Origin of the sequence: Natranaerovirga pectinivora, assembly GCF_004342165.1 — a bacterium.
Taxonomy (GTDB): domain Bacteria; phylum Bacillota; class Clostridia; order Lachnospirales; family DSM-24629; genus Natranaerovirga; species Natranaerovirga pectinivora.
Genome location: NZ_SMAL01000002.1, coordinates 403,700 through 461,370, shown reverse-complemented (window position 1 = coordinate 461,370; position 57,671 = coordinate 403,700). Strand labels below are relative to the sequence as shown.

45 protein-coding genes and 1 other annotated feature (2 of these 46 running past the window's edge) are annotated in these 57,671 nt (G+C 31.5%); of the genes, 7 read left to right on the top strand and 38 right to left on the bottom strand.

From position 1 onward, the window contains the following. The 6 genes from EDC18_RS04540 to EDC18_RS04520 all read right to left on the bottom strand — a co-directional run. A protein-coding gene (locus tag EDC18_RS04540) for an RNA dependent RNA polymerase (protein WP_132250722.1) crosses the window boundary here: on the bottom strand, positions 1 to 1,256 show its 5' portion. The gene continues 2,251 nt to the left of window position 1, outside the view; 1,256 of the gene's 3,507 nt are visible here — the first part of the coding sequence; its start codon is at positions 1,254 to 1,256; its stop codon lies beyond the left edge, outside the window. A gap of 153 nt (positions 1,257 to 1,409) precedes the next feature. Then, positions 1,410 to 2,447 carry a DUF3102 domain-containing protein gene (locus tag EDC18_RS04535; RefSeq protein ID WP_132250721.1) on the bottom strand — a complete coding sequence of 346 codons (1,038 nt, stop codon included), beginning with the start codon at positions 2,445 to 2,447 and terminating at the stop codon, positions 1,410 to 1,412. 77 nt (positions 2,448 to 2,524) lie between these two features. Then, positions 2,525 to 2,995 carry a hypothetical protein gene (locus tag EDC18_RS04530; RefSeq protein ID WP_132250719.1) on the bottom strand — a complete coding sequence of 157 codons (471 nt, stop codon included), beginning with the start codon at positions 2,993 to 2,995 and terminating at the stop codon, positions 2,525 to 2,527. A 13-nt stretch (positions 2,996 to 3,008) separates the two neighbouring features. Beyond that, on the bottom strand, positions 3,009 to 3,452 hold the full coding sequence (locus EDC18_RS04525) for a hypothetical protein (protein WP_132250717.1): 444 nt from the start codon (positions 3,450 to 3,452) through the stop codon (positions 3,009 to 3,011). A 19-nt stretch (positions 3,453 to 3,471) separates the two neighbouring features. Continuing rightward, complete coding sequence (locus EDC18_RS14500; RefSeq protein WP_165878476.1) at positions 3,472 to 3,648, bottom strand: hypothetical protein; 177 nt, start codon at positions 3,646 to 3,648, stop codon at positions 3,472 to 3,474. A 320-nt stretch (positions 3,649 to 3,968) separates the two neighbouring features. Further along, positions 3,969 to 4,229 carry a hypothetical protein gene (locus EDC18_RS04520; protein WP_132250715.1) on the bottom strand — a complete coding sequence of 87 codons (261 nt, stop codon included), beginning with the start codon at positions 4,227 to 4,229 and terminating at the stop codon, positions 3,969 to 3,971. Between the two features lie 317 nt (positions 4,230 to 4,546). Between EDC18_RS04520 and EDC18_RS04515 the strand changes: the two genes are divergently transcribed. After that, positions 4,547 to 4,771 carry a helix-turn-helix domain-containing protein gene (locus tag EDC18_RS04515; protein WP_132250713.1) on the top strand — a complete coding sequence of 75 codons (225 nt, stop codon included), beginning with the start codon at positions 4,547 to 4,549 and terminating at the stop codon, positions 4,769 to 4,771. A 253-nt stretch (positions 4,772 to 5,024) separates the two neighbouring features. Here the strand turns inward: EDC18_RS04515 and EDC18_RS04510 are convergent, their stop codons facing one another. The 11 genes from EDC18_RS04510 to EDC18_RS04460 form a co-directional block, all read right to left on the bottom strand. Further along, the gene (locus EDC18_RS04510) at positions 5,025 to 5,288 is read right to left on the bottom strand and encodes a hypothetical protein (RefSeq protein ID WP_132250711.1); all 264 of its coding nucleotides are present in this window, start codon (positions 5,286 to 5,288) and stop codon (positions 5,025 to 5,027) included. Between the two features lie 596 nt (positions 5,289 to 5,884). Continuing rightward, complete coding sequence (locus EDC18_RS04505; protein ID WP_165878475.1) at positions 5,885 to 6,736, bottom strand: YifB family Mg chelatase-like AAA ATPase; 852 nt, start codon at positions 6,734 to 6,736, stop codon at positions 5,885 to 5,887. 249 nt (positions 6,737 to 6,985) lie between these two features. After that, complete coding sequence (locus tag EDC18_RS04500) at positions 6,986 to 8,263, bottom strand: chloride channel protein (RefSeq protein ID WP_132250708.1); 1,278 nt, start codon at positions 8,261 to 8,263, stop codon at positions 6,986 to 6,988. Between the two features lie 175 nt (positions 8,264 to 8,438). Beyond that, the gene (locus EDC18_RS04495) at positions 8,439 to 10,610 is read right to left on the bottom strand and encodes an amino acid permease (RefSeq protein ID WP_132250706.1); all 2,172 of its coding nucleotides are present in this window, start codon (positions 10,608 to 10,610) and stop codon (positions 8,439 to 8,441) included. Between the two features lie 228 nt (positions 10,611 to 10,838). Further along, entirely contained in the window at positions 10,839 to 11,828 is a 990-nt protein-coding gene (holA, locus tag EDC18_RS04490; protein WP_132250704.1) for a DNA polymerase III subunit delta, read from the bottom strand. A gap of 2 nt (positions 11,829 to 11,830) precedes the next feature. Beyond that, complete coding sequence (locus EDC18_RS04485) at positions 11,831 to 14,119, bottom strand: DNA internalization-related competence protein ComEC/Rec2 (protein WP_132250702.1); 2,289 nt, start codon at positions 14,117 to 14,119, stop codon at positions 11,831 to 11,833. 22 nt (positions 14,120 to 14,141) lie between these two features. Then, positions 14,142 to 15,086 carry a GerMN domain-containing protein gene (locus tag EDC18_RS04480; protein ID WP_132250700.1) on the bottom strand — a complete coding sequence of 315 codons (945 nt, stop codon included), beginning with the start codon at positions 15,084 to 15,086 and terminating at the stop codon, positions 14,142 to 14,144. Positions 15,087 to 15,191: 105 nt separating this feature from the next. Then, positions 15,192 to 16,655 (bottom strand): sensor histidine kinase, encoded by a 1,464-nt coding sequence (locus tag EDC18_RS04475; RefSeq protein WP_243115056.1) that lies wholly within the window; start codon positions 16,653 to 16,655, stop codon positions 15,192 to 15,194. Beyond that, on the bottom strand, positions 16,597 to 17,301 hold the full coding sequence (locus tag EDC18_RS04470) for a response regulator transcription factor (RefSeq protein WP_132250698.1): 705 nt from the start codon (positions 17,299 to 17,301) through the stop codon (positions 16,597 to 16,599). The genes EDC18_RS04475 and EDC18_RS04470 overlap by 59 nt, the downstream gene beginning before the upstream one ends. A gap of 35 nt (positions 17,302 to 17,336) precedes the next feature. Then, positions 17,337 to 17,930: a helix-hairpin-helix domain-containing protein gene (locus EDC18_RS04465; RefSeq protein ID WP_132250696.1), complete on the bottom strand. Its 594-nt coding sequence runs from the start codon at positions 17,928 to 17,930 to the stop codon at positions 17,337 to 17,339. A gap of 24 nt (positions 17,931 to 17,954) precedes the next feature. Continuing rightward, complete coding sequence (locus EDC18_RS04460; RefSeq protein WP_207669166.1) at positions 17,955 to 18,407, bottom strand: methylglyoxal synthase; 453 nt, start codon at positions 18,405 to 18,407, stop codon at positions 17,955 to 17,957. A gap of 172 nt (positions 18,408 to 18,579) precedes the next feature. Between EDC18_RS04460 and EDC18_RS04455 the strand changes: the two genes are divergently transcribed. Continuing rightward, a complete protein-coding gene (locus tag EDC18_RS04455) occupies positions 18,580 to 20,511 on the top strand; it encodes an NAD(+) synthase (protein WP_132250694.1) in 1,932 nt (643 codons plus the stop codon). A 48-nt stretch (positions 20,512 to 20,559) separates the two neighbouring features. Here EDC18_RS04455 and EDC18_RS04450 read toward each other — a convergent pair whose 3' ends face one another. Together EDC18_RS04450 and EDC18_RS04445 are read right to left on the bottom strand one after the other, a co-directional pair. Next, the gene (locus tag EDC18_RS04450) at positions 20,560 to 21,594 is read right to left on the bottom strand and encodes an SGNH/GDSL hydrolase family protein (protein WP_132250692.1); all 1,035 of its coding nucleotides are present in this window, start codon (positions 21,592 to 21,594) and stop codon (positions 20,560 to 20,562) included. Between the two features lie 100 nt (positions 21,595 to 21,694). Beyond that, the gene (locus tag EDC18_RS04445) at positions 21,695 to 22,135 is read right to left on the bottom strand and encodes a DMT family transporter (protein WP_132250690.1); all 441 of its coding nucleotides are present in this window, start codon (positions 22,133 to 22,135) and stop codon (positions 21,695 to 21,697) included. Positions 22,136 to 22,403: 268 nt separating this feature from the next. Further along, positions 22,404 to 22,769 (top strand) — a binding site (T-box leader). 84 nt (positions 22,770 to 22,853) lie between these two features. Here EDC18_RS04445 and leuA point away from each other — a divergent pair. Continuing rightward, entirely contained in the window at positions 22,854 to 24,512 is a 1,659-nt protein-coding gene (leuA, locus tag EDC18_RS04440; RefSeq protein ID WP_132250689.1) for a 2-isopropylmalate synthase, read from the top strand. 146 nt (positions 24,513 to 24,658) lie between these two features. On the opposite strand, the gene EDC18_RS04435 is transcribed toward leuA, so the two are convergent. From EDC18_RS04435 to argC, 7 genes are all read right to left on the bottom strand, one after another. Then, positions 24,659 to 25,954 carry a glycoside hydrolase family 3 protein gene (locus EDC18_RS04435; RefSeq protein ID WP_132250687.1) on the bottom strand — a complete coding sequence of 432 codons (1,296 nt, stop codon included), beginning with the start codon at positions 25,952 to 25,954 and terminating at the stop codon, positions 24,659 to 24,661. Positions 25,955 to 26,314: 360 nt separating this feature from the next. Further along, positions 26,315 to 29,509, bottom strand: a complete 3,195-nt coding sequence (gene carB, locus EDC18_RS04430) for a carbamoyl-phosphate synthase (glutamine-hydrolyzing) large subunit (protein WP_132250685.1) — start codon at positions 29,507 to 29,509, stop codon at positions 26,315 to 26,317. Next, positions 29,509 to 30,573 (bottom strand): glutamine-hydrolyzing carbamoyl-phosphate synthase small subunit, encoded by a 1,065-nt coding sequence (gene carA / locus EDC18_RS04425; protein WP_132250683.1) that lies wholly within the window; start codon positions 30,571 to 30,573, stop codon positions 29,509 to 29,511. Before carA ends, carB begins: the two co-directional genes overlap by 1 nt. Then, positions 30,563 to 31,756 (bottom strand): aspartate aminotransferase family protein, encoded by a 1,194-nt coding sequence (locus EDC18_RS04420; protein ID WP_132250681.1) that lies wholly within the window; start codon positions 31,754 to 31,756, stop codon positions 30,563 to 30,565. Before EDC18_RS04420 ends, carA begins: the two co-directional genes overlap by 11 nt. A 14-nt stretch (positions 31,757 to 31,770) precedes the next feature. Beyond that, the gene (argB, locus tag EDC18_RS04415; protein ID WP_243115055.1) at positions 31,771 to 32,631 is read right to left on the bottom strand and encodes an acetylglutamate kinase; all 861 of its coding nucleotides are present in this window, start codon (positions 32,629 to 32,631) and stop codon (positions 31,771 to 31,773) included. Between the two features lie 409 nt (positions 32,632 to 33,040). After that, a complete protein-coding gene (argJ, locus tag EDC18_RS04410) occupies positions 33,041 to 34,261 on the bottom strand; it encodes a bifunctional glutamate N-acetyltransferase/amino-acid acetyltransferase ArgJ (protein WP_132250677.1) in 1,221 nt (406 codons plus the stop codon). 12 nt (positions 34,262 to 34,273) lie between these two features. Next, positions 34,274 to 35,311: an N-acetyl-gamma-glutamyl-phosphate reductase gene (gene argC, locus EDC18_RS04405; RefSeq protein ID WP_132250675.1), complete on the bottom strand. Its 1,038-nt coding sequence runs from the start codon at positions 35,309 to 35,311 to the stop codon at positions 34,274 to 34,276. A 496-nt stretch (positions 35,312 to 35,807) separates the two neighbouring features. Between argC and EDC18_RS04400 the strand changes: the two genes are divergently transcribed. The 3 genes from EDC18_RS04400 to EDC18_RS04390 all read left to right on the top strand — a co-directional run bounded on the left by EDC18_RS04400 (position 35,808) and on the right by EDC18_RS04390 (position 39,380). Beyond that, the gene (locus EDC18_RS04400; protein WP_132250867.1) at positions 35,808 to 37,013 is read left to right on the top strand and encodes an argininosuccinate synthase; all 1,206 of its coding nucleotides are present in this window, start codon (positions 35,808 to 35,810) and stop codon (positions 37,011 to 37,013) included. A gap of 249 nt (positions 37,014 to 37,262) precedes the next feature. Further along, positions 37,263 to 38,639, top strand: coding sequence for an argininosuccinate lyase (gene argH / locus EDC18_RS04395; protein ID WP_132250673.1), 1,377 nt, complete (start codon positions 37,263 to 37,265; stop codon positions 38,637 to 38,639). Positions 38,640 to 38,759: 120 nt separating this feature from the next. After that, complete coding sequence (locus tag EDC18_RS04390; protein WP_132250671.1) at positions 38,760 to 39,380, top strand: DUF4367 domain-containing protein; 621 nt, start codon at positions 38,760 to 38,762, stop codon at positions 39,378 to 39,380. A 58-nt stretch (positions 39,381 to 39,438) separates the two neighbouring features. Here the strand turns inward: EDC18_RS04390 and EDC18_RS04385 are convergent, their stop codons facing one another. After that, positions 39,439 to 40,311, bottom strand: coding sequence for a mechanosensitive ion channel family protein (locus EDC18_RS04385; RefSeq protein WP_243115054.1), 873 nt, complete (start codon positions 40,309 to 40,311; stop codon positions 39,439 to 39,441). Positions 40,312 to 40,416: 105 nt separating this feature from the next. Between EDC18_RS04385 and EDC18_RS04380 the strand changes: the two genes are divergently transcribed. Next, positions 40,417 to 41,655 (top strand): NAD(P)/FAD-dependent oxidoreductase, encoded by a 1,239-nt coding sequence (locus EDC18_RS04380; protein WP_132250669.1) that lies wholly within the window; start codon positions 40,417 to 40,419, stop codon positions 41,653 to 41,655. A 68-nt stretch (positions 41,656 to 41,723) separates the two neighbouring features. Here the strand turns inward: EDC18_RS04380 and EDC18_RS04375 are convergent, their stop codons facing one another. The 11 genes from EDC18_RS04375 to cimA form a co-directional block, all read right to left on the bottom strand. Then, positions 41,724 to 44,843, bottom strand: coding sequence for a phosphodiester glycosidase family protein (locus EDC18_RS04375; RefSeq protein WP_132250667.1), 3,120 nt, complete (start codon positions 44,841 to 44,843; stop codon positions 41,724 to 41,726). Positions 44,844 to 45,092: 249 nt separating this feature from the next. Beyond that, positions 45,093 to 46,022: an SPFH domain-containing protein gene (locus EDC18_RS04370; protein ID WP_132250665.1), complete on the bottom strand. Its 930-nt coding sequence runs from the start codon at positions 46,020 to 46,022 to the stop codon at positions 45,093 to 45,095. Between the two features lie 11 nt (positions 46,023 to 46,033). Beyond that, positions 46,034 to 47,062, bottom strand: a complete 1,029-nt coding sequence (gene hflK, locus EDC18_RS04365; RefSeq protein ID WP_132250663.1) for an FtsH protease activity modulator HflK — start codon at positions 47,060 to 47,062, stop codon at positions 46,034 to 46,036. 120 nt (positions 47,063 to 47,182) lie between these two features. After that, positions 47,183 to 48,430, bottom strand: a complete 1,248-nt coding sequence (locus EDC18_RS04360) for a DUF1015 domain-containing protein (RefSeq protein WP_132250661.1) — start codon at positions 48,428 to 48,430, stop codon at positions 47,183 to 47,185. A gap of 24 nt (positions 48,431 to 48,454) precedes the next feature. After that, positions 48,455 to 49,849: a methyl-accepting chemotaxis protein gene (locus EDC18_RS04355; RefSeq protein ID WP_132250659.1), complete on the bottom strand. Its 1,395-nt coding sequence runs from the start codon at positions 49,847 to 49,849 to the stop codon at positions 48,455 to 48,457. Positions 49,850 to 49,957: 108 nt separating this feature from the next. After that, positions 49,958 to 51,118, bottom strand: a complete 1,161-nt coding sequence (locus tag EDC18_RS04350; RefSeq protein ID WP_132250657.1) for a phosphoglycerate dehydrogenase — start codon at positions 51,116 to 51,118, stop codon at positions 49,958 to 49,960. Positions 51,119 to 51,162: 44 nt separating this feature from the next. Next, positions 51,163 to 52,245: a 3-phosphoserine/phosphohydroxythreonine transaminase gene (serC, locus tag EDC18_RS04345; RefSeq protein ID WP_132250655.1), complete on the bottom strand. Its 1,083-nt coding sequence runs from the start codon at positions 52,243 to 52,245 to the stop codon at positions 51,163 to 51,165. 300 nt (positions 52,246 to 52,545) lie between these two features. Further along, positions 52,546 to 54,210 carry a biosynthetic-type acetolactate synthase large subunit gene (gene ilvB, locus EDC18_RS04340; protein WP_132250653.1) on the bottom strand — a complete coding sequence of 555 codons (1,665 nt, stop codon included), beginning with the start codon at positions 54,208 to 54,210 and terminating at the stop codon, positions 52,546 to 52,548. A gap of 213 nt (positions 54,211 to 54,423) precedes the next feature. After that, entirely contained in the window at positions 54,424 to 56,091 is a 1,668-nt protein-coding gene (ilvD, locus tag EDC18_RS04335; RefSeq protein ID WP_132250651.1) for a dihydroxy-acid dehydratase, read from the bottom strand. Between the two features lie 92 nt (positions 56,092 to 56,183). Next, complete coding sequence (gene leuB / locus EDC18_RS04330; protein WP_132250649.1) at positions 56,184 to 57,245, bottom strand: 3-isopropylmalate dehydrogenase; 1,062 nt, start codon at positions 57,243 to 57,245, stop codon at positions 56,184 to 56,186. Between the two features lie 98 nt (positions 57,246 to 57,343). Further along, positions 57,344 to 57,671 carry the final stretch of a citramalate synthase gene (gene cimA / locus EDC18_RS04325; RefSeq protein ID WP_132250647.1) on the bottom strand. 1,262 nt of this gene lie beyond the right edge of the window, so only the last 328 of its 1,590 coding nucleotides appear in the window; its start codon lies off the right edge, out of view; the stop codon is at positions 57,344 to 57,346.

Sequence of the window (57,671 nt, the reverse complement as noted above, 5' to 3'; positions counted from 1 at the left end):
TTGTCTAATAGTTGGTAGTATTCATCCAAGCTATTAAATAACCATTTCTTAGTTACACCATCATCTTCAAATTGTAACTTAGCTTTAAAACAGCTCTCTGTAGCTATTATGTCTAAATCATCTATATTATGTACACCACCAAAAATATCTGTTATGGTATCTGTTTTTAATACTTCTTTTAAGTATTTCTTAAAATCGAACTTAACAAATAACCCTTTTAAATAATTAAGTCTAAGTTGGCATCCGTTTATGTTTTTTTCGCCTACTTCTTTCTCTATTTGTTGCATAAACTCGAATGACACTAACCCCATACCATCAAAACAATTTATAGTGTTATCCATTTCGCCTACGTTTAACTTGTAACCTAAGCTGTATTTATTTATCGGGATTTCTTTTATTTCTTCCGTCTGCTCTTCTGTATATTTTGGATGATATTTTTCCTTATATTTTCCCACATACTTAAAATTATTTACTTCTTCTAATTTAATTCTTTTACCTTCTTTTTCCCAACCAGTCTCGCTTTTGTATACGCTTCCACCTTGTACTATAGAGTACCCTTTAAGCCTTTTCTGATCATCTCTAATTTCCTTTAACTTTTCTTTTACTTTTTTATTTGTTCTATCTTCGCTTTCTGCTAATTCCATGTGAGCCGCATACTCTTCTTTTTCTGTAGCTGTGGTAGGCGTAAATTCTTCAACCACTTGAACTATTTCTCTTATATTTTTTTCAAAGTCGGGTATGATTGCTATTCTAGGTACTTTATCTATTAATAGAGCACTAGATAACATTAAACCTCTTGTAGTTAGCCATTTACTAGGTATAGTTTTGTTAATTGTCTTGTTTTTGCCTAAAGTAATGTATTCCTCTACAATAGGCTGTAAATCTTCTCTTATGTACAATGTTTTTTGTGTTCGTGACATGGCCGCACTTTTTTCAGCGTAAACGAACTTTTGCTCACCTATATACAACCCATTTTTAACAACTTTATTATATGCACTCACTTGTTCATCATTATCTTTATCTATCCCATGTTTTAAGTAAAACAGTTCTGGTATATCGTTTGGGTTTCCATTTTCTTTGTCCCATTGGTGGATATATTCTCTGTTTTGTAACCTATACACTAAATCGAATACGATATTTTCGCTCATACTGTAAGACACTACATTTTCATTTAGGTAAAATTTATCGTCCTTTACCGCTATATCTGTTTTGAGATTAAATTGTCTTATTTTGTACTGCAACCTCTTTTTTGCCATAATTTATACACCCTCCATTAGTTTGATTTTTTATTTTTTCTAAGTATAGCTGGGCTTGAGATTAAGCTCAGTATCTTTAAACATGTTTAATTAATTATTTTGTTCTATATATAGAATATGTTTATTTGTTGTGATAGTTTCCAACTTTGCCCCTTACACGTTCCATTGTTCTTTTAATTGATTTAAAATTGTCATTTCAACATCCGTACCCCCATTATCTGGGTGGTAGCTTTTAACTAATGTTCTGTAAAATTTTTTTAATGTTTGTTTCAATTCTTGTTGTTGCTCAGTTACTTTTGGAGTTGATAATTCTTCAAATTGGTCTTTAGTCCACTTATTGATTGAATCTTTACGCAATGCATCTCTCCGTTGTTCACAAATTCTTTGTATTTCTATGATTTTTAAAACCAATGCTTCTTTTATTTCTTGCTCAAGTTCCATCTTATTAAATCGATATTCACCAAAATAATTGGACTCCATTGAAAAAATAGATATGCTAGCGCAACTAATATTTTTGAAAACCAAAACTCGTTTATTATTTCTTACTAAAAAGAAGTTATATTTTAAGTCGAATTCAAAAACTTGACCAAAATTTTCTAACACTTCTTCAGTTTCAATGGTAAAATCCGCGCCATATTCTAAGTGTTTTTTATACTTATTAACTATCAATACCTTTTCAGCTTGCCCAAGTTTTTGTTTTTGTTCGATAACTTCTTTTTCAATTTCCTCTATTTGTTCTAAATCCATATCTGCAACAACATTTTCATTTAATGCATCGTTAATATTTTTAATACCCTTGTTAAAATCTCTAATTTTCTGTTTTAATTGATTCGTTTTAAGGTTTTTCACATCATTATTTTCAATAAAATTTTCTCGCTTTTCTTTTTTTATGTCTAATAAGGCAAATATTTTAGTTTGGTTCAAATCCGAAATTAAATTCGGTTTTTGAGAAAATTCCTTATAACATTTAATAAACTTTTGTGCAGTCCTATCGGAAAAATCTACTTTATTAGTTAACCATTTAGTCCATTCACCATGCTCAACTATTTGTTTAGCTGCTATTAAGTTTTTACCAATTTCAAGTATAGATTTTACCGTCTGTTGTTTTTGGTATAATATTTCTTTCTCAATTTTTAATAATTCGGGATTATCATTTTCAATTAATTCTGTTGAAAAATCTCCATAATTCATTTACTGTCCCCCATTAGTTTAATTGATTTTAGTTGTAGGAAGGGCGTTAACCCCTCCTCTTAAAATACAGTTGCATTTTATTCATTCATTATTCTATCTGCTATATTTATTTCTTTTAGTTTTAACTCTTCTTGAAATAAAGCATTGCAACTTTCTTTAACATCTAACATATCTTCAACCTTACTCGGTCTAATTCGATCGTCTAACTTATATTTTTGGAATAATAACTGACAAATTTCCTCTATTTGGCTGTCTGCTAATTCTTCAAACTTTCTTTTTAATGACCTTAAATCATACGCACTATTATAAGACTCTTTTCCCATATCTAGAGCTGTATCTTCTGCTTCATCTATCATGTCAATAATCTGATTTTTTATGCTAATTTCCCTACATAATTCATCAACACAATTGTAATCTCCCCAATCATAACCCTTTTTCTCATCGAAAAACCAAATATTTGTTACATCCACTAATGCTTTAAACTCTTGTACTGTTAAAATTACAATTTTGTTACCATTCTTATTTAATATTGTTATACTTTTTTCCATTCTAATATCCTCCCTAATTAAATTTAACGATATCTTTTACAACATCATAGTTTGTTTTTATTTCTCCTGGATCAGTTTCTGTTTCAATTATTGTTTTAAGTACATCTTTCCTTTTTAATATGTTCTTATAAAAACAATCACAATTCTTTAAGCTAACCGTTTCTACAATAAGATTGAAATTTTCTAATACTTCATCATCTAAGTTGTAATATTCTGCTAGTGTGTCTTTGTCACCCATATTAAAATTAAACTTGTCTGCTAAGTTTTTTTTACTTTGTACACCTAGTTTATCTGTTAAAAATTTAAGTTCTTCTAGGATCCTATCTTGATGCTCCATTGTATAATCCTCATAGTTTAATGCGTCCATTTCTTCTAATACCTCTAATACTTTTATTTCCTCTAAGCCTAATTCGTGTACTCTTGTGTTGTTAAATGTAATATGCATGGTTCTTCTCATAATCTTATCCTCCCTAAATTTAATTTAATTTTTGCATTACTTGTCCTACTTCTTTTAGCCTTGTCCTAATTGTTGCAGTGTCTTCTTCTGTCGCATTGTTTTCTAGTAAATAATTAAGTCTTATTTGTTCCATAGCTTGTAAGAATCCTAGTAAACTACTTATGTTTTTAGCCTCTTCTTTTGTAATTGTAATCATTTTATCCCTCCCTCCATATAATACATAATAAAATTAAAATTTATGTTGACACGCAGAGTTGTATATGCTATTATTACCGTAATAAATGTTACACAATATTACTTCTGTAACATTTTTACAAGTGTAAAACTTATGTAAATACATAGATATAGTGTAAAAAACAACATAAAAACTCTACAGACTATATTTTCAAAAAAGGTATGAAAAGCTAAGGCAGTTCTGACGGCAATCAGAAATTGTCCTATTTTTGCGTTTAAAAATATAGTCTTATTAATAATAACATGGAATTATTTTCTTGTCAACACTTCTATTTTACTTTTTTAATTACCTATTACTTCTCTTCCAAATCTTGCCAAAACAGTTCCTACACTTTTATTTATGTATTTATCCCAATATTCCGTCCAAAATAAATCTATTCTATCCTGATCTTGTCCTACAAATTTTTGGTATAAATTGAACCACCGGTCTGCATACAATTCTTGTTGTTTTTCTGTTTTGTACATTTGTGGAGCGTCTTGTGCTTGTTGTAAAAATTCCTCTCTTGCCATTTCATCACTCATTTTTACCATTGTATTTAACATTTTCTTTTCCCCCTAGATTTTTTGAGTTATTTAAACTCTTATTTTTTAATCGTACTAATACCATTTGATTTTTGGAATCTTTCTTTACTATTACTACTTCTTTTTTTAACCCTTCGTAAGTTGGATTGTTGATCCAAGTCGGTTCGCCATTGTTAAATATAATATCACCTCTATTCTTAATAATTATGTTTTATAATGTATATTTTATAATGATAAGGTTATAATATCACACTGGAATTATAATGTCAACATTATATTGTAAAAATAATTATAAACTGTTATAATGTACACATAGCACATATAAAAGGAGTGATATCATGATAGAAATAAAAATTAAAGAACAATTAGAAAAACAAAATAAAAACATACAATGGCTTAGTCTAGAAGCAAAAATCCCTTATCCGACATTACACAAATTAGTTAATAATAAAACTGAGTCAGTTAAATTTGGTTTCATAGAAAGGATTTGTCTTGCATTAGATTGTACTCCAAATGACATAATACAAGTTAGTCCTGATCCTCAACTTACCCTTTTTGAATAGCAACACATAATAAAATTAAAAGCTAAGGGTATATAAACCTACCCTAACTCCTTTAAAATTGATTCTAGGGTAATATACGTTGATTTAAGGCAATAAACAGCTATTTTGAGAGCGTCCATTAGGGATGCTTTTTTTGTTGTGTAGATATATTTTTATAGCTGTTTAATTTTATTATGTGTTTCTTTAGCTTACGACATTAAAGCACATACCCACTCTCTAAAAATAAATTCGAGGCTGTAAACCCTTGATTTTCCTACTGTAAATATTTGGAAATATACGAATTAGGGACTTTAAAATGTGACAAGGTACAATTTATGTAGATAGATATAAAAATCGATTCTAGGGGCAAATATGGGGCATTGTTGTAAATGTATTCTGCTTGACGATATGTTTCTTTATTTCCAAATCCAACATCATTTGCCACTTGATGATTTGTATTAAGGTTTGCAAAATTTTGTAAACCTTGTCCACCTTTACTCATGTTCTCTTTAGCAATCTTTCCATACTCATCCTTCAACTTCTCAGCCCACTGCATTTTCTCGCTAAAACTCAGGTGTTGAAGTTCTGGGATAAGTGTGGTTAGTTTTTTGTAGTCCTGAAGTTGTTGTTTAGAAATTCCTAATTCATTAGCTAAATCTGACTGTTTTGCTAGAGTAAGATTATCTGACTCAACCCAATTCTTTTGCTAATTGTTTTTGCTAAACCAAGATTATCTTTGTTTACCAAAAATATATTGAGTTTTGCTTGTGAGATTATCTCGCAAGCTATGTTTTATATCAATGTCTAATTGATTTGATAAGTCAGATTGCTTTATCAATGAGGAATTATTCTCGCTTGATGGAGATAATCTCCATTAAGCACCTTTTGAGATTTCAGATTGGAATTATTCAAATCTGATTTTCGGTTTCACCCATTTTTAATCCCATACAACCTTTCCAACTCCACAATACATCTACCACGTTGAATTAATCAGGTGAGTGGGAGTAACCTGTTTTCCGTATACATACAAAAAACCCTTATATCTCTACAATATAAAGGTTTTTTCTGTGTATAAGGTATGTTATAATTAATCTAATCAAACTACATTTATAGGTCTTACTACCTATATCCAATTTACACCATTTCTTTAGAAAGGGTATGATGTGGAGATCTAAATGGCCTAGTAGTTATTAATGACTGATCTTTTTTTAATAATCCTGCCACACTATATATTTTAGTAATTTCAATGCTTTCATCAAAGGTTAAATCAGGTAATATACTTGGAATTCTTTTTGCCATCATCGTTTTTCCTGACCCTGGTGGTCCTATAATAAGTATATTGTGCATGCCCGCTGCTGCTACCTCTAATGCTCTTCTTACATTTTGTTGTCCTTTTATATCAGAAAAATCTAATTTATAATCCATTCCTTTTTCAAATATATTATCTAAATTAACTTTTGTAGGTTTTACTTCTTGTACATTATTCAAATAATCAACGGCTTCCTTTAATGATTCAACACCTATAATATCAACTTGCTGAACTACTGCTGCTTCTAATGCATTTTCTTTAGGAAGTATACATCTTTTATACCCTTCTTTATGTGCTGTATATATGATAGGCAAAATCCCATTTACCCTATTTATTTTACCATCTAAACTTAACTCTCCTAGAATCAATGTTTTATCTAAACTACCTTTATTAATAATTTCTAAACAATTTAGTATACCCACAGCAATAGGCAAATCAAAAGAAGGACCTTCTTTTTTTATATCCGCTGGAGATAAATTAACTGTAATTCTTTTAATTGGAAAAGTATATCCAGAGTTTTTTATGGCTGTTCTTACTCGTTCTTTGGATTCTTTTACAGATGAATCTGGTAATCCAACAAGATCAAAACCTGGTAATCCATCACTTGTATCAACTTCAACATTTACAATAAAACCATTAATTCCAAATAATGCACCACTTAAAACTTTACTAAACATTTTACTTTTCCCTTCTTTCTTTGACATCTTGTCTGACTATTTTATTCTAGCATAGATTAATAGCCAAAAATTGTCAAGAAACGATTTAAGTTTTTTACAATTAACCTCCCCTTGAATTTTTCCTCAGAACATAGATAATCTACCTTTTAATGTAATTTCCAAATCCTTGGAAGCAAGTTTGCAATTTACATTTTCATAGTAAAAGGTAGATTATAAATACTTTAATAAGTACTTATATCTACCTTTTGTTTAATGTCCTTTATTTACATCCGATTGACGCCACTTTTCTACATTCAAAAAACTACCTTCTCTTGGACTCGTAACACCGTAAATAATTTGGCTATGAGCTATTGCATATCCCATAATACTACCTATAGTAGCTGGTACCCCAAGTTTTAATCCAACCATTTCTACTAGCATAATTGATGCTGCAATAGGTACATTAGCAATACCCGCCAAACTTGCAGCCATCCCTGCAATAACAAGGGATGAACCTAAACCTGGGTCTAAATTGCCAATAAGTGAGGATACTGTATTTCCTGCTAAGGCCCCTATAAATAGTGCCGGTATTACTAACCCTGCACTACCACCAGATCCTACACTAAATGATGTTGCTAATATTTTCCCTACTAACAAAGCTAACAAAATTAAAATAGGAAAGCTTTGATTAATCATCTCTTGAATAACACTATTGCCTGCACCTGCTGCTCTTGGCACTAAGTAAATAATCAACCCTGTTATGATTCCACCAAATATAGGATGTATTTGCTTATAAGGTAAGGTTTTAAAAACACCTTGAATTCTTTTGAAAACTGCCATAAAAATTAGAGCAAAAATCCCAGCCATAATCCCAGCTAAAACAAAAAGTGGTAAATTATAGACATTAGGTAAATAATCTGGAATCGTAAACAAAGGCAAGGATGTTGAAATCATACTGTATATTACAAAACCGATTGTCGAAGAAAGCATTGCAGGAAATAAGTCTCCATAATTTAAAGTCGTTCTATATAATACTTCTACAACAAAAATCCCACCACCTAATGGAGATCTAAATATTGCACCAACAGCACCAGCTGCACCACAAATCGCTAACCTTCTTTTATCTTCATCATTAAAAAAGTTTTTAATGAATGGTATTCTAGAAACACCATCACCTAAACTACTGCCCATTACTAACATTGGTCCTTCTACTCCACCACTGCCCTTAAATCCAATGGTTATTGCAGTAGCAATTAGTTTGCTAAACAATGTAGGGAATTTTAATACTTTATTTTTTCCATTAACTTCTGCTAAGTAAAGGTCTGTACCAAAACCTGCCGCATTCTTATCCTTTAGATAGATAATAGATACAAGAGTACCTCCAATTATTGGGGCCAACCACAATGGAAAGTAATTACCAATAGAAGTTACATACTCAATAGAGTACTTTAAGGCAACTGCAGAGAGTCCGCCGCCAATACCTACTAGAGTTGCTACTACTAACCATTTTGTCATGTATTTTCCTACGTATTCAAATATATTTTTCATAAATTACTCCTTAGTATGCAGATAATCAGTCTATATTTTTCAAGTTCTTATTATTATGTCATACATCGATTAATACCAAGAGTAACTATCTACTCTTGGTATTTTGTATACGACACACATTGAAATTATACTACATATTTTATAAAAGAACAATCCTTTATAAATTTTACTATGATTACTCAAAGAATTTTAGGTATTTTGTGGAATGTTCGTACCTTTTTATAACAAGCACTGGATTCTCGGCGTGGTTTGCTACACGATTAGCTATTCTAGAAATAAACGACTTTCTATAGAGTTTATTTGAATCCCCTATTACCATTAAATCTGTATTTTTCTCTACTTCAAGTATTGTATCTACAGGTGAATAGCGTTCATATACCTGATAAGTTATTTTAATTCTTTCTTCCATACGACAAAGGTCTTCTAACTTATGAATCATTTCTTGTTTATTCTCTTGGCTATCATCTGGATTAAAGACATGTATAATTATAATTTCTGCATTTTTATACATTGCTAATTTTTTTGCCATAATCAATGCATAGTGTGCATTTGGTTTACCATCATAAGCAACACCGATTTTTTTTATATTCTCTTTAATATTTCCTTTTAATAGAGCCATATGACACTTAGCTTTTGTCAGTATTTCATGTGTAATTTTTCCTAAAGGGTATTTGAATTTTTCTTTTTTACACCATCCCATAACAATCATATTAGAATCTTCTAAACTTGCTTGCTCAATGATGGCATTAGATACACTATGATCAAAAACAACCACATAATTTTGTTTTTCTTTGTGTATGCCAACCCATTCGTCGAAGGTTTTTTCTAGGAGTTTAGATGTATTACTTTTCTCTTTATGATACATATCCATAGCTGCCCTTGGTGATATTTGTTCAGGTACAGTTATTACATTAATACCTGTAACTGCATCTCCTAACGCATCTGAAATAATTAATAAATCTTTTTCATGTTCAGGATTTGCTAAAGGCACTAAAATTCTTATTTCACTTTCATTTACTCTTTCCAACGTAGGTGTGTCTTTAATAACATCTTTCATTGCGTAGTTAAAATGAATTTTGTTTCTTCCTAAAAGTAAATACCAAAGAATTCCTACTCCAATTACACAAAGAGCGAAAACCAAGGATAATATCCCTAATGAAGGGAGTAGCGCAAGACTTCCAACGATACCTACTATCTGAGTCACAGGAAAGAACGGATCTTTAAATGTAGGTTTATAATTAGGAGACTTATTTTTTCTAAATACAAAAACTGAAAGGTTTACTAAAACAAAGATCAAAACATTTAAAGTGGAACCTAACTTAGCCAATCCCTCAACATCAAAAAAGAATAATAACCCCAACATAACAATACCTGTAAATAGTATGGCAATATATGGTGTTTTATATTTTTTATGTATCTTTATTAATGCTGATGGCATTAATTGATCTCTTGCCATGGCAAAAGGGAACCGTGAAGAAGACATAATTGCAGCATTGGCTGTTGATACCGTTGCGAAAAATCCTGCTAAAGTAATAATATAAATCCCCCATTGACCCTGCATCCGTTCCGCTGCAGATACCAAAGGTGTGTTACTATTTGATAAGGATTCCATTGGTAGAATACCATTTACAACGATAATAACGCCTACATAAATTATGATTACTGTAATTACAGATAATAAAAAAGCTCTTGGAATATTTTTTGCTGGATCTTTTACTTCCTCTGAGATAGCAGCTAGTTGAGTTACTCCTAGATAGGATATAAATATAATACCCGTTGTTTGAAAAACAGAAGACATGCCGTAAGGCATAAATGGCACTAGTTTTTCTTGAGAAACCAGCATACTTCCTCGGACAATAAATAAAAATAATATTACAATTAATCCTCCAACAATGATATTTTGCAAACTACCACTGCCTTTAGAACCACGGTAGTTGATAAAAAGCATTAACACTCCAGCACACACAGCCACTACAATAATAGGGGCTGTAAAAAACACTTGAAAATACTCTGCAAGACCTACCAAAGCAAAGGATCCTTTGAAAACCAAAGACATCCATGCACCAAGGCCTACTATGGTTCCAAAAAGAGGACCAAGAGATCGACTAATAAAGAAATAACTTCCTCCTGCTTTTGGCATTCCTGTTGCTAACTCCATAACACTAAACATCGTTGCAAGAGTAATTAATCCTCCTATAAAAAAAGATAGTGCTGCTGCTGGTCCTGCCGTACCTATAGCTATACCTGGAAGTACAAATATACCTGCACCAATCATTGTTCCTGTGCCTATTGCGTATACTGCAAAAAAACTTAGATTCTTACCTAATCGTTCTTGTGTTTGACTCATATACCTTCCTCCTTAAAGTTTAGTATTTAAATCTAATAGAACCTATTTCGTCTTATACCTAACCCCTTTCATTATTTTATATTGTTATAATATTATTATTGTTTATAAATTTTTTACTTATCTTTAACTTTAAAAATCATACTCCTATAAAATGCTATATAAATAAGTATGCTTGTTTTCATTATTAATACTTATTTCTATTTATTTGATTAGCATAATATGATTAAATTAAATACTATATTTTAATATAATTATTTCTACTCCTAATTTATCTTCTATCCTTCCTGTCTTTATTAAACCTTCGTATTCTAGACAATCATTTAAAGCTTCTTTTATCCTTTCCACTTTAAAATTTCTCACTTGTCTAATACAATTTTTAACGATAAAACTTCTAAGACCTAGCTTTGATGTTATCTCATATTCATTAACCCCTGCATTCACTAAACTTTTAACCTGCAATAACATTCTAAATTGTCTTACTAACATAAAAATGATTCTAAGAGGCGGCTCTTTTAACATTAATAGATCATGGTAAAGAACAATAGCCTTTTCTTTGTTTTTTTCTCCAATAGCATTGATCATATCAAAGATTTTATTTTCTATCTGTTTTGTGCTAATAGAGTCTATATCTTCTTTTGTTATCTCATTCTTCCCTAAAGTATAGGATATTAGTTTCTCTAATTCTTTATCTATTGTTGCCATATCCATACCAACTGTATAAATAAAATAATCCGCCACATCATTGTTTATATTTACATTATTTTTATTAGTGGTAATCCTTAACCACTGCTTTATTTCTTGTTCATTTAATTGATTAAATTCAACTGCATATCCCTTTTTCTGAACTGTTTTATATATTTTACTTCGTTTATCAATTTCATCTTCTACAAATATAAGATAAGTTGAGCTAGGTATGTTTTCTAAATAAGTAGCCATTGCTTCAGATTCATCTTTTTTACCACTTTTAAATAGCTCAGAGTTTTCTACAATAATTAGTCTTGCTTCTTTAAAAAAAGGCAAAGTATCTGCAATATCTATAATATCAGATACTCTTACTTGCTTTCCTTCAAAGAAATTATAATTCATTATGTCATCTTCATCTAGTAAAGTTGTTTTAATTCTTTTTTTATATAAATTTTTTATATAGTTTTCTTTTCCATAAAAAAGATACAAATTATGTAACTCTCCGTTTTTTATTTGTTTCTTTAGATTTTGCATATCTAATCCTTTCTTGGCAATTTGGTAGAAACATATACCTTTGTTCCATTTGTTCTAAGGCGAATGGCACCATCTCTACCTGTTTTATATAATATTGTATCATAACTATGGTATCTGTCTATTACTTCTTGATGTGGATGTCCATAACTATTGTACATTCCATAAGATATCAACCCAATTTCAGGTTGAACAACTTCTAAAAACTCTTCATTTGAAGATGTTCTCGACCCGTGGTGGGCTACTTTTAGTATTTGATGGGGCGTTATAAAGTCTAGTAATTGTAATTCTTGATTTCTTTCGATATCTCCTGTAAACAACATTTTTATATCTTTGTATGTCAAACTAAGTACCAATGAATAATCATTATTCCCACGAACAACTGTATTTTCTTTAGGAAATAAGCATTCAATAAAAATCTCTCCGATTCTTAAAGAATCACCTTTTAATATTTCTACTACTGATACATTATTTTCCTTTGCTTTTCTCATTAACTCAACATATAAATTATTGTTATAATCTGTTTTAGACACAAACAGATAATCCACATCAACTTTATCAATAATTTCTATTAATCCTGAAATATGGTCCAAATCACTATGCGTTAAAAACATATAGTGAATTTTATTTATCCCATTATATTTTAAAAATGGAAGAATTCTTCTAATTCCTATTTCCTCAAAAATAGATCCTCCACCATCAATTATTATGTTTTTTTTACTTGGAGTTGTTATAAAAATAGAATCTCCCTGGGCTACATCTATAATTGTAACTTCTAAATAATTAGGGGTTACTAGGGTTTTAAAAATAAAAAATCCAACCATACCCAGTATAACAAAACCTTGTTTCTTTTTACTCTTACTATAGTAGATAATCAAAGCTATTACTAGATACAAAACAATTAAAGTTAAGAGTAATGGTTTACCTGTTAATATAGTGTTAATAGGCATTTTAGAAACAAATTCGCTTACAAACTTAATGAATTGAAGAATAAAAAATACAATACCTATAAGTATTTTACCTAGTGTCATACTAAAAAAGCTAACTACACCAGCTAAAAAAGCTACTGGTACTAATACACTCAATAATGGAATTATCAATATATTTACGATTATTGCGTATACTGGAATTTCATAATAATAAAAAGCTATTATAGGCGTTGTACTAATATAAGCTGCAGTACTCCCACAAAGTAGTTTGATAACCTTATTGTCCCATTTAATATATGATTGTAGAAAAGGTGTTATAATTCTTATCCCTAATACTGCAGCGAAAGATAGTTGAAATCCCACATCAAATATAAATAAGGGGTTAATTATTAAAAGAATTATCCCTGCTAATGCAAGGGCTGAGAATATTTCATATGTCCTACCAAAAATATAAGATCCTAATAATACACTAACCATTAATACAGCTCTTTGTGTTGATATGCTGGCTCCAGTAAATATACAGTAAATGATTAAAAATATAATGGTAATAATACCACTCAATCTAATATTTATTCTCATATATTTTAATAGCTGAAAGATGAATAAACCAATTAATGTAATATGCAAACCTGAAATAGCTAAGATATGTGCTATACCACTTTTTTGAAATAATTCCCTTATTTCTCCATCCAAGCCTCTGCGCTCTCCTATAACCATTGCCGATATAATTCCAGCATCTTCTTTTGCTAATAGATTATAGTAATTCTCTTCAACTTTACTTCTAAAGTTTTTTAATGATTGGAAGAAAGATAGGTTTTTTTCTAGGATATTAATTTCATTGGCAAAAAATCTAAAATCTATTCCTCTAATATGGTAATATAACTTTTCATTCCATGCACCATCATTTCTTGGAAGTTGTAATTTGTATAATGTGCCTTCCATCCACACTTCATCTTTTAAATGTAAGTTGATTTTATTGTTAAACGTAACCCTAATTTTTAAGTTGTTTTTATACCTTTGTTCATTAATTGTTAAGTTGTGTGTTCTTACAATTAATATCGTCTGATTGTCATTATATGTATAATCTTCAACAATACCAGTAAAACTTGCACTAACTCTACCATCAAAGGCATTATGAATATCTATGTTTTTGGGTTCTAATGCATTCACCATTAATGCATACGAAAAAAAACATATCAAAGGCATGGCAAAAACCCATACCTTGTAATATGTTTTATATAATTTATAACTAAGTATAACAACAAAAACAATTGACATTATACTCAAAATATAATATTCACTTAAATACCCCAATAATAGCCCCAAAAGAAAAGCTATAACAAGCATAACTAATGGTCGTTTCATTATGAATTTACCTCTCTACAAATTAGTAAATAACAATATCTAAGTTTCTTTCAAATAACACATCAAAAGCTACATGTCCTTTAAATTCACTTACTTTGAGTCCATTAATTAAAAATTGCACTCTACTAATATTAGGTAATTCTGCTAAAGAATTCACTATTGAATATATAGTAAGGATTTCTCCTGTTGATCCACCCCAATGTCTTGATCTAAAGTCTTCATTAAAATCTATATATGCAATACCATCTTTAACATAAATATGTTTTAGTCTTGATTCTCTTGGAACCGTAGCTGATAAATTTTCACTTGTTGGACCCTCAATTAAAAGTTCAATAACTTTCTTTTCTATTGGTTCATCTGCATAAATAGTAGAATTAACCCTTTCAGGCACTAATCCTGTTCCCTCAGCATCAGAAAAATATAACGTAATGGCCACTTCTCTTAAAACACTTTCACTATTATTGATATCCCCAACAAAATCGGAAGATTTCATTAAGCCCAATGGTTTATCATTTCTATCTTTTAGTGGTTGATCGTTAATAAAAAACTCTACAAAATCAACTGACTTAATTTGCGTTAAGGTTTTAACTATAGCAGCTCTTACTAAAACTTCTTCTAGCGGCGTAAAATCAGAATAATTATTGTCAAATATAATTCTTGCCGTTCTATTTTCAAGCCTAATGCCTTTAACATCTAAATTATCAGGGATTGTTTTTAAATAGTTTCTATTACTTGGATTAGACTTAAGTTTATCAATTAACATTTTAATAAAACTTTCAGCCTCTTTATCATTCTCAAGAAAATCAACCGTTTCAACTACTAAATCTGTTTTATTTTGATTTATGTAGAAAAGATCTATTTTAATTCCTTCTATATTACTAGCAGTGCTAATATTTTTATTTGTACAAGCACTCAAAAACATAAGTGCTAAAATTACAAGTATAATTAATTTGCTTATTCTAGTCATAGTACCTCCCCCTAGGAGTATTATTATTTTAGATAACCTATTTTTAATTAATTATAACCTATATGCATTACAAAACTACAAAGAACATGTTACAAAACTATAAACTTATTGGTAATATAAGGGTATTCTCAGTGAAAATGTTGTACCTTCACCCTCCTCACTTTTTACATTTATAAATCCTTTGTGCATAATTATAGCATTTTTAGTAATTGATAAACCTAACCCCGTGCCCCCAGTTTCTCTTGATCTCGCTTTATCAATCCTATAAAATCTCTGGAAAATTTTATCTTGCTCATCCTTTGGAATACCAATTCCTGAATCTGTAATTTTCACAAAGAAAAATTTATGGTCTGCATTTAACGATATTTTGACCCAACCACTTTCTTTATTGTATTTAATACCATTTTCTATGATATTCGTTAATGCAAGGGATAATTTAACTTCATCGATTTCTCCAACTACTTCTCTAAAGCTTTCAAATATCAATTCTACATCTTGTTTTTCAGCCAAAGGTTTTAACCTCTTTAAAATTTGCTCAATCAACATATTAATATTAACTTGTTCAACATTAAGCTTTACTTCTTTTTTATCCATCTTAACAAGTGATAATAAATCATTGATTATCTTATCTTCTCTATCAACTTCATTACTAATATCTAACAAGAATTCTCTATACAACTCAGCTGGTACATCTTTTTGTGAAAGCAATGAATCTGCTAATACTTTTATTGAAGCTAATGGTGTTTTTAACTCATGAGAAACATTTGATACAAACTCTTGTCTTGATTGTTCAAATTCTTGTAACTTTCTAGTCATTTGATTAAAAGCAATTGAAATATCCTCTATTTCTTGATGACCTTTTACAGTTGAATTTTCATTAAAATGTCCTGCTGTTATAGATTTAATATGTTTAAACAAGTCCTTAAATGGTCTTGTTAATAGTTCAGAGTAATAATAACTAATGGTTAAAATAATTAGTAACGTAATGATAAACAGTAAAATAGACTTATTTCTCAGATCTTTTACCGAATCATAAATATCCTCAGTAGACGCAGTAATAATTAAAGTTCCTATAACCAAATCATTATTTTTTATTGGTGTGACTACCTGCATTCTCTGCCTTTCTTTAATATGTCTTATAAATGTTTCCCCACCAAGACCTCTAACAGCTTCCTGAGAAATGAGTGTTTTTCCTTCTTCTACTTGGTTTGTATCTTTAATTACAACATGATCCTTGTTAACAATTAAGACCCTTCCATCTAATTCTTTACTCAGCTGATTAATTTCAAATTCAATTAATTCTCCATTAACAATATTTTGACCATCTAGGTAATTTGCTAATGTTAATTGACTAGATAAAATATTAGACTGTCTTTGTAGGTAAATTACTTTTTGGTCTTCATAATACCTCTCAACTGTCCCAATTAATGCATTTATAAAAATTACTAATGGTATAATACCTATTGATATGTAAGTAAAAAGCATTTTGAAACGAATGCTTTTTACAATTTTACTTACTCTGGAAATAATAACCAACACCCCATTTAGTATGAATATACTTCGGCTCACTTGGGTTTGGCTCTATTTTTTCTCTTAACCTACGTACGTGAACATCCACTGTACGAACATCACCTGGATAATCATAGCCCCAAACAATATTTAATAGATTCTCTCTACTAAACACTTTATTAGGATTATTTATTAATAACTCTAGTAAGTCGAATTCTTTTGCTGTTAAATTAACCTCTTCTTCTTGTATAAACACCCTTCTACTATCGCAGTCAATTTTAAGTTCTCCTGCTTCCATCTGTTTTCCCGTTCCTTGAGTTGCCTCCGCCGATTGAGTTTGTACACTTTGTCTACGCATAATGGCTTTGATTCTTGCTTTAAGTTCTAAAATATTAAAAGGTTTAGTCATATAGTCATCTGCACCATATTCTAATCCCATAATCTTGTCCATATCTTCGCCCTTTGCAGTAAGCATTATAATAGGAACCATAGAGAACTCTCTTATTTGTTGGCACACCTCTAATCCGTCAATTTTAGGTAACATCAAATCCAAAACAATTAAATCATAGCTATTTTGCTTTGCCAAATTTACAGCTTCTTCACCATCATAAGCTGTATCTACTTCCATAGCGTCTTGCTCTAGTCCAAATTTAATACCTTTAACGATAATTTTTTCATCATCTACAACTAATACTCTTCTACCCATAAAATCACCTCGTCTTTCTTTAGGTAAAACTATAATTATACTGTTATAAAATCCTTTATTCTATTATAAATACCCTCTTTAATACCATCTACATTCATAATCTCTTCTGTAGATTTGAATCTTCCATTCTTATTTCTAAAATTAATAATAGTCTGGGCTCTAACCTCACCAACACCAGGAAGTGTGATTAATTGTTCAATGGAAGCAGTGTTAATATTAATTAAGTATTGCCCAACTGATATTTCTTCAATATATCCTTCTTCAACTTCTTTAATGGTTGGGAAATATATTTGTTGGCCATCCATTACAGGTTGGGCTTGATTTACTACAGTTTGATCAGCGTTATCTGCAAGACCTCCTGCTAAATTCATCACTTCAAAAACTCTTGTTCCATCCACAACCTCATAAACACCTGGATTGTTTATTGCACCGCATAAAAAGACATAGATCATTTTATCATCTATTAAATCTTCTGACTCCTCAGTAATCTCTTCTATCTTACCATTATTATGTTCATTAATACTTATTTCTACTTCTTCTAAATCGTATATTACTAATATATAAATAATCCCAGCAATCAAAATAACACTTAATAATCCAATTAACTTAGTATACTTATCAACTTTCATATACTACCTACCCCCTAGAAGCAACTAGATATTACGCTTGATTCTCTTAGTGTAATCTATTACAAATCGTTCATATTCCTCATCCATTAAAGGCGACGTAAAAATAAAATCAGCTGTTGCCTGATTTGTTGCAACAGGTATATCATACAATACTGCAATTCTAAGCAACGCCTTTACATCAGGATCATGTGGTTGGGCCTCTAAAGGATCCCAATAGAATACCATAAAATCAATATCTCCTTCAATAATTCTTGAACCAATTTGTTGATCACCACCAATAGGCCCACTTTTGTATGTGGTTACTGGTAAGCTTGTCTCTTCTGTTATTAATCTACCTGTTGTCCCTGTTCCAAAAAGAAAATGTTTACCTAATGTTTCTTTATTCTTTTTGACCCAGTCTAATAAATCTCTTTTTCTATTATCATGAGCTATTAAAGCTATTTTTTTCTGTTTATTCATTTTTTTAATCTCTATCATCTAAAGTACCTCCTTAACTAATAATTCAATTTTACCTAAAATATTATAAAATTACAACATCATTACATTAAGATTTATGTTTTTTTGCCATATTTTTTAAAAGGACTAGAATAAAACTGCCATATTATGCTACTATTAAGAATAGAAAATTATACTTATGGAGTGATAAAATATGCATAATTATAACTTTATTAGAGTTGGAAGTGCTTCTCCAACTATTAAAGTAGCAGATATAAAACATAACGAAGAGTGTATAATCAATTTATTATCAGAAGGGGTAAAGAAAGGCATCTCACTTCTAACTTTTCCAGAACTTTGTATAACGGGTTATACTTGCCAAGATCTTTTTCATCAGAATGCTCTTTTAGAAGAAGCTAAAAAATCAATTGAAAGAATTCGAGAAAAATCAACATCCTACCCAATATTTTTTGTTATTGGAGCACCTTTAGAATTAGATGGTCAGCTCTATAACTGTCTAATCGGTATATGCGAAGGTAAAATACTAGGCATTGTACCAAAAACTTATCTTCCAACTTACAGTGAATTTTATGAGCTTAGATGGTTTACACCATCAAAGGAAAACACTAGTAAAACATTTAAATTTAATAATGATGAAATACCCTTTGGTACTGATATAATTTTTGTTCATTCTAAATTAAAGAATTGTAAAATAGCCATAGACATATGTGAGGATTTATGGGCTCCTATCCCACCAAGTTCCTTTTCTGCTCTATCAGGTGCAACAATCATTTTAAATGGCTCTGCTAGCAATGATATCGTTGGTAAAAGTGTCTACCGAAAAAAATTAATTGAACAACAAAGCGCTAGAACAGTAACTGCCTACATTTATGCATCCAGTGGTTATGGTGAATCTACAACAGATGTTGTATTTGGTGGCCATTGTATGATCTATGAAAATGGTAAGCTTCTAAAAGAAAACACTAGATTCACTTTATCATCCTCTTTAATATATGAAGATATTGATTTAGAAGTTCTTACAAATGATCGGTTAAAAAGAAATACTTACTATGATAAATCAATCACCAAAGATTATCGACAAGTAACTTTTAGTAGTACAATCAAGGAAGTTGCTCTTGAAAGACAAATTGATCCTCATCCATTTGTCCCTAAAGATGAAAGCATAAGAAGCATACATTGTGAAGAGATTTTTTCAATTCAAACCTTAGGACTTGCCAAAAGATTAGAACATATTGGCTGTAACAAAGTTGTTATTGGTATATCTGGAGGTCTTGATTCTACTCTTGCATTACTTGTGTGTGTTAAAACTTTTGATTTACTTGGAATAGATAGAAAAAATATTATTGCTATAACAATGCCTGGCTTTGGAACCACAGATAGAACTTATAACAACGCTCTTTCATTAATGAAAGAATTAGGTGTTACTCAAAAAGAAATCTCTATTAAAGAGGCCAGTCTACAACAGTTTAAAGACATTGGACATGATCCTAGCATTTTAGATGTTACTTATGAAAACGTACAAGCTAGAGGTAGAACTCAAATTCTTATGAATTTAGCCAATAAAGAAAATGGCATTGTTATAGGTACAGGTGATTTATCAGAGTTAGCTCTTGGTTGGGCCACTTATAATGGTGATCATATGTCCATGTATGGTGTTAATGGAAGTATACCAAAAACACTAATTAGATATTTAATAGATTGGGTATCTTCTACTCAAGTAGGTGAGAATACAAAAGCAATACTCCTTGATGTTCTTGACACCCCTGTAAGTCCTGAATTATTGCCTCCTACTGACAAAGGTGAAATCCAACAAAAAACCGAGGAAGTAGTTGGTCCTTATGAGCTTCATGATTTCTTTTTATATAATATGATGCGATATGGATTTTCACCCTGTAAAGTATTCATGTTAGGCGTAAAAGCCTTTGAAAATATATACTCTAGAGAAATCATATTAAAGTGGCTTAAAAAATTCTATTATAGATTTTTCTCTCAACAATTTAAACGCTCTTGCTTACCTGATGGACCAAAAGTTGGATCAATTTGTCTTTCTCCTAGAGGGGATTGGCGTATGCCAAGTGATGCTGTGGTGAAGATTTGGATAGATGAATTAGAATCTATAAATTAAGTAAAAAATAGCCTCTTTATTTTACTAAAGAGGCTATTTCTAATACCATTAGTTAGCAATAATTTCTTTAAGTTTTTTAGCTAAATTCTCTCCCATTAATATATGCCCATCATCAGAAGGATGAAGCAAATCTGAAGAAAGACCTGAGAAATTAGTTAGGATACTATCACCTTGTATAATGTGTAAATTATTAGCATTAAACTCTCTATGAATTTCATTTAATATTTTATTATATTCAATATTTCTATAATAAATTTTATCTGGCTGTTTCAAATACAAAGATCTATTTGGAAAAATGGTAATGATAATCACTGGTTTATCAGGATTATTCTCAATAACTTTTTTAATTATGTACCGAGCCCTCTTTTCAAATTCCTCTGGCTCGAAGTGAACCCTCATATTAACACCTAATTCAAGGGTAATAAAATCCCAATCATTTCTTGTGGCCATATAATCAGCAACCTCTTTTTCACAAAGACAAGCCCCTGATATACCATTACATAAAACATCAACACCTAATCTTTTTGCTGCTTGTTCAACATATGAATTATTATGAGAAATTGACTCAACACCATGGGTAATTGAAGAACCATAAGCCAACCATCTTAATTTAGGCACTTCATTTTCTTTAGGTGGACGGATTGTACATCCACAAACATCAATCCCATGATAAACTGCACTAAAACCTCTATTCATGGCTATTCTCCAAACTTTATGAGAAAAGCTATAACCTTGTAGAATTTCTGGGTTGACTTCTTCAAATCTTTCATCTGCTTCTAAATGTATCGTTGTAATAACACCTGACTTCAGGGTATATTTACCGTAATAGAAATTCCCATTATAAACCAGTACTTCCCCATCCCCATCTAAGGCAGAAAGGTATAATCTTATTTTTTTAGAATCTGTAACAAACCTTACTTCACAGCCTGTTGATGTTTGTGACGCTATTCTACCTCTTTTATCATCTTCATATCCTAAACTATATCTAATTTCCTCAGGAAATCGCTGCAAACGCAACCCACTAAATCCATCTTTTTTTTGTAATTCCATTACATTATGGAATTCTAAGTTATCGTAAATCATTACATCCCTCCATGTTAATTTTCTTTGGTACAATTTACTAATTATTATACGCTTCTTTAAGAACTTTAACAATATGGTATAGGGAATATATGACTGAAATCTAATTAACCCTTTCCCACTTAAAGACTACTATTCCCGCAACCATTAATGCAACGCCTAATAACTTCATCCATTCAAATCCTACTTTGTCAACAGCAAATAACCCAAACACTTCAATTAAATAGGCTACAGTTACTTGGGCAATAAGTATTAACATAATAGCATAACAAGGTCCAAGATCTGAAATACCTCTAATTACTGTATAAATGATAAAAGCACCAATGATACCACCTGTTAAATAAAGCTTATTATCTACTTGAAATAACTTGCCAAAACTATCCCTACCTGTAAAAAGCCAAAACGCTACACAAACTATTAGTCCTGTAAAATGCACCCAAGTATTAGCTGTCCACATATGGGACACATTTCTTACATTTGTATTAAAAACACCCTGGATACTCATTAGTATCCCTGCGATTATTGACATAATAAAACCAATCATAATAAATTCATCTCCTTATTGTCATTTACTAATCTTATGTATCTATATTATTTACCAATAACCTACTATTATTCTTTAATATGAAAATGTAATCTACAAACTTGCTTGCAAGGATTTGGAAATTACACTTTCAACAAAGCTTGTGTCTATTGCGAATCGAGAGACACAGGCTTTGTTAATATGTTTTCTGACAAATAATAATTCATAATCAAAATAACAAAATCCCTTGACTTTTACAAATATTAATTGTATAATTAGATATTATATTTTAAAAACTGTGATAAGGAATAGTAAATCTTTTGAAAATGTCAGAGAGCTGTTGGTAGGTGTGAAACAGTATTGGATTAAGATTGAACTCGCCTTTGAGTTGCTTACTGAACACTATAGTAGGTGTAGCCGGATGTCAACCGTTATTATGACAGGATATCAGTGTTTTTTCTAATAACTTGTATCCCATATGATTTAAAGAGTGGTATTATGAAGAATATCTTCTGTCTCTTAGACAGAGGCTTTTTTTATTTTAATTTCCATTTATGGGTATCTGTTAATTGTATAAAACACCGTGTCTATAAGTTGCACTCCTATATGGAGTGAATAAGAGTGGTACCGCGGAATCAGACCTTTCGTCTCTATGTATGAGTTCGAATGGTCTTTTTTTGTTTTTTATTATGATTGTTAAAGTGCTAAAGGCACTTCAAATAAGAGAGGAGATAATGCTATGAACTATAATAAATATCGTCCATTTACAACTATTAATATGAAAGAAAGAAACTGGCCTAACGCATCAATTACAAAAGCCCCATTGTGGTGTAGTGTTGATTTACGAGATGGTAATCAAGCATTAGAAACACCAATGAACTTAGACCAAAAAGTTAAACTTTTTCAATTCCTTGTGAAAATGGGTTTTAAAGAAATTGAAGTGGGCTTTCCTGCTGCTTCTGAAACAGAATTTAAGTTTGTTAGAACATTAATTGAAGAGAATATGATTCCAGATGATGTAAAGATTCAGGTTCTTACTCAAGCTAGAGAAGCCATTATCAAAAAAACCTTTGAATCCTTAAAAGGTGTGAAAAATGCCGTAGTGCACTTATATAACTCTACTTCTACTCTACAGAGAAAAGTAGTATTTCAAAAAACAAAAGAAGAGGTCATAGAGATTGCAGTAAAAGGTGCACAAATTTGCAAAGAACTAGCATTACAATCCACAGGAGAAAATTATACATTCGAATACTCTCCTGAAAGTTTTACAGGGACTGAAATAGACTATGCCATCGAGATTTGTGAGGCCGTTATGGATATCTTCCAGCCAACTCCAAATAATAAAGTTATTCTTAATCTACCTGCTACTGTTGAAATGTCAACACCAAATATATATGCAGACATGGTTGAATATTTCATAAAAAATTTAAAAAATAGAGAAAGTGCTATCATTAGTGTTCATACTCACAATGACCGCGGGACTGCTGTTGCTGCTTCTGAATTAGCACTATTAGCTGGAGCTGATCGTGTTGAAGGGACTTTGTTTGGCAATGGCGAAAGAACAGGAAATGTTGATTTAATCACTTTAGGCTTAAATTTATTCTCTCAAGGTATTGATCCGGAACTAGATTTTAGCAATGTGAATGAAATCATGGATATTTATACAGAAGCTGTTGGCATGGCTATACATCCTCGCCACCCATACGTTGGAGATCTTGTTTACACCGCCTTTTCTGGTTCTCATCAGGATGCTATAAAAAAAGGTATGGCTCAATACGAGAAAGATAAACCACCTTATTGGGATGTACCCTATCTACCAATTGACCCTATGGATGTTGGCAGAAATTATGATCCTATAATAAGAGTAAATAGCCAATCTGGAAAAGGTGGCGTAGCCTATTTATTAGAAAAAGAATTTGGCCTTCGTCTTCCTAAATTAATGCAACAAGAATTTGGATTAATCATTACAGATATATCTGATAAAAACCAGGCAGAACTCACTGGAAAATTAATTTTTGAAACCTTTAAAAAAGAATATATAGCCAATTACTCACCTCTAACATTAAAATCATTCCAAGAAAAAACAGAAGATAATACAGTGATGATAAAAGCTATATTTGAAGAAGGTGGCCAACAAAAACACCTAGAAGGCAAAGGAAACGGCCCTGTAAATGCGTTATATAACAGCATAAAAGAAAATATTATTTCAGACTTTCAAGTCATTGCCTATGATGAGCATGCCTTAGATCAAGGTTCTGATTCCAAAGCCATCGCTTATCTTCAAATACAAGATGGAAAAGGTAGATCTTTTTACGGTGCTGGAATTGACAGCAGCATCAGTATGGCTTCAGCAAAAGCATTAATCAGTGCATTAAACAGAATGATATCTAATAGCTAGAAATACTAATGAATAATATACTACTGAACATAAAAGAACCTAGTTTCAACCTAGGTTCTTTTTGTTATACAAAGAAAAATATGCTAAGAAACTACTAATTTCAAAGGATATAATAAACATTATTTTTTATGGGAGTAATATTTTTATTATCTAATCTTTTCAAATATTTCTTCTACAACCTTTTTATGTTCTTCACTTCCTAATACTTCTTCAAGATTTATTTTTTCATCTTCTTCATCAAATAAACCTAATTCATCTTTAACTTTAAAAATTCTCATTACAGACTCATCTATTCTTTCCTCTGTGATAACGCCATTTTCAATAGCTTCTAATACACCATTATAAGCCTCTATAAATGGAATTGGCATTAATAGAATATCACAACCTGCAAGTATTGCTTCAATTGCTGCTTCTGCCATTGAAAAGTTATTGCTTATAGCGCCCATATTAAGAGCATCCGTAATAATCAATCCATCAAATTCTAGTTCTTCTCTTAGCAAATCTGTAATAATATCTTTAGACATTGTAGCAGGCAAATTATTCTCAACCACATTAGGCAATTGAATATGAGCTGTCATAATGCCATATACACCTGCTTCAATACCTGCTTGAAAAGGCACCCATTCAATTTCTTTAAGTCTATCAATATCATGTTCCACATAAGTAGAACCAACATGAGTATCTGTTGAAGTATCGCCATGTCCTGGGAAATGTTTTATTACGGCACTAACACCTTCCTCTTGCATGCCTTCAACCATACTAGCAACCATCTCTGCCACACTCTCTGGCTCCGAACCAAAAGCCCGATTACCAATAATAGGATTATTGGGATTGGTATTCACATCTGCAACAGGTGCAAAATTCATATTAAATCCTAAAGCTTTTAACTCCCTACCTAAAATTTGCCCAACTTTAAAAGCATATTCAGGATCCTCAGTCCTACCAATCTGATTATGACTTGGTAAAACTGTAGCATTCATATTCACATTATTACCAATACGACTAACAATGCCACCCTCTTCATCAACAGATACAAACAAAGGAATGTCTGACACCCCTTGCAAATCTTTTATAAATGATGACGTCTGCTCAACATTAACAACATTATTTTGAAAGAAAATCACACCACCAATAGGAAACTCTCCTAAAAAAGCTGCTGCTGTATCATTCATCTCTGTTAATTGAACACCATTATTAATAGACCCTAATTCCAAAACAAAAAGCTGAGCCACCTTCTCTTCCAAAGACATAGCATTAAGCATCTCTGCTAACGGATCAATTTCTTCCTCATCCTCTTCTTCTTCACCATTAGGTTCAATAGCATTATCCACTTGCTGCTGCTCCTCATTAGCTGGTTCACCAACATCATTCTGTTCAACATCGCCCTTACATCCAACTAAAAAAATAATTGTAAACACAAGAAAAATCTTCAATAACTTCATAAAAAAACTCCTTTATAACGTAAATATTTATTGAATTTCAAAAACCGTTCCTATAATTTTATTGGTTTTATCTTGCCTATTATTCTACCCTCCAAATCTAGCCAACTCGCAGCTAAAGGGTATTGTATATAAGATTTAACCGCGTAGCCAAGGGTGGTGTAGCTAGACCCTCTTATCCAAGGATGGATAAGGGTCGTCAACTACCACTTTATATCAAGTCATAAAATTTTTCAAGAACCGTCCCTTAATTATCTTTTAACTCAGCATCAGACAATAGATACGTCCCCTTGTCTTCCTGGGCACACACACAAAGAAAGGCAAGCAAAAAACCTGCCTACCTTTCTATTATACATCATAAAACTATTTATATTCTTTAATTTGCTTATAAGTCAACACATCATGCTTATTATAAGTATCCAACGCTTCAATATAAGCCTTCAAAGTATCCAAGCAAGTAAAAGTAGAAATATTATATTGTGTAGCAATATCTCTGATCTGGAATCCTTTTCTAGTTGTATCTTTACCTAAGGTCGGTAAATTCACAACAAAAGCCATATCCTCAGTTCTTAATATCTTTTCAATACCTTCAATCTCGTCTTTCTTAACAAGACTAGACTCAACACCATTCTCTTCTAACCACTTATGAGTACCCTCTGTAGCCAATAACTCAAAATCATACTTGCTTAACCCTTGAATAATAGGAAGGGCTTCCTCTTTATTTCTATCTGCCATAGACAATAAAACTTTTCCATCATTTCTAAAAGTATAGCCTGCCCCTAGGAATGATTTTAATAGAGCCTTGCTATAATCATCATCAACACCTAAAACTTCTCCTGTTGACTTCATCTCTGGCATTAAAGCAACATCAACATTTTTAAGTTTTAGGTTAGAGAACACTGGCATTTTAACTGCAATTAGATTCGTTGTCTTATACAAACCTATCCCATATGGTAAATCTACTAAACTTTCACCTAAAATAACTCTCATAGCCAACTCTACCATAGGCACTTGAGTTACTTTACTTAAAATCGGCACAGTTCTTGAAGCTCTTGGATTCACTTCAATAACATAGACATCCTCGCCTTTGACTACATATTGGATATTCATTAAGCCTAATACTTGTAGAGCTTTAGCAAGTTTTTCTGTGTAACCAACAATTTTATCAATTACATTCTGAGATAGATTTTGTGGTGGATATATACAAGCACTATCACCTGAGTGAACACCAGTACGTTCAATATGTTCCATAATACCTGGTATTAAAATATTATTTCTATCTACAATGGCATCTACTTCAACTTCAGTACCTTCAATATAGCCATCAATAAGAATTGGCTGATCTTTATCAATTAATACAGCTTCTTCCACATAACTGATTAACTCAGCATCACTGTGAACAACCTGCATGGCTCTACCACCAATTACATAAGAAGGTCTCACTAATACAGGATATCCAATTTCTGCTGCTTTTTGTATTGCTTCTTCTTTAGAGAATACTGCAAATCCAACAGGTTGTGGAATATTTAATTCAGTCAGTAATCTTTCAAATCTTTTTCTATCTTCAGCTGCATCTATTGAATCTACAGATGTTCCTAGTATTTGAACGCCTCTTTTTACAAGTTTTGGAGCAAGATTAATAGCTGTTTGACCTCCAAATTGAACAATTACACCTTTTGGCATTTCTTTTCTAATAACATTATGAACATCTTCTATAAACAAAGGCTCAAAATACAATTTATCAGAAGTATCAAAGTCCGTACTTACAGTTTCAGGATTATTATTAATAATAATAGATTCATAGCCTAACTTTTTAATGGCTTCAACAGCATGCACTGAACAATAGTCGAATTCTATCCCTTGGCCGATACGGATAGGACCAGAACCAATTACTATAATCTTTTCTCTTTTACTAATAATATTTTCATCTTCTTTTTCATAAGTAGAGTAATAATATGGTGTTTGTGCTTCGAACTCTGCTGCACAAGTATCAACCATTTTATATACTGGGTAAAGGTTATGAGCTCTTCTAATTGCATCAAGTACCCTCATATCTTTTTTAGTAAGTCTCTCAATTTCAAAATCTGTAAAGCCCATAGACTCAGCTTCTTTTAAAAGTTCTGCATTTAACTCTTCATTTTCTAGCCTTTTTTCTATGTTTATTATATTTCTTATTTTATATAAAAACCATTTATCAATCTTTGTGATGTCATTGATTAATTCTACGCTATTATTTCTTCTTAAAGCTTCAGCAACAACAAACAATGTATCATCTCTAAAGGTATATAATCTATTGATTAATTCTTCATCAGATAGTTTTCTTAAAGGTTTAAGATATAATCCTGTTTCACTTCCTTCAAGAGAAATAACTGCTTTAAGCAATGCACTTTCGAACTTTCTATCAATAGCCATTACTTCTCCCGTTGCTTTCATCTGTGTTCCTAAATCACGATTGGCATAAGCAAACTTATCAAATGGCCATTTTGGAATTTTTACTACTACATAGTCAAGCGTCGGTTCAAATGAAGCCATTGTCTTTTTAGTGACAGCATTAGGAATTTCATGTAAATGAAGGCCTATAGCAATCTTAGCTGCAACTTTAGCAATTGGATAACCTGCTGCTTTTGATGCCAAGGCAGAAGATCTACTAACCCTTGGGTTAACTTCTATAATAATATACTCTCTGCTTACTGGATTTAACGCCAATTGAACATTACACCCACCCTCAATCTTAAGGGCTCGAACAATTTTAATAGATGATTCTCTTAACATATGGTATTCATTATCTGTTAAAGTTTGAGAAGGTGCAACAACCATACTATCCCCTGTATGAACGCCTACAGGATCGATATTTTCCATATTACATATAATAATACAAGTATCATTGCTGTCTCTCATTACTTCATATTCAATTTCTTTCCAGCCAGCAACACTTTGCTCTAAAAGCACTTGGTTAATACGACTGTATTTTAATCCTTTTTCTAAGAAAGAAGCTAATTCTTCTTTATTATTGGCTATTCCTCCACCTGTACCTCCAAGGGTATAAGCTGGTCTAACAATAATTGGGTAACCAATTTCTTCTGCGAATTCTATCCCTTCACTTATAGTCGTAATAATTTTACTTCCTGGAATAGGTTCTTCTAAATCAATCATTAATTGTCTAAATAATGCTCTATCCTCAGCTTGCTTAATGGCTTCTAAAGGTGTACCTAAAACTCTTACATTGTATTTCTCTAAAATACCCGCTTCATTAAGTTCAACTGTAAGATTAAGACCTGTTTGACCACCTAAAGTTCCAAGCAATCCATCTGGTCTTTCTCTTTCAATAATGTACTCTAACGCTTCTACATTAAGAGGCTGTATATAAACTGCATCAGCTATTGTGTCATCAGTCATTATTGTAGCAGGGTTACTATTCACTAAAACAACTTCTATACCTGCTTCTCTAATAGATTTACACGCTTGTGTTCCAGCGTAATCAAATTCTGCTGCTTGACCAATAATAATTGGTCCTGAACCAATTACTAATACTTTTTTTATTGAATTGTCTACTGGCATTAAATACTACCTCCTACTTCATTAACCCATGTTTCTAAGATAAATTGTGCATCAAATGGGCCTGGTCCTTCTTCTGGATGAAACTGTACTGATTGAACATCATATTTTTCACTTGCAATACCTTCAATGGTATTGTCATTTACATTTTTATACGTGACTGTCATATCCTCAGTTACTGATGATTCTAAAACTGCGTAACCATGATTTTGACTTGTAATAAACACTTTATTTGTAGGAATATGAATTACAGGGTGGTTTCCACCTCTATGACCAAATTTCAGTTTATATGTGTCGGCACCAAGGGCAAGAGCTAAAATTTGATGTCCTAAACATATGCCTCTTAGTGTTAGTTTTCCTATAAAGTATTTAGCTGTTTCAATTGTTTTTGTTAAAGCTTTAGGATCCCCTGGTCCATTAGATAGGAAAAGCATATCCAATTCTTTATCTTCTATGGTTTTAACATCTACATCCCAAGGGAATACATATATATCCAAATCACTATTTTTAATGATATTTAGTATGCTTTCTTTCATACCTAAATCAATAACACCAACTTTTTTACCTGTTCCTTTTATATGCTCAAGTTCTTTTCTAGAAACATTGCTGACTACATCACTTGGAAATGTATAATCATTCAGTGTTTTAACATGTTCTTCTGAAATTTCATCTGGTGTCATTAAACATTTCATTACACCTAGATTTCTAATTTTCTTCGTTAAGAATCTAGTATCCACATCGTAAATACCCATTATATTATTTTCTTTTAAATACTCATCAATGGTTTTTTCTTGTTGCCAATGATTAGGCTCTTTAGAGTAATCTTTAACAACAAAGGCCTTAACTTGAATCCTATCAGATTCAAAATCTTCACTATTAATACCGTAATTACCGATTAATGGATATGTCATTACAACAATTTGCTCTGCGTATGAAGGATCTGTTAAAACCTCTTGGTATCCTGTCATCCCTGTATTAAAAACAATTTCACCAACTACTGTAGAAATTGTACCAAATCCTTTGGCTTCAATTCTTGTTCCATCTTCTAATAAAATATTAATTTTCATTAATGACCTCCTCAAAAACAACCTCTAAAATCTTAATCATTTCATCTATATGTTCTTCTTTAACAATCAAAGGAGGAACGAATCTTACAACATTTGTACCTGCACTTGTTAGCAACAATTTATTATCAAGGGCTTTGGAAACCACTGACTTCACAGGTAAATCTACTTCAATACCTTGCATAAGACCTTTGCCTCTTTGTTCTTTAACGTAATCGTATTTTACTACCAAGTCTTCTAATCTATTTTTTAAGTACTGTCCAACAGACTTAATATGATCTAAAAACTCTTTTTGACTTACTCTCTCTAAAACAATCTTTGCAGCAGTGGTTACTAATGGGTTCCCACCATAAGTCGTAGCATGATCACCTGGTTGAAAAGCAGAAGCTACAGACTCTTTTGCTAAAACAGCACCAATTGGAACACCAGCTCCTAAACCTTTTGCTAATGTTACGATATCTGGTTTAATATTATAGCCTTGAAAACCAAAAATTTCTCCTGTTCTTCCAATACCAGTTTGTACTTCATCGAAGATAAGGACGATATTATTGTCATCACAAATTTTTCTTACTTCTTCTAAATACTCTTGATGCAGTGGATAAATACCACCTTCACCTTGAATTGGTTCAAGAAGAATGGCACATACAGTATCATCAATAGCATTTTTAAGACTGTCTATATCATTAATTAAAACATTTTCAACACCTGGAATTAGTGGCGTGAACCCTTTATGATATTTGGTTTGACCTGTTGCCGTTAAAGCACCTAAAGTTCTGCCATGAAAGGATTGTAATAAAGTAATAATCTTATTACAGTGCTCACCCTTATTTAAATACCCATATTTTCTTGCCAATTTAATAGCACCCTCATTGGCTTCTGCACCACTATTACTAAAAAAAACTCTATCTAATCCACTGGCTTTCACTAATAATTCAGCAGCTTCAATGGAAGGCTGATTATAATAATAATTAGAACAATGAGTGAATTTTCCAATTTGTTCAATTAAAGCATTTTGAAGTTCTTTATCTTGGTACCCTAATGCATTTACAGCAATCCCTGCTGTAAAATCAAGATATTTATTATTATCTATATCATATAAATAAACATCATCTCCTCTGTCAAAAACAATAGGAAATGTGCCATAAGTTGTCATTATTACATTCTTCGCTCTATCTACTAAAGACATTATAAGAGCCTCCTTTATTTTACCATCATAGTGCCTATTCCAGAATTAGTGAAAACTTCTAATAGTAAACTATGATCTACTCTACCATCTAAAATATGAACCTGCCCTACATTATTATTAACTGCATCAATACAGCATTTAATTTTTGGTATCATACCACCTGCAATAATACCATCTTGAATTAACTCTTCTGCTTTAGAAACATTAATCTCTGTAATTAATGTTCTTTGATCATAAGGATCTAATAAGACACCTTCAACATCTGTTAAGAAAACCAACTTCTCTGCTTTCATAGCAGAAGCAATTGCACCAGCGGCGTCATCTGCATTCACATTATAACTTTGACCTTTTTCATCAAGACCAATAGGGGCAATAATAGGAATAAAATCACTATTTAATAAAACCTCTAAAACCTCAGTATTAACATGCTTAATATTACCCACAAAACCAATGTCTTTGCCGTTCACTAACTTCTTCTCAACATTAATCATAGCCCCATCTTTACCACTAATCCCAACAGCTTTCATCCCTTGTTGGAACATCAGTTGAACAAGACTTTTATTCACTTTACCAGAAAGAATCATCTCAGCAATCTCCATAGTTTCAGCATCAGTAACACGTAGTCCTTCAATAAACTGAGTCTGTAAATTCACACGATCCATCCAATAACTAATCTCTTTCCCACCACCATGAACAATGATAGGCTTAAGACCTACTAACTTCATAAGAACAATATCTTTAATCACACTAAGCTTCAAGTCCTCATCAATCATAGCACTACCGCCATACTTAATAACAACAATCTTCCCAGCAAATCTCTGTATATAAGGCAAAGCCTCAATAAGTGTCTTAGCTTTCTCAATAAACGCTTCCATCGTCTTCCTCCAATAAATTAATTCAACTAATAATGACATTTTACAAAGCAAAATTCGCAAGTTCTGCGAATCTATATTTTAAATAAGAAATTAGATATATCGAAGAATGATGATATATCCATGTTTTAAATCTTTTTAGATTCTCTGAAATGCTACAAGCGAAACTTTAGTACCATGGCGTTACTATGAGAATCATCTATGTAAGACAGTAACTTTTAACTATTTACAAAGAAAATCTTAGTGAGTAGAAATAATTATTCTGTTAAAAGCCTTAAGTGTTTGAACGAAGGGAGTTCTTAAGGCTTAGGAATAATTATTGGCACGAACTTAGAATTTCTGTAAATAGTTAACGGAACTGTATTATATAGATATTCTCATAGGGCTGACCCCACGACCCCTAAACAAACTCTTAAGTTCTATAATCCGCATTAATCTTCACATAATCATAACTCAAATCACAACCCCAAGCAGTAGCCTTTTCACTACCCTCTTGAAGAAAAATATTCAACTTAATATACTTATCCCCGAGAATAGCAGTAGCTTCCTCCTCAGAATACCCAGTACCCATTCCATTCTCAACAATCTTAATACTCCCAATCTCCGTCTCAAAATATACTGTAACATCATCAGGATTAAAAATAGTATCCGCATAACCCATTGCACAAATAATTCTACCCCAGTTTGCATCCTCACCATAAATAGCAGTCTTAACCAAACTAGAACCAACTACAGACTTAGCCAATGCCACAGCTTGCTCTTTCGTCTTAGCACCTTCTACATTAATTTCAAGCAACTTAGTTGCCCCTTCACCATCAGCTGCAATGGCTTTTGACAAATGAATATTAATGTAATTTAGCGCATCTAAAAATGTATAATAATCATCATTTTTCTCTGTAATTTCCACATTCCCAGCTAGCCCATTAGCCATCATTAAAACCATATCATTTGTTGATGTATCTCCATCTACTGAAACCATATTATAAGAATCTGAAACACTAGAAGACAATACTTCTTTGATCATCTCTTTAGAAATAGCACAATCTGTAGTAATAAACCCAAGCATTGTAGCCATATTTGGATGAATCATTCCAGATCCTTTTGCAATGGCACCAATGGTAACAGTTTTACCTTGAATTTCAATTTCTACAGCTATTTCTTTTTTATAAGTATCCGTTGTCATAATAGCTTCTGCCGCATCAATAGCACTATCTCTATCATCTTTTAAAGTAGGAATAAGATTTTTTACCCCTTCTTCAATAATATCCATTGGCAATTGTTTCCCAATAACACCTGTAGAAGCTACATATACCGAATTAATATCTATATTAAGACCACTAGCAACGAATCCTGCCATGCTTTTATTATTTACAACACCAATCTCACCTGTACAAGCATTGGCTACACCACTATTTACAACAATAGCATGACCTTGACCAAACTCGTTAATAAGTTTTTGGTTCCAAAGAACAGGTGCTGCCTTTACATTATTTGTTGTAAATGTTCCTGCCATATTGGCTATGTCTTTCGTATATATAATTGCAATGTCTTTTTTCTTTTTCTTTATTCCTGCATATAATCCAGCTGCATAAAAACCTTTCGCTGACGTAATACCACCATCTATTACTTTCATAAAATCCTCCTTCTACATAAACACAGGTACTTGGTTTAAGCCTGTATCTTCATCTAAATTATATAATATATTCATGTTTTGAACAGCCTGCCCTGCTGCACCTTTTATTAGATTATCAATTGCTGATACAATAATAATTCTATTGGTTCTTTTATCTATTTTAAAATTAATATCACAGTAATTGCTTCCTTTTACCCATCTTGTTTCTGGATAAACATTTTCATCTAATAATCTAACAAATTTCTCATTGGCATAATATTTATTATATATACCTTTAATAGTATCATAATCATAGTTATCATTCAAATTAGCATATGCTGTTGCCAATATCCCTCTATGCATAGGTATTAAATGAGGCGTAAAGTTTATAAAAGCTTTATCATTAGAAGCATAACCTAATTGTTCTTCTATTTCAGCTGTATGTCTATGCACCCCCACTGAGTAAGCTTTTGTACTTTCATTTACTTCATCAAAATGCGTCGCCAGCTTTGGTGAACGCCCAGCACCTGATACCCCTGACTTAGCATCGATAATAATAGACTTCGTATCAATTAGTTTTTCTTTTAATAATGGATACAACCCTAAAGTAGATGCTGTAGGGTAACAACCTGGGTTAGCAATTAATCTTTTACCTTTGATTTGATCTCTATTTATTTCACATAATCCATAAACAGCTTCTTTTAATAAGGAAGTGTTTGGATGATTTTCTCCATACCACTCTTTATAATCTAAAGCATCTTTTAGCCTAAAATCAGCACTTAAGTCAATTATAATAACTTTCTTTAATAATACATCATTTACTAATGAAGAACTTAAACCATGAGGTGTGGCTAAAAATATCACATCCACATCATTGCTTAATTCATCTATTTTTTGTTCAATACAATTTTCTTCATATATATTTTTAAAGCTACCATAACATTTGTCGAATCTTTCACCTTTATAAGTATTAGATGTAACCCAAGCCAATTCAGCCTGAGGATGCTGTATGATTAAACGTACAAGCTCTTGTCCTGCATATCCTGTAGCGCCAACAATTCCTACTTTCATTTGTATCACTCCTAAGCTCACTTCTGTTTTTTATAATTATACATTCTTTTCGTTAATTATTCAAGGGAAATATTATTTAAAAAAGTATTTTATAAAATTTGCTTAACTCTATATAAAACCAAGATTTTTTCTTAGTAATTTTTATAGTTTTAAGGGAAAAAACTGATTATTTTTTTACGATTTTTCACTTGCATATTTTTAATATTTAATGTATATTTATTATATAAATTAGTAATTATTATTTGTTACAAATTTTAGTTCAGATGAAAGTAATCACTTTAAAACTTGCTAGTTTCTTACCTTTCAACTAAACTTACATTATTAGAACAAAGACACTTTGTCATAATCTTTGTTCTTGGCACGTCAAATTTTAAGTGCATCTAAAATTTTTATTCTCTTTCTATAGAAACTTTTCTAAAAAAGAATAAAAACTGACATATAAGAAATTACTATAAATTATAATATATATTTTTTATCATTGAAAGGAGTTATTTATATTATGAAAAAAGTTATTTTAGCTTATTCTGGTGGATTAGATACTACTGCTATTATTCCTTGGCTTAAGGAAAATTATGATTATGAGGTTATTTGTGTTTGTATAGACGTTGGTCAAGGGCAAGAACTTGATGGTTTAGAAGAAAGAGCTCTTTCATCTGGTGCTAGCAAATTATACATAGAAGATCTTAAAGATGAGTTTGTAAAAGATTTTGTGTATCCAACTCTTAAAGCACAAGCAAAATATGAAACAAAATATTTGTTAGGGACTTCTATTGCAAGACCACTTATCTCTAAAAGATTAGTAGAGATTGCAAAACAAGAAGGTGCTGAAGCTATTTGTCATGGTGCAACAGGTAAAGGGAATGACCAAGTACGTTTTGAATTAACAATTAAAGCTTTAGCTCCTGAACTTAAAATTATTGCACCTTGGAGAATTTGGGACATTAAGTCTCGCGAAGATGCTATTGAATACTGTAACAAACATGGTATAAACTTACCATTTAATAAAGATACTAGTTATAGTCGTGATAGAAATTTATGGCATTTAAGCCATGAAGGTTTAGAATTAGAGCATGTTGAATTAGAACCTAATTATAATCATTTGTTACAACTTTCAGTTTCACCTGAACAAGCTCCTGATACACCTGAGTACATTGAGCTTGAATTTGACAAAGGGATTCCAGTAGCCCTTAATGGAGAAAAAATTGATGGTGTTTCTCTTATTTCTAAATTAAATGAATTAGGTGGCAAACATGGTATTGGAACTTTAGACCTTTTAGAAAACAGAGTTGTTGGTATGAAATCAAGAGGAGTATATGAAACGCCAGGTGGTACAATTTTATACGCTGCTCACAGTAAGCTTGAAGAACTTTGTCTAGATAAGCAAACTTTAGCTTATAAATCTACTTTAGCCATTAAATATGCAGAATTAGTGTATAGTGGTGAATGGTATACGCCACTTAGAGAAGCTTTAGCTGCTTTTGTTGATGAAACACAAAAAACAGTTACAGGTACTGTAAAGCTTAAGTTATATAAGGGAAATATCATTCCTGCTGGTGCTTCTTCTGAGTACTCATTATACAGTGAGTCTTTAGCAAGTTTCACAACTGGAGATTTATACAATCATCATGATGCCGAAGGATTTATTAACTTATTTGGACTTCCATTAAAAGTTAGAGCCATGTTATTGAATACGGATAAATAAATTTATATTTCTTACTAAGAAAGGTGGCTTTGCCACTTTTCTTATATGTTAATAAAGAATATCTATATAGGGTCTTCTTAAAGGAATATATACTAAGCTTGGCTGCCTTTCCTTTCAGCCGGTCGACGCCAAGCTTAGTATATATTCCTTTAAGAAATGCCTACGAAGTAATTATTACAAATTAATAAACATAAATGATTAACAACTTTTTAAACATTTAAAAATATAATTAGAAAGAGGGTTACTTATATGAAACTTTGGGGTGGAAGGTTCACCAAAAAGACAGATTCTATGGTACATGAATTTAATACTTCTATTAATTTTGATCAAAGATTGTATGCTTATGATATAAAAGGTAGTATTGCTCATGTGACTATGTTAGCAAAGCAAGATATTATTGGCAAAGATGATGCTGCTTTAATTGAAAAAGGTTTATTAGAAATTCTTGATGATATTAATAATCATAAATTGGATATCGATCCTTCTTTTGAAGACATTCATAGTTTTATTGAATCTACTTTAATTGATAGAATCGGTGATACTGGTAAAAAACTTCATACAGGTAGAAGTAGAAATGACCAAGTTATCTTAGATATGAAACTTTATACAAAAGATGAAATTAAAGAAATTGATGGTTTATTAAAAAATCTTTTAGAAGTGCTTTTAAAAGTAAGTAAAAACAATACTAAAACCATTATGCCAGGGTTTACTCATTTACAAAAAGCCCAACCAATTACATTAGCCCATCACTTTATGGCTTACTTTGAAATGTTTAAAAGAGACCGTTCTCGATTAGCTGATATTTTTGATAGAATGAATGAATTACCTCTGGGTTCTGGGGCATTAGCTGGGACAACTTTCCCTATTGATAGAGAATTTGTTGCTGAAATGTTAGACTTTAAAGGAGTTACTTTAAACAGTATGGACTCTGTTTCTGATAGAGATTTCTTAGTTGAATTGTTAAATGCATTATCTCTTATCATGATGCACCTTAGTAGATTCTGTGAAGAGATTATTATTTGGAGTTCTGATGATTATAGATATGTTGAATTAGATGATGCTTATAGTACTGGTAGTAGTATAATGCCACAGAAAAAAAATCCTGATATTGCTGAATTAATTCGTGGTAAAACAGGTAGAGTTTATGGTTCTCTTATGAGTTTGCTTACGACATTAAAAGGATTACCACTGGCTTATAATAAGGATATGCAAGAAGACAAAGAACTTGTTTTTGATGCCATTGATACTGTAAAAACAAGCTTGGTGTTGTTTGCACCTATGATTGACACAATGAAATTCCTTAAAGAAAATATGTATAAAAGCTGCCAAAACGGCTTTACTAATGCCACTGATGTTGCAGATTATTTAGTCGTAAAATCTATTCCTTTTAGAGATGCTCACCATATTGTTGGACAATTGGTTTTATATTGTATTGAGCAAAGTAAAAGTCTTGATGATTTAACTTTAGACGAATACAAAGCCATTGACCCAATATTTGAAGAGGATATTTTCCACGCTATTGCATTAGAAACTTGTGTTGAAAGAAGAGCTTCTATTGGTGGACCAGCTGAAGCTGCAATGAGTAAATCTATAGAAATTAATGAGAATTATTTGAAAAACAATTAAATAAGTCTTAATCTGAGCACTTCATCTAATGGAGTGCTCTTTATTTATTTGACAATTTTTTAATATAACTTTATTATTAATATAAGTTATCTAAATATTTTATAAAAACGAGGGGTTTATATGAAAAGTAATCTAGATAATATGTTTTTAAAATATCGTATACTTAAAATTTTTATTGTTTTGTTTTTTATAACCACCACTTTTTCACTCATTAAACATTATCACAATGACTCTATTGTTCTTTTTTTCTTAAGACCTAGTGGCTATATACACAAAGCACCTGATCTTGATACCTATTATAATATCCACTTATATTATTACCTTGATGATAATGATACCTTTGATGCATATCAAATAACAAAATACTCAGATAACAAATGGAGAAATAATTTTTTAGAAAGAAAATTAGTAGGAAATGTTGAGATTAACAATAGGAATGTCTATTATCAAACAACACCTACTCTTTCACCTATATTTTTCTTTGACACTAGCAATAGAGGTTATGTCCTTTCTTTGATGGGTATTATTGATGAACCGGATATTCAATCCATCTCTCTCACTACACCTAGCGGGACTTTCTATGCGGATTATATGGATGAAAAAGATCAAAAAACCTATTTTATTATTTCCTCTGTAGAATATCCACCTACATCTAGAACAAGGCATAGTCATGGGTCTTCTTATCACTTTTCTTTTGATGATGTTATCGTAAATGACGAAACATTAATCATAAAAAAATAATAATTAAGTGATTATTATTAAAGATTAAAGGTAGCTATTTGAATAGCTACCTTTAATCTTAATTTTTAGGTTGTATAAGGTGCACATCCATTTGTGGATATGGTATATTCACTTTTTCTTCATCGAATTTTAATTTAACCAATTCTATAAGTTCAAAGCGAAGTGGCCAAAAATCACTTGATTTACACCAGACCCTAACTAAAAAATCTACAGAACTACTATTTAGTTCACTTACTCTAACCATTGGCTCAGGGTCATCTAATATTAATTCATGGTCATTCACTAGAGTTGTAAGAATCTCTTTTACTTTGAAAATATCATCTTTATACCCTACTCCAAAAGTTAAATCCAAACGTCTTGTTTCCTTTTTTGAATAATTTATAATACTATTATTGGATAATGTACCATTAGGAATCACAACTACTTTGTTATCTGGCATTTTTAAGGTTGTATAAAAGATATCAATAGATTCAACCGTACCTGAATTGCCTCCACCTTCAATAAAATCACCTACTTGAAAGGGTTTTAATATTAATATTAATACACCCCCTGCAAAGTTTGATAAACTGCCTTGTAAAGCCAAACCAACAGCTAAACCTGCAGCACCTAATATAGTTAAAAAGGATGTTATGGCAAACCCAAAAATAGTTAAAACAAATAAAAACAACACGATCTTCATAAGAATGCTTGCTAATGATAGTAAAAAAGAACTAACAGATCCATCCACCTGAGATTTTTCTAAGAGTGCTTTTAAAATTTTTACCACATATTTTATTATTCTTAGACCAATTATTAAAGCCAAAACAGCTATTAGTAATCTAACACTAAAACCAATGAGATAACTCATAAGATTCTCCCTTATAATGTTAAAATTCAATTGGCTTGTTCCTTCATTGGCCATTCCGATGGTTTCAAAAAAACTTGTTAACATATTCTCACCTCTTCTTTCGCTTATCTATATTATATCTGTTTTTATAATTTAATAAAGGGTTTTTAATTACATTCATAATAATTCTTTCCTTTGGAGAATATAAGTATGAAATTATTTTTTAAAAAAGGTGATAAAATGAAATTATATGCTGGTACTCCTTATTGGTCTTTAATAAGTGATACAAAGAAAAAAAAATATCCAAAACTAGTTGAAAATATAGAATGTGATGTGTTAATTGTTGGTGGTGGTATTACAGGTGCCCTATCTTCTTATTACATGAATCAAGCAAATATAGATACCGTTCTAATAGATAAGAATGCGTTTGCTTCAGGCAGTACAATGGTTAATACATCCTTACTACATTATGAAATCGACACAACCTTATACAAACTCAGTAAAATGTATGGCAAGCCCAATGCCATTAGATGTTTTCAGCTATGCAGAAGAGCCCTTTATGACTTAAAGTCTATGCTAAATGATACTGGTCTTGATTGTGAGTATGTTAGAAGAAAAAGTCTATATGTTTCTACCAGTATCATAGAGGACATTAAATTATTAGCAGAATATCATTCAAGAAGAAGTGCTGGATTTAAAGCTTCCTTCGTAAGTAAAATAAATATGAAAAAATATTTTAACTTGCCATATAACTCAGGCATATATTCCTATGATGGCGCAGAAATTAATCCATATTTATTAACAAAAAATCTAATCGACTATACGACAACTAAAGGGTTAAGAGCTTATGAAAATACAGAACTTATTTCTATTGATTTTAAAAAAGATTATAATATTGCACATACGAAAGATGCTGTTATTAAAGCTAAAAAAATTATTTTTGCAACGGGTTATGAATGCCAGTCATTAGTAGATTCGTATACCTCTACTAACTTTTATGTTACTTATAATTTAACAACCAAACCCATAACAAACGCCCACAAACTTTGGAAAGATAATTCCTTAATTTGGGAAGCAAAAAACCCCTACAATCATATTCGAAGAACAAAAGACAATCGTATTATTGTTGGTGGTTATGATACAAGTTATAAAGGCTATATGCCAAACGCCTATGAATTAGAGAAAAAAGGTGAACTCTTATATAAACAACTGCACCATTTATTCCCAAAATTGGATATAGAAAAAGATTTTGTTTCTGCAGGTCTTTTTGCTAGAACCAAAGATGATTTAGGGTACGTAGGAGACGTTGAAGAATATCCAAATTGTTATTTCATATTAGGTTATGGCGCAAATGGTATTCTCTATTCAATAATAGGTTCACAAATAATAAGGGATTTATATTTACACGGCTATCATCATGATGCTGCCTTATTTTCTTTTTATCGATAATTATTATTCAAAAGTAATATAAAAAACTCTAAAAAAATATAAGGACATTAAGCCCTTATATTTTTTTATTATTGTTTAGCATTTAAGATATTATAAATAATCATCGCTGTCTCAGCCCTTAATGCATTATTTATTGGCCTAAAGGATCCATCTGGATAACCATTTATAATATTAGCTCTATATAAGGCATCTACAGCATCTTTAGCAAAATTCGCTACTGCCTCTTCATCAGCCAAATTAATTTTATCATTATCTTTTATTAATTGGCTATCAGTGACTTTTAAGGCATTATAAATCATTACGGACAATTCCTGTCTCGTGATTAAATTATTACCTCTAAATGTCCCATCTTGATATCCAGACACCACTCCATTAGAAGTTGCTATGTTGAGATAATTAATATACCATTCATTCCCTTTAAGGTCATTAAACTCAATGGCATTCTCTGTTCCTTCTAATTCAAATAATCTTACAACCAATGCAATAACTTCTGCTCTAGTAATATTATCCATTGGCGCAAAGTTGTTATTCCCTTTTCCAGAAATAATGCCTTTATTGGCTAAATTTAATATTGCTTGTTCAGCCCAGAAATTTTGAGGCACATCATCAAAAATAATGTTTTGCTCTCTTAATACTCTAAAAGACCATTCTTTAATGCTTTGGTTACCATTATCATCTCTTAAAATAAGTTTTACTGAATAATTACCATTTACCAATGGTGTTTCTGGTATATGGGTGATTACGCCATTAACATGGTCATAATTGTGTTTAACCAGTTTATTATTAATATAAAGCCTTGAATTGTTAGGGTTTATATTTTTAATAATTTTATTCCCATCTTTATCATAATCTAAATCTTGTACATAAGCATATATTTGATTAAAGTTAGATTCAACAACTTGATTGTTTAATGGGTAAATTTCTAATATTTCAGGTGGTGTAATATCTTCAATCACATTCCCATATAAAGCTCTTATTTCATCAACGTAAATTACACCTTTGCTTTTACTATTTTCATTAATCCTCATCAATCTTACTGGTGCTTCCATTCTTAATGGCAACGGTCTACCTTTTGGAATTTCTGCTTCAAGGTATTTCCAACCAACAAAATCAATTCCCTTTTGTAAGTCAACAAAATCTATATTGATGACTTGATTGTTACCATCTCTTAATTGTCCACGCAACCAATTGCCGCTACCATCTCCATATACCCATAACCCAATTTTTGTCGGTGATCCAGTTAAAGCAATTGGGTTATTATCTTTTGGTACAATATAAGCTCCTGATGTCCCCTCTTTATTGGTAAAGTCATACTCTAATTTTACAGATTTGTTTCCAAATCTAACAAATTGGTCCCTTATTTCCTCTGTAATATTTACAGTATTGTAGTTAACACCAGATGCTGCCCATCTATTATTCAATATCCCTTCAAAGTTTTCAATAATTATTGGGTCTCTTCCTACTGTTATATTAACTGATGTTGTAAGGACTTGTTTTGTAACTGGATTTGTATATCTAACAATAAGTCTACCTGATTTATTAGACATCTCCGTCCCTTTAAATACACCGTTTTTATCAATAGTTCCTATATCACCTTCAACAACCCATTCAAAGGCATCATTAGTCGATTCAATAACTTGACCATTTCTTGTTGCTGTTATTTTGAAATTTATTGTTTCACCGCTACTAAGGGCCACATTGCTATGGTTAAGCTTTATATTTGTGATATCTGCAACAACTTCAACAGAACTACTACCATAAATATATTCTGAGAATGCCCATACATCTAATATTCCTGGATTTTTACCTGCTGTAAACTTTCCATCTAAAGTGATTGAACCAAAATTCTCATTATCAACAATCCATAATGGCTTTTCATTATACTCTACAGGATAATAATTCTCATCCACTGCCACACTATTAAATTTATATTCACTTCCTACTAGAATTCTAGCTACATTAGGGCGTATCACCAAATGAGCTGCTTCTCCTAGTTCAGATGTATCTACTAGTAGTAATGAGTTTGCCACTCTTCTTTCTCTACCATCAGAAGGGTTGTTTAATAATGTTGTTAATTTTTGTCCTGGTAACCTAGCGACTATAGCTGATGAACCTCCACCGTCTAGATTAATAGCATTTATTACACCCATATCCTTCATTAGGCGCCCTACCTCTTCTAGTGTTAACCCTTCACTAATTCCTAAAGATCTCCCATCTACTTGGAACATAACAATTTGACCATCTTCTTTTACCCCGATGGCACTTCTTGGATGAGAAAAATTGTTTTTAGGAGGTTCAATTTCTCCATTTCTAACTATAAATCCTTCGCCTCCAACTGCCATTTTTACATTTTTCCACTCATCTTCTAGTTCAATTCGAGTCATTAAATGATCCCCAATATTTACATTAGCAAGGGCCTTTTTATATTTTCCAGATGCAGAAATAACAACTTGCCCTTCTTGTATTGTTGAATTACCAAGACCTCTTCTAATCTCTATTACCTCTAGAATCATAGTTTCTCCACTTCTTGACCCTCCATCAATAACCTTACAAATGATTTCGTCTCTTTCATTATTGGTTTTTGTGGAAGTGAAAAATTGGTCTGTAAATAGTATGAGAGCTTCACTTATTGCAGGTATTCTATTAATATGAGAAATATTATATGAATTATCTACTGTAATTAAATGTTTATTAACTCTAGGACTTTTGCCAATTATAGTGGTATTGTCTTCTTTTATACCAAAAGCATACCAATCTCCAGGGGGGGTTACTAAAAGTTCTCCATCATTTATAAACATACCAATAGGTATTCCTGAATTTGTATGAAAAAAATCCCCATTAATACCCGCAATAACCCTATTCTGTTCTTTATCTATACTTTTAGCTGTTTTACTTAGTTCTTCAAATCCATACACATACCCATTACTTTTAACTGCTTGTAATTCTAAATTTGGATTTTGCAAATCAAACTCTACTATATGTATCTTTTCAGGTTTGTTATTGACTTTCATATCAATCCATGTATAACTAACATTTTTTCCTATATTTACACTTTTTTCATCAATTATTTCATTATTTGATTTTGCACTAATTTTAGTAGAATATATATTCATTGGAACCATAATTGTTGTAAGCAGTATATTACATATTATTAATACACATAAGATTAGCCTATACTTCTTTTTCATCCTTTATCCTCCATATCTATAACTAATTATATCTATTTTTAACCATTCATATTAAATTCTATAATTATTAGGACTGTAATTTTTTTAACCACCTCACTGAACAAATATATATTAGATATTATCAGACTTGCACATTTTTAACAATATACTTAATCTAACCTTAATATTACAGTTTTTACATAGTATTATCATACTATTTACAACTAGTTCTTCTATTAGAAAAAGATGTGCTTTATGCACATCCTTTTTCTAATATCCATTTATAAACTCAAGCAAATCGTTATCTCTATCTAAAAATATGGTAATATCATTCATGTGTTTATACACATCCATTCTTTCTATGAATCTATAAAACTCAAAATCTTTAACCAATGATTCTTGATAAATTTTTAATGCCTCACCATCTGCCGATGCTTTGATTTTTGCAGACTCCTCTAGGGCTGCTGCAATAATTTCTTTTTGTATCCTATCAGTCTTTGCTTTTTCTTCTACAAAAACCTTATCTCCTTCTGCAATTAAACTTTCTCTTTCTTTTTCAATCTGCATGGCCATCTTAGATTCTATTGCCGCTACATTACTCTCTGGGAAGTTTTTTCGATTAATGCCTATGTCTGTTACCCGTATTCCAAAATCTCTTTCCAATTCTTTATTTAACTCTGCTTGTTTACTTTGTATCATATTATCTAGAGTATTTTGATAAAAAAATTGATTAAAAATTAAGGTGTTTGCTGAGTTAATAACCACTGGAAAAACTCTGTTATCCATAGTCTGCCTCATATTTTCTAATGTGCTTACTGTAAGACTAAATACAAGTGGATCTATTATTCTATATTGAGCATACATCGCAATTTCAAGTTTTTTATCATCTCTAGTTTGAATAATTGCTGTATTAGATTTATAAGTTAAGTTTTTACTAGTAAATTTATTGATACTTTGTATAAATGGTATTTTAAAGTGCAACCCTTTTTCTGTTTTCAGTTTCACTGATTCATATCTATCATTATTTTTTAGGTTGCCAATGACTTGTTCTTTGTCAGATGGATTAACTATTATTGCCGTAACACGACCAAAATTCCTAATAACTGCTATTTCATCTTCATTAACTATAAATGTTGAACTACTTAAAATTATTAATGTCAGTATAAAAATTATCCCTATTATAATTCCTGTTTTCTTCATAAATCCACCCCCTAGTCTATAACACTTTGTCTTAAAGCATTATTATTAAAATTAAAGAATTTATATATTGAATCGTCTACGGTGTTATCAATAATAACATTATTATTCTCGATAAATGCTCTCATTGCTTCTATGTAGTATCTTTCTTGGATAATTTCAGGATTAACAATATATTCATTGTAAAGGGCATTAAATTGAGCAACATCTGCGTTAGCCTGAGCAATTACTTGCCTTTCATATGCTTTAGCTTCTTCCATCATTTGTGTTGCTTGGGAATGAGCCCTTGGCATTACTGTATTGCTGTATTTTTCCGCCTCTTCTAGTTTACTGTTTTTATATTGATTAGCATTCTCTTTTTCTTGATATGCAATCTCTACATTTGAAGGAAATTCAACATCTTGTGTTTGGACAGATATTATATCAATACCTGATTCATATTGATACATTTTTTGTTGTAATACTTCCTTAACTCTTGTGTCTATAAGTGGTTTTTCTTTTTTTGCCTCGTCTAAAGTGAGTTCTTGAACGGTGGTTCTAATTGAATCTTCTAATGCCAATCTTAGAGTCCCTTCAATATCATCTACTTTAAACAAATAATTCACTGGATCCACTACTCTATACTGTACCATAAGATATATGAGTGCTATAGAGGCATTATTGTTAACAGCATCTACAATTATAGTTGCCTCATCAAAATTTTCAGCATATACAGGCTCTGAAGTCTCAGTACCTCTTCTCACTGTTTGATAGCCATATTCCATTATACTAACTCTTGAAGTATTCACACTTCTTACACTATCTATCAGTGGTATTTTAAAATGTATTCCTGCACTTCTTTCTACTTTTGAAACTTTTCCTAACCTTATAACCACACCTACAGTTCCATCATCTACTTTGTAAACACTGTTAAGCGATAAAATTATAAGTAATACAACCATAATTCCTAGTGTTGTATAATTCTTAACATTTTTTTTGTATTTGTCAAAATTTCCTTTTGCTCCAATATCAATGACTTCTTCAGTAAAATCTCTATTGTTCATTTCAATCCCTCCTATATATCATACTCTTTCATTATACTATAAACAAATTGGTATATGTTATTTTTTTCTTTAAAATATGTATCTACAAAGAAAATGTGTGCAATGCACACATTTTCTTTGTTATTTATCAATGGTATTTATAAAAATACCACTTCTAAGTTTAGGCTCAAACCATGTTGATTTTGGTGGCATCAGTTTATCAGCATCGGATACCTCAAATAACTCTTCAATAGATGTTGGGTACATTGAAAAAGCAACTTTCATATCTGATGTAGCTCTTTTTTCTAACTCTTTTAATCCTCTTATTCCACCAACGAAATCAATCCTATCATCTACTCTTGGATCTTTAATATTCAATATTGGATCTAGTAAGTAATCTTGTAATAATGATACATCTAATTTTTTAACAGGATCCTCATTATCTACTAAAGCCTTATCTATAGTTAACTTATACCAATTATCATTTAAAAACATTCCAAAAGTTTCTTTTTCAGTAGGTTGAAATGGTTCTTCTCCAATAAGTTCAACTTCAAAAGATTTGCTTATTTCTTCAATTAGTGATCCTTCATCATTACCATTTAAGTCTCTAACCACTCTATTATATGGTAAAATCATTAATTCATCTTGTGGGAAGATTACTGATAAGAAATAATTAAACATTTCACTTCCATTATATCCTGGATTCTCTTCTCTTCTTTTTAATCCTACTTTTACCGCTGAAGCTGTTCTATGATGCCCATCAGCAATATATGTGTTTTCTATAGCCACAAATGCTTTTTCAATGGCTTCAATTTTTTCATCTTCATTAATAATCCATACAGTATGTCCAATATTATCATCTGCAACAAAATCATAGATTGGTTTGTTAGCTTCTTTAACTTCATCTACTATGTTTTTAATTGTATCATTTGAACGGTAGGCTAAAAAGATTGGGCCCGTTTGAGCATTACAGTAGTCCACGTGATTAATTCTATCTTGCTCTTTTGCTTCTCTGGTTTTTTCATGTTTTTTAATAACATTATTAATATAATCGTCTATTGATGAACAAGCAACAAGTCCTGTTTGTTTTCTACCATCCATAGTTAATTGGTATAAGTAGAAGACTTTTTTATCCTCTCTTATAAAAATCCCTTCATTTATCATTTCATTTAAAGTATCTCTTGCTCTTAAGTAAACTTGTTGATCATATGTGCTTACTGAACTTTCTAATTGTACTTCAGCACGATCGATTTTCAAAAAAGAATTCGGCTGATTTTTTACAATTTCTTTAGCCTCTTCTCTATTTACTACATCATATGGTAATGCTGCTACATTTTTAACTTCTTTGTCTGTTGGCCTTACAGCAGCAAATGGTTTAATTATAGCCATTTTTTCTTCCTCCTAGATTTAACCCTATAGTATATTTTTAATAATGTCCATATTTTTAATTAACTCTTCTAGTGGTGCTTTCATCTTACCATAATTTAATTTTGCACTATCAATATTCCCACTATAATAATCTTTTATAATAAGATCTGCTAACCTATGTAATTCATTATGATTCTTTCCAATAGCTTGGAACTCAGCTTTGTTAATTAAAGCTGTATCGTCAATATTGAAATACCATGTTCCTAATTTACAAGCTTTTGGATTGTTCATTTTCTCTAATTCTAGCTTTTCAAATCCTAATAACATGTTTTGAATTCTATATACAAACATCACGTGGTCCGTTTTATATATCTCAATCCACTCTTTAAAACTAATATATGGTGAGTATCTTGATAGTCTACCTCTCACTCTATCATTCAACCTTGCCATCTCGAAAATCAATTTTCCTGTTTCATTACAGTATTCATCCAAATACTTTGATTCTTCTGATAGACCATTCATATCTTTTGTTATCGTATCCATAACAGTATCTTGTTCAATTATTGTTCTTGCAATTCTAGATATTGTTTCATTTATTTGACCCATATAATCGTTTATTTTTATGACAGAATCAACAGATGTTGATACAAGGTTATTACCATTTTCTAATTGGTTTGATGTACTATTCATATTTTCAACTAAGACATTAATGTCACCTTGTAATTCTTTTATAATTTCTTCAATATCAATGGCTGAGTTTTTAGTGCTTTCTGAAAGTTTTCTTACTTCATCAGCAACTACTGCAAATCCTAATCCATGTTCCCCTGCTCTTGCAGCCTCTATACTTGCATTTAAAGATAATAAATTTGTTTGTTCTGCAATGCTTTTTACAACATCAATAATTTTTGTAATAGATTGCATTTTATCGTTAAAATTATCAACTCTTTCACTTATCTCTTGAATGTCTTCAAAGGATTTTTTTACGAATGCAATTGACTCCTTTATATTCTCTACACTTTCTTTTGAATTCTTGTAGGTTTCATTAGTAAACTCAACAATTTGCTGAGTATTATTACTAACTTCTTCTACTGATGCCTTTAATTCTTCACTTGAACTAACCATACTATCTAAGGAATTGTTTTGATTCCTCACACTATTTAACATGCTCGAAACAAAATCCACTTGGGTCACGTTATTAATAGATTTATTTAATGTATCAATTACTTCATTACCATTAAATAAATCCAATAGTTCATTGAATCTCTTAGTAAGCTCTTTGTTCTCAAATTTGTCGTCATCTACATAAAAAGATTTATTAGATTTAAAGTTCTCATTAATATCTTTAAGTACTTCTATTATAGTATCAATGTCATTATTATTATCTTGTCTAATCACTTGGTTTCGTAGCTGTTTATTCGATTTCCTTTTAAAGTTTATCATTTATCTCAGCCCTCTCGTTATTAGTTGTAATACTAATTCTATTATATCCATGTATATAGAAAAGAGCTGCCTAAAAAACGTCTGATTTTTGGGCAGCTCAACCTGTTACTATATTACTCTTACTTTAACGATGCCTTCAATATTTTCTAATTCTTTTACGATGTTTTCTGCTACTTCATTTTCAACATCAATTAATGTATAAGCCCATTGTTGCTTGCTCTTATTAATCATATCTACAATATTTATATTGTTGTTAGCCAATAAAGTTGTAATTTGGCCAACCATATTAGGTACATTTTTGTGATTAATTGCTACTCTAGCCGCCGTTTGACAAACACCCATATTACATGCTGGATAATTAACTGAATTTGTTATATTTCCATTTAATAAGTAATCTTTTGTTTGAATTACTGCCATTATTGCACAATTATCTTCTGATTCTGGTGTAGAAGCCCCTAAGTGAGGTATAGAAATAACATTCTCCATTGACACTACTTTTTCATTAGGGAAATCTGTAACGTATTTAGCTACTTTACCTGATTTTATTGCTTCTTCTAAGTCATCATCATTAACTAACTCGCCTCTTGAAAGATTAATAATACGTACATTATCTTTCATTTTGGCAAAAGCATCTTTATTAATCATACCTTTTGTTTCTGCTATTACAGGAACATGTATTGATATATAATCACATTCAGCAAAGATTTCATCTAAGTTAATAGATCTTTTTACTGCTCTTGATAAACTCCAAGCGGCTTCAACAGAAATAAATGGATCATACCCTAGAACTTCCATTCCTAATCCAACTGCTGTATTAGCAACTAAAGCACCAATAGCACCTAAGCCAATAACACCCATTTTTTTACCTAATATTTCTGGTCCTACAAATTGTGATTTGCCTTTTTCTACTTTTGCTGCTACTTCGCTATCTCCTTCAAGACCTTTTACCCAGTTGATACCACCAACAATATCTCTTGAAGATAATAATAGACTTGCGATTACTAATTCTTTTACACCATTTGCATTGGCTCCTGGCGTATTAAAAACAACAACACCTTTTTCAGAACATTTATCAATGGGTATATTATTTACCCCTGCCCCTGCTCTACCAATAGATTTTACTGAATCAGATATTTCAAAATCATGCATTTTAAAACTTCTAAGAAGTATGGCATCCGCATCATCGGTTTCTACTATTTGATATAGATCTTTTTCTAATAAATCTAATCCTTGGTTTGAAATAGGATTTAGACAACGAATTTTTTTCATTATTTTCCCACCTTCATTATTTTTTAGCTACTTATTCTTTACTATTAGCTGTTTTTAGCTTCAAATTCTTTCATAAAGTCAACAAGCTTTTGAACACCTTCAACTGGCATTGCATTATAAATACTTGCTCTCATACCACCAACTGAACGGTGACCTTTTAAAGTAACAAACCCTTTGGCAGCAGCTTCTTTAATAAATTGAGCATTTAATTCTTCTGTAGGAAGGATAAATGGAATATTCATTAAGGATCTGTCTTTTTTCTCAGCTGTTCCTGAAAATAATTTGCTTTCATCTAAGTAGTTATATAAGATATTTGCTTTTTCATTATTGATTTTTTCCATTGCTGAAACGCCACCTAATTTTTTAATCCACTCAAATACAAGTCCAGCAATATAAATACTGTATGTTGGAGGCGTGTTAAACATAGAATCATTATCTACATGTGTTTTATAATCTAACATAGTTGGTACAGAAGCATCGGCATGACCTATTAAATCTTCACGAATAATAACAACTGTAACACCAGCAGGTCCAATATTTTTTTGAGCACCCGCAAAAATAATGCCATATTGAGATACATCTATTTTTTCTGATAAGATATTAGATGACATATCACCTACTAATGGCTTTCCTTTAGTATCAGGTAATGTTGTAAAACGTGTACCATAAATAGTATTATTATTCGTAATGTATACATAATCTGCATCTTCTGATAAATCTAGTGATTCTACATCTGGAATGTAATTAAAAGTTTTATCTTCTGAAGATGCTTTAACCACAACTTCGCCGAATTTTTTAGCTTCTGATATTGCTTTTTTAGACCAAGCACCTGTATTAAGCATTAATGCCTTTTTATGTTTAGTCATTAAATTCATTGGGATCATTGCAAATTGTAAAGATGCCCCACCTTGTAAAAACAATACTTTATAGTTATCAGGTATTTCCATAATCTCTCTTAGCGTTTTTTCTGCATTATTTATTATTTCTTCATATGCTTTGGAACGATGGCTCATTTCCATAACGGACATACCTGTTCCTTTATAGTTAACCATTTCTTGGGCTGCTTGTTCTAGAACTTCTACAGGTAAAGTTGCTGGACCTGCTGAAAAATTATAAACACGATTCATTTAGATAACCTCCTTTTAATATAAAGAAATCGATTAAAATTATTGTATTATACTAATCTTTTTGCGATTTCACACTTATTTTTATGATAAACTATTACCATAAATTAGTCAATAGTGATACTCTTACTTGTTAAAGTTTTAACTCTTTTTGTTGACAATAAAACCAACCATTCCTAGGATTTAAGTCTCTATAGATTTAGAAAACATACCTTTATATATTTTTTCTTATATAAACATAAGATAAGCTTAAGAATACATCTATAGTCCCCACTTTAATCCTTGAGATAGTTGGTTAAATCTTTACTCTCCTACCATAATATTATCAATTGGAGCACCTGGCGCTACCATAGGCCACACCTTATCATCTTTATCGATCTCACAATTAATTATAACTGGTCTCTTTTCTTCAATGGCTTTCTTTAATACTTCTTCTACCTCTTCTTTTTCTGTCAGATTATATCCAACCGCACCAAATGCTTCTGCTAATTTAACATAATCAATATCTCTATCTAATGTGGTATAAGAATATCTCTCTTCATAGAATAGATTCTGCCATTGACGAACCATTCCCAATACGTGATTGTTCATAACAAGTACGATTAATGGTAAGTTATATCTTACCGCTGTTGCAATTTCATTTAGATTCATTCTGAAACTGCCATCACCAGCAATATTAACTACCACCTTATCTGGGTTAGCTACTTGAGCACCAATACAAGCCCCAAATCCATATCCCATAGTTCCTAAACCACCAGAGGATAGAAATGTTCTAGGATGATTATACTTGTAAAACTGTGCTGCCCACATTTGATGTTGTCCAACTTCTGTTGTTATGATAGCTTCTCCATTGGTCACTTCATACAGCTTTTCTAGAACATATTGAGCCGTTAGACAGGTATCCTTATATTTAAGCGGATATTTTTGCTTTAACTCAGTAACTTCTGTAATCCACTCTTCTCTATCCATTGGCTCAAGGCTATTATTAATTTTTTCTAAAGCGCCTTTTATATCCCCAATAATATGATGATATGTTTTAATGTTCTTATTGACTTCTGCTGGATCAATATCAATATGCAATACTTTTGCTCTTTTAGCAAAACTATCTGCTTTTCCAATAACTCTATCACTAAATCTAGCGCCAATAACAACTAATAAATCACAGTGTGTAATGCCTATATTAGAAGCTTTACTACCATGCATTCCTACCATACCTGTATACAATGGGTGTTCTCCAGGAAATCCACCTTGACCCATCAAACTACATGTTACGGGTGCTTGAATGGTTTCAGCAAATTTTAACAAATTATCAGCTGCCTCAGATAATATTACCCCACCACCAGCATAGATAAATGGTTTTTTAGAGGCTTTTATAAGTTCAATAGCCACATCAAGGGATGTACTATCAATCTCATCTAAACTTCTATCAACTACTTTGGGCTCAGCTTTTATATATTCAGTTTTATTAATTGTAATATCTTTAGGAATATCAATTAATACAGGCCCTGGTCTGCCTTCTTGAGCAATATAAAAAGCCTCTCTAATGGTATCTGCCAAGTCTTTTACATCTTTAACGATATAATTGTGTTTTGTAATAGGCATTGTTATGCCCGCCGTATCAACTTCTTGAAAACTATCTCGACCTAATAAAGAAACTGGCACATTTCCTGTAATAGCAACCATAGGCACTGAATCCATATAAGCTGTTGCAATTCCCGTCACAAGATTTGTTGCCCCTGGTCCTGATGTTGCAATAACAACACCTACTTTACCCGTTGATCTGGCATAACCATCAGCGGCATGGGATGCACCTTGCTCATGAGATGTTAGAATATGTCTAATTTCTTTACTACTTTTATAAAGTTCATCGTATATATTTAAAACAGCTCCACCTGGAAACCCAAATATAGTATCTACATTTTGCTCTTTTAAGCACTCAATTAAAATTTGTGCACCTGTTAATAACACAAGCATCACTCCTTTCTATTTTATGTATAATTGTTTTATTTTTTTATCTTATGATTACCCGACACGTTTATTCAAGGAATATATAATGGTTTTGGCGTCGACCGGCTGAAAGGAAAGGCAGCCAAAATCATTATATATTCCTTGAATAAACCACTGACCAAACCTTATAAAATAACCCCACCACTATAAGTAGCGGGGTTAATGGTTTATCAATTAAGCCTTTAATACAGCACCTGTATTAGCAGAAGTAACCAAAGCCGCATATCTAACAAGATACCCTTTATCAATCTTAGGAGGTCTTGGCTTCCATTCTTTTTGTCTGCTTTCTAACTCAGCATCATCTACTTCTAAGTGAATACTATAGTTAGGAATATCAATAGAGATAATATCCCCTTCTTGTACCAATGCAATTGGTCCCCCAACTGCTGCTTCTGGAGAAACATGTCCTATGGATGCACCTTTTGTAGCACCACTAAAACGTCCATCTGTAAGAAGAGCAACTTGTTTATCAAGACCCATTCCAGCCAATGCAGAAGTTGGTGATAACATCTCACGCATCCCTGGTCCACCTTTTGGTCCTTCATAGCGTATAACAACCACATCTCCAGCTTTAATATCGCCACCTAATATAGCTTTAATGGTATCTTCTTCGCTATCAAATATTCTTGCTGGTCCTGTATGTTTCATCATTTCATCTGCAACAGCAGATCTTTTTACAACACATCCAAGTGGGGCAATATTACCTTTTAATACAGCTATACCACCAGTAGCACTATAAGGTTCTTCAATATTTCTAATAACTGTATTGTTTCTATTAACACTACTCTCAATATTTTCACCAATGGTTTTACCTGTTACTGTCATAATATCAAGATGTAATAAATCTTTTTTACTTAACTCTTTCATAACGGCTTGAACGCCACCTGCTTCATATAAATCTTGTATATGATGATGTCCAGCAGGGCTTAACCTACATAAGTTAGGTGTTCTTTCACTGATTTCATTTGCTTTTTCTAAACTCAGCTCAATACCAGCTTCATAAGCTATTGCAGGTAAATGTAACATACTGTTTGTACTACAACCTAGAGCCATATCCACCGTAAGGGCATTATCAAATGCTTTATCAGTCATTAAATCTAATGGTCTTATGTTTTTTTCTAACATTTCCATTACTTTTAAACCTGCTTGTTTCGCTAAGCGTATTCTTTCTGAGTAAACTGCAGGAATCGTACCATTACCAGGTAATCCTAATCCTAATACTTCCGTTAAACAGTTCATACTATTAGCTGTAAACATTCCTGAACATGATCCACAGGTTGGACAAGCTTTTTCTTCGTATTCATATAATTCTTCATCTGTTAATTTGCCTGTTGCAACTGAGCCAACAGCTTCAAAAACAGATGATAAACTTACATCATTAGGGTTACAAGTTACTTTACCCGCTAACATGGCACCACCACTAATAATAACTGTCGGTACATTGATTCTTGCTGCTGCCATTAACATAGCAGGTACATTTTTATCACAGTTAGGCACCATTACCAATGCATCAAATCCATGAGCATAAGCCATCGCCTCAACTGAGTCTGCAATAAGTTCTCTTGTTACTAGAGAATAATGCATGCCTTTGTGACCCATAGCAATACCATCACAAACTGCTATAGCAGGGAATGTAATCGGTGTTCCACCACCCATTAACACGCCTGTTTTAACAGCGTCTACAATTGTATCTAAGTGAATATGCCCAGGTACAATATCATTTTGTGAATTAACAATTCCTATAAGTGGTTTTTTTAATTCTTCATCTGTATAACCCATTGCTTTAAACAAAGATCTATGTGGTGCTCTTTGAGCCCCTTCTACTACTACTCTACTTGACATGAATATCACCTTCACATTTCTATAAAAAACGGTTTACGTATCTGTACATCTTAATTTTCCAAAAGTTTTTCTACTCTTAATTAAGTAGATTTCTATTTTAATTCTTTAACGATTAAATCGCCCATTTCATCTGTTCCAATACTTGGAGCACCAGCACAAATATCTTTTGTTCTATATCCTTTTTCTAAAACTAATTTAACAGCATTTTCTACTGCATCAGCTTCTTTTTCTAAGTTAAATGAATATCTTAACATCATAGACACAGATAAAATTGTAGCGATAGGATTAGCAATATTTTGTCCAGCGATATCAGGAGCAGAACCATGGATTGGCTCATACATACCTTTTCCAGTTTCTCCTAAACTTGCAGATGGTAACATTCCAATGGAACCTGTTATCATACTTGCTTCATCTGAAAGAATATCTCCAAACATATTACCAGTTAATATAACATCAAATTGTTTTGGATATCTTATTAATTGCATAGCTGCATTGTCAACATACATATGTTCATAAGAAACTTCTGGATAATCTTTAGCAACTTCATCTACAACTTTTCTCCATAAACGAGAAGAATCTAATATGTTTGCTTTATCAACACTTGTTACTTTTTTATTTCTTTTCATTGCAATATCAAAAGCTCTAATTGCTATTCTTCTTACTTCTTCTTCGCTATACTCTAATGTGTCAAATGCCTTAGTCCCTTCAGTACCTCTTTTCCCAAAGTAGATACCTCCTGTAAGTTCTCTCACACACATAATATCTAAACCATCATCACCAATGATTTCATCTTTAAGTGGGCAAGCCGCTTTTAATTCATTAAATAGTACCGCTGGTCTAAGATTAGCAAATAATCCTAATCCTCTTCTAAGTCCTAATAATGCTTGCTCCGGACGCATTTTTCCATCTAAATTATCCCATTTTGGCCCACCCACTGCACCAAGTAATACAGAATCACTTTCTTTACATACATCCATTGTTTTTTGTGGTAGTGGTATACCTTCAGCATCAAGGGCTGCCCCACCTGCTAATAAATCTGTGTATTCAAAATTATGACCGTAAATTTCTCCTACTTTATTAAGTACTTTTTTAGCTTCTCTTATAATGTCTGGTCCTATTCCGTCTCCTGGTATTACTGCTAATTTATAATTCATCTGTATACCCTTCTTTCTTCATTTTTAGTTTTATAGTTTTATATTTTAATGAATAGTTTTTCATAATCTCTAAATAATCTGCCTATATTTTTCAACTTTTACATATATGCTCTCATTTTATTTTCCAAATCTCTTAATAACTTAACTTCTATAGAATCTACTAAAGCAATTAAACTTGCTTTAATGATATCAGAAGAAACCCCTACAGTTGACCACACATTTTTTCCATCTGATGATGTTAGAAGAACTCTAACCTTACCTGCTGTAGCATCTTTTGAATCTAAGACTTTTACCTTATAATCTGTAAGATGTACTTCTTTAAGCTGAGGATAGAATACTTCTAGTGCTTTTCTAAGTGCAATATCTAAAGCATGAACTGGTCCATCCCCTTCAGCCGCAGTAAATTCTTCGTTACCATCAACATTT

Bases quoted from the DNA above. Each gene is read 5' to 3' on its own strand.
- EDC18_RS04435 (WP_132250687.1), bottom strand. From the start codon at position 25,954: ATGAAGTTATTGAAGATTTTTCTTGTGTTTACAATTATTTTTTTAGTT.
- EDC18_RS04375 (WP_132250667.1), bottom strand. From the start codon at position 44,843: ATGAAAAAGAAGTATAGGCTAATCTTATGTGTATTAATAATATGTAAT.
- argJ (WP_132250677.1), bottom strand. From the start codon at position 34,261: ATGAAAGTAATAGATGGTGGTATTACGTCAGCGAAAGGTTTTTATGCA.
- serC (WP_132250655.1), bottom strand. From the start codon at position 52,245: ATGAATCGTGTTTATAATTTTTCAGCAGGTCCAGCAACTTTACCTGTA.
- argB (WP_243115055.1), bottom strand. From the start codon at position 32,631: ATGGAAGCGTTTATTGAGAAAGCTAAGACACTTATTGAGGCTTTGCCT.
- EDC18_RS04470 (WP_132250698.1), bottom strand. From the start codon at position 17,301: ATGGGTAGAAGAGTATTAGTTGTAGATGATGAAAAAATTATCGTTAAA.
- EDC18_RS04380 (WP_132250669.1), top strand. From the start codon at position 40,417: ATGAAATTATTTTTTAAAAAAGGTGATAAAATGAAATTATATGCTGGT.
- EDC18_RS04355 (WP_132250659.1), bottom strand. From the start codon at position 49,849: ATGATAAACTTTAAAAGGAAATCGAATAAACAGCTACGAAACCAAGTG.
- EDC18_RS04445 (WP_132250690.1), bottom strand. From the start codon at position 22,135: ATGATTGGTTTTATTATGTCAATAATCGCAGGGATACTAATGAGTATC.
- EDC18_RS04520 (WP_132250715.1), bottom strand. From the start codon at position 4,229: ATGTTAAATACAATGGTAAAAATGAGTGATGAAATGGCAAGAGAGGAA.
- EDC18_RS04535 (WP_132250721.1), bottom strand. From the start codon at position 2,447: ATGAATTATGGAGATTTTTCAACAGAATTAATTGAAAATGATAATCCC.
- EDC18_RS04480 (WP_132250700.1), bottom strand. From the start codon at position 15,086: ATGACTAGAATAAGCAAATTAATTATACTTGTAATTTTAGCACTTATG.
- leuB (WP_132250649.1), bottom strand. From the start codon at position 57,245: ATGAATTATAAATTAGCAGTAATACCAGGAGACGGAATAGGACCAGAC.
- EDC18_RS04455 (WP_132250694.1), top strand. From the start codon at position 18,580: ATGCATAATTATAACTTTATTAGAGTTGGAAGTGCTTCTCCAACTATT.
- argC (WP_132250675.1), bottom strand. From the start codon at position 35,311: ATGAAAGTAGGAATTGTTGGCGCTACAGGATATGCAGGACAAGAGCTT.
- EDC18_RS04390 (WP_132250671.1), top strand. From the start codon at position 38,760: ATGAAAAGTAATCTAGATAATATGTTTTTAAAATATCGTATACTTAAA.
- argH (WP_132250673.1), top strand. From the start codon at position 37,263: ATGAAACTTTGGGGTGGAAGGTTCACCAAAAAGACAGATTCTATGGTA.
- EDC18_RS04420 (WP_132250681.1), bottom strand. From the start codon at position 31,756: ATGTCTTTAGTAGATAGAGCGAAGAATGTAATAATGACAACTTATGGC.
- ilvD (WP_132250651.1), bottom strand. From the start codon at position 56,091: ATGTCAAGTAGAGTAGTAGTAGAAGGGGCTCAAAGAGCACCACATAGA.
- holA (WP_132250704.1), bottom strand. From the start codon at position 11,828: ATGCAAAATCTAAAGAAACAAATAAAAAACGGAGAGTTACATAATTTG.
- EDC18_RS04495 (WP_132250706.1), bottom strand. From the start codon at position 10,610: ATGAGTCAAACACAAGAACGATTAGGTAAGAATCTAAGTTTTTTTGCA.
- leuA (WP_132250689.1), top strand. From the start codon at position 22,854: ATGAACTATAATAAATATCGTCCATTTACAACTATTAATATGAAAGAA.
- EDC18_RS04485 (WP_132250702.1), bottom strand. From the start codon at position 14,119: ATGAAACGACCATTAGTTATGCTTGTTATAGCTTTTCTTTTGGGGCTA.
- EDC18_RS04385 (WP_243115054.1), bottom strand. From the start codon at position 40,311: ATGTTAACAAGTTTTTTTGAAACCATCGGAATGGCCAATGAAGGAACA.
- EDC18_RS14500 (WP_165878476.1), bottom strand. From the start codon at position 3,648: ATGATTACAATTACAAAAGAAGAGGCTAAAAACATAAGTAGTTTACTA.
- EDC18_RS04360 (WP_132250661.1), bottom strand. From the start codon at position 48,430: ATGGCTATAATTAAACCATTTGCTGCTGTAAGGCCAACAGACAAAGAA.
- EDC18_RS04505 (WP_165878475.1), bottom strand. From the start codon at position 6,736: ATGTTTAGTAAAGTTTTAAGTGGTGCATTATTTGGAATTAATGGTTTT.
- EDC18_RS04530 (WP_132250719.1), bottom strand. From the start codon at position 2,995: ATGGAAAAAAGTATAACAATATTAAATAAGAATGGTAACAAAATTGTA.
- EDC18_RS04465 (WP_132250696.1), bottom strand. From the start codon at position 17,930: ATGAAAGTTGATAAGTATACTAAGTTAATTGGATTATTAAGTGTTATT.
- carB (WP_132250685.1), bottom strand. From the start codon at position 29,509: ATGCCAGTAGACAATTCAATAAAAAAAGTATTAGTAATTGGTTCAGGA.
- EDC18_RS04350 (WP_132250657.1), bottom strand. From the start codon at position 51,118: ATGAAAAAAATTCGTTGTCTAAATCCTATTTCAAACCAAGGATTAGAT.
- EDC18_RS04515 (WP_132250713.1), top strand. From the start codon at position 4,547: ATGATAGAAATAAAAATTAAAGAACAATTAGAAAAACAAAATAAAAAC.
- EDC18_RS04525 (WP_132250717.1), bottom strand. From the start codon at position 3,452: ATGAGAAGAACCATGCATATTACATTTAACAACACAAGAGTACACGAA.
- EDC18_RS04500 (WP_132250708.1), bottom strand. From the start codon at position 8,263: ATGAAAAATATATTTGAATACGTAGGAAAATACATGACAAAATGGTTA.
- hflK (WP_132250663.1), bottom strand. From the start codon at position 47,062: ATGAACAATAGAGATTTTACTGAAGAAGTCATTGATATTGGAGCAAAA.
- EDC18_RS04460 (WP_207669166.1), bottom strand. From the start codon at position 18,407: ATGATAGAGATTAAAAAAATGAATAAACAGAAAAAAATAGCTTTAATA.
- carA (WP_132250683.1), bottom strand. From the start codon at position 30,573: ATGAAAATTAATATTTTATTAGAAGATGGAACAAGAATTGAAGCCAAA.
- EDC18_RS04450 (WP_132250692.1), bottom strand. From the start codon at position 21,594: ATGATTTACGATAACTTAGAATTCCATAATGTAATGGAATTACAAAAA.
- EDC18_RS04370 (WP_132250665.1), bottom strand. From the start codon at position 46,022: ATGAAGAAAACAGGAATTATAATAGGGATAATTTTTATACTGACATTA.